The organism is [Limnothrix rosea] IAM M-220, assembly GCF_001904615.1.
GTDB lineage: Bacteria > Cyanobacteriota > Cyanobacteriia > Cyanobacteriales > MRBY01 > MRBY01.
In genome coordinates, this window is record NZ_MRBY01000032.1 from 1 (window position 1) to 45,171 (window position 45,171).

At 45.6% G+C, this 45,171-nt stretch carries 35 protein-coding genes and 1 CRISPR repeat array; of the genes, 10 read left to right on the top strand and 25 right to left on the bottom strand.

Translation table 11 applies throughout. The features are described from left to right. Nucleotides 1–132: 132 nt before the first annotated feature. Both NIES208_RS12515 and NIES208_RS12520 read left to right on the top strand, forming a co-directional pair. Entirely contained in the window at nucleotides 133–795 is a 663-nt protein-coding gene (locus NIES208_RS12515) for a phosphonate ABC transporter ATP-binding protein (RefSeq protein WP_225875306.1), read from the top strand. 116 nt (nucleotides 796–911) lie between these two features. Further along, entirely contained in the window at nucleotides 912–2,717 is a 1,806-nt protein-coding gene (locus NIES208_RS12520) for an ABC transporter ATP-binding protein (RefSeq protein ID WP_075893266.1), read from the top strand. 90 nt (nucleotides 2,718–2,807) lie between these two features. Here the strand turns inward: NIES208_RS12520 and NIES208_RS12525 are convergent, their stop codons facing one another. From NIES208_RS12525 to cas10, 7 genes are all read right to left on the bottom strand, one after another. Then, complete coding sequence (locus tag NIES208_RS12525) at nucleotides 2,808–4,325, bottom strand: hypothetical protein (protein WP_075893268.1); 1,518 nt, start codon at nucleotides 4,323–4,325, stop codon at nucleotides 2,808–2,810. A 24-nt stretch (nucleotides 4,326–4,349) separates the two neighbouring features. Next, on the bottom strand, nucleotides 4,350–6,053 hold the full coding sequence (locus tag NIES208_RS12530) for an RAMP superfamily CRISPR-associated protein (protein WP_075893270.1): 1,704 nt from the start codon (nucleotides 6,051–6,053) through the stop codon (nucleotides 4,350–4,352). Between the two features lie 20 nt (nucleotides 6,054–6,073). Next, nucleotides 6,074–6,457 carry a hypothetical protein gene (locus tag NIES208_RS12535; RefSeq protein WP_075893272.1) on the bottom strand — a complete coding sequence of 128 codons (384 nt, stop codon included), beginning with the start codon at nucleotides 6,455–6,457 and terminating at the stop codon, nucleotides 6,074–6,076. A 42-nt stretch (nucleotides 6,458–6,499) separates the two neighbouring features. Next, on the bottom strand, nucleotides 6,500–7,363 hold the full coding sequence (gene cmr4, locus NIES208_RS12540) for a type III-B CRISPR module RAMP protein Cmr4 (RefSeq protein WP_075893274.1): 864 nt from the start codon (nucleotides 7,361–7,363) through the stop codon (nucleotides 6,500–6,502). 122 nt (nucleotides 7,364–7,485) lie between these two features. Next, the gene (locus NIES208_RS12545; RefSeq protein ID WP_075893276.1) at nucleotides 7,486–8,610 is read right to left on the bottom strand and encodes a type III-B CRISPR module-associated Cmr3 family protein; all 1,125 of its coding nucleotides are present in this window, start codon (nucleotides 8,608–8,610) and stop codon (nucleotides 7,486–7,488) included. A gap of 10 nt (nucleotides 8,611–8,620) precedes the next feature. After that, complete coding sequence (locus NIES208_RS12550) at nucleotides 8,621–9,175, bottom strand: Uma2 family endonuclease (RefSeq protein ID WP_075893278.1); 555 nt, start codon at nucleotides 9,173–9,175, stop codon at nucleotides 8,621–8,623. Continuing rightward, a complete protein-coding gene (gene cas10 / locus NIES208_RS12555; RefSeq protein WP_084176622.1) occupies nucleotides 9,156–12,236 on the bottom strand; it encodes a type III-B CRISPR-associated protein Cas10/Cmr2 in 3,081 nt (1,026 codons plus the stop codon). The genes NIES208_RS12550 and cas10 overlap by 20 nt, the downstream gene beginning before the upstream one ends. Nucleotides 12,237–12,487: 251 nt before the next feature. Here cas10 and NIES208_RS12560 point away from each other — a divergent pair, with 251 nt between their 5' ends. Further along, nucleotides 12,488–13,501 (top strand): DUF4351 domain-containing protein, encoded by a 1,014-nt coding sequence (locus NIES208_RS12560; RefSeq protein WP_235641388.1) that lies wholly within the window; start codon nucleotides 12,488–12,490, stop codon nucleotides 13,499–13,501. A gap of 233 nt (nucleotides 13,502–13,734) precedes the next feature. Beyond that, a CRISPR array of direct repeats spans nucleotides 13,735–16,128; the repeat unit is 36 nt; unit sequence GTTTCCAATCTATTAACTTCTCAGGTGAAGAGAAGC. A gap of 177 nt (nucleotides 16,129–16,305) precedes the next feature. On the opposite strand, the gene cas2 is transcribed toward NIES208_RS12560, so the two are convergent. The 4 genes from cas2 to NIES208_RS19000 form a co-directional block, all read right to left on the bottom strand. After that, nucleotides 16,306–16,584: a CRISPR-associated endonuclease Cas2 gene (cas2, locus tag NIES208_RS12565; protein ID WP_075893282.1), complete on the bottom strand. Its 279-nt coding sequence runs from the start codon at nucleotides 16,582–16,584 to the stop codon at nucleotides 16,306–16,308. Between the two features lie 36 nt (nucleotides 16,585–16,620). Continuing rightward, the gene (gene cas1, locus NIES208_RS12570; protein WP_075893284.1) at nucleotides 16,621–17,607 is read right to left on the bottom strand and encodes a CRISPR-associated endonuclease Cas1; all 987 of its coding nucleotides are present in this window, start codon (nucleotides 17,605–17,607) and stop codon (nucleotides 16,621–16,623) included. Continuing rightward, entirely contained in the window at nucleotides 17,604–17,897 is a 294-nt protein-coding gene (csx18, locus tag NIES208_RS12575) for a CRISPR-associated protein Csx18 (RefSeq protein ID WP_075893320.1), read from the bottom strand. Before csx18 ends, cas1 begins: the two co-directional genes overlap by 4 nt. Before the next feature lie 86 nt (nucleotides 17,898–17,983). Continuing rightward, nucleotides 17,984–18,160 carry a hypothetical protein gene (locus NIES208_RS19000; protein ID WP_171971763.1) on the bottom strand — a complete coding sequence of 59 codons (177 nt, stop codon included), beginning with the start codon at nucleotides 18,158–18,160 and terminating at the stop codon, nucleotides 17,984–17,986. 207 nt (nucleotides 18,161–18,367) lie between these two features. Here NIES208_RS19000 and NIES208_RS12585 point away from each other — a divergent pair, with 207 nt between their 5' ends. After that, a complete protein-coding gene (locus tag NIES208_RS12585) occupies nucleotides 18,368–19,555 on the top strand; it encodes a helix-turn-helix transcriptional regulator (protein ID WP_075893288.1) in 1,188 nt (395 codons plus the stop codon). Between the two features lie 62 nt (nucleotides 19,556–19,617). Here the strand turns inward: NIES208_RS12585 and NIES208_RS12590 are convergent, their stop codons facing one another. Beyond that, on the bottom strand, nucleotides 19,618–21,039 hold the full coding sequence (locus NIES208_RS12590; RefSeq protein ID WP_075893290.1) for a hypothetical protein: 1,422 nt from the start codon (nucleotides 21,037–21,039) through the stop codon (nucleotides 19,618–19,620). 24 nt (nucleotides 21,040–21,063) lie between these two features. Further along, complete coding sequence (locus NIES208_RS12595) at nucleotides 21,064–22,716, bottom strand: S8 family serine peptidase (protein ID WP_075893292.1); 1,653 nt, start codon at nucleotides 22,714–22,716, stop codon at nucleotides 21,064–21,066. Nucleotides 22,717–22,833: 117 nt separating this feature from the next. Here NIES208_RS12595 and NIES208_RS12600 point away from each other — a divergent pair, with 117 nt between their 5' ends. After that, nucleotides 22,834–24,420 (top strand): glucose-6-phosphate isomerase, encoded by a 1,587-nt coding sequence (locus NIES208_RS12600; RefSeq protein WP_075893294.1) that lies wholly within the window; start codon nucleotides 22,834–22,836, stop codon nucleotides 24,418–24,420. 135 nt (nucleotides 24,421–24,555) lie between these two features. Here NIES208_RS12600 and NIES208_RS12605 read toward each other — a convergent pair whose 3' ends face one another. From NIES208_RS12605 to lepA, 11 genes are all read right to left on the bottom strand, one after another. Next, nucleotides 24,556–25,758 (bottom strand): DUF4230 domain-containing protein, encoded by a 1,203-nt coding sequence (locus NIES208_RS12605; protein WP_171971764.1) that lies wholly within the window; start codon nucleotides 25,756–25,758, stop codon nucleotides 24,556–24,558. Nucleotides 25,759–26,089: 331 nt separating this feature from the next. After that, nucleotides 26,090–27,169, bottom strand: a complete 1,080-nt coding sequence (gene bchI, locus NIES208_RS12610) for a magnesium chelatase ATPase subunit I (RefSeq protein WP_075893298.1) — start codon at nucleotides 27,167–27,169, stop codon at nucleotides 26,090–26,092. 37 nt (nucleotides 27,170–27,206) lie between these two features. Beyond that, nucleotides 27,207–27,974, bottom strand: a complete 768-nt coding sequence (locus tag NIES208_RS12615) for a DUF429 domain-containing protein (RefSeq protein WP_075893300.1) — start codon at nucleotides 27,972–27,974, stop codon at nucleotides 27,207–27,209. Then, nucleotides 27,971–28,816 (bottom strand): pentapeptide repeat-containing protein, encoded by an 846-nt coding sequence (locus NIES208_RS12620; protein WP_075893302.1) that lies wholly within the window; start codon nucleotides 28,814–28,816, stop codon nucleotides 27,971–27,973. Before NIES208_RS12620 ends, NIES208_RS12615 begins: the two co-directional genes overlap by 4 nt. 310 nt (nucleotides 28,817–29,126) lie before the next feature. Next, a complete protein-coding gene (locus NIES208_RS19005) occupies nucleotides 29,127–29,288 on the bottom strand; it encodes a hypothetical protein (protein WP_171971765.1) in 162 nt (53 codons plus the stop codon). A gap of 173 nt (nucleotides 29,289–29,461) precedes the next feature. Next, complete coding sequence (locus NIES208_RS12625; RefSeq protein ID WP_075893304.1) at nucleotides 29,462–29,827, bottom strand: hypothetical protein; 366 nt, start codon at nucleotides 29,825–29,827, stop codon at nucleotides 29,462–29,464. Between the two features lie 250 nt (nucleotides 29,828–30,077). Continuing rightward, complete coding sequence (gene petP, locus NIES208_RS12630) at nucleotides 30,078–30,272, bottom strand: cytochrome b6f subunit PetP (RefSeq protein ID WP_075893306.1); 195 nt, start codon at nucleotides 30,270–30,272, stop codon at nucleotides 30,078–30,080. 62 nt (nucleotides 30,273–30,334) lie between these two features. Beyond that, a complete protein-coding gene (locus NIES208_RS12635) occupies nucleotides 30,335–31,633 on the bottom strand; it encodes a recombinase family protein (RefSeq protein ID WP_075893308.1) in 1,299 nt (432 codons plus the stop codon). Nucleotides 31,634–31,658: 25 nt separating this feature from the next. Then, nucleotides 31,659–32,168, bottom strand: coding sequence for a bifunctional nuclease family protein (locus NIES208_RS12640; RefSeq protein ID WP_075893310.1), 510 nt, complete (start codon nucleotides 32,166–32,168; stop codon nucleotides 31,659–31,661). A gap of 409 nt (nucleotides 32,169–32,577) precedes the next feature. Then, nucleotides 32,578–33,039, bottom strand: a complete 462-nt coding sequence (locus NIES208_RS12645; protein ID WP_075893311.1) for an SRPBCC family protein — start codon at nucleotides 33,037–33,039, stop codon at nucleotides 32,578–32,580. 388 nt (nucleotides 33,040–33,427) lie between these two features. Beyond that, the gene (gene lepA, locus NIES208_RS12650; protein WP_075893312.1) at nucleotides 33,428–35,236 is read right to left on the bottom strand and encodes a translation elongation factor 4; all 1,809 of its coding nucleotides are present in this window, start codon (nucleotides 35,234–35,236) and stop codon (nucleotides 33,428–33,430) included. A 354-nt stretch (nucleotides 35,237–35,590) separates the two neighbouring features. Between lepA and pstB the strand changes: the two genes are divergently transcribed. After that, complete coding sequence (pstB, locus tag NIES208_RS12655) at nucleotides 35,591–36,394, top strand: phosphate ABC transporter ATP-binding protein PstB (protein WP_075893313.1); 804 nt, start codon at nucleotides 35,591–35,593, stop codon at nucleotides 36,392–36,394. 309 nt (nucleotides 36,395–36,703) lie between these two features. After that, nucleotides 36,704–37,201, top strand: a complete 498-nt coding sequence (locus NIES208_RS12660; protein WP_075893314.1) for an FHA domain-containing protein — start codon at nucleotides 36,704–36,706, stop codon at nucleotides 37,199–37,201. Between the two features lie 93 nt (nucleotides 37,202–37,294). Here NIES208_RS12660 and NIES208_RS12665 read toward each other — a convergent pair whose 3' ends face one another. Then, the gene (locus tag NIES208_RS12665) at nucleotides 37,295–39,529 is read right to left on the bottom strand and encodes a PBP1A family penicillin-binding protein (RefSeq protein ID WP_075893315.1); all 2,235 of its coding nucleotides are present in this window, start codon (nucleotides 39,527–39,529) and stop codon (nucleotides 37,295–37,297) included. Between the two features lie 188 nt (nucleotides 39,530–39,717). On the opposite strand from NIES208_RS12665, the gene NIES208_RS12670 reads away from it, so the two are divergent. The 3 genes from NIES208_RS12670 (at nucleotide 39,718) to NIES208_RS12680 (ending at nucleotide 44,977) form a co-directional block, all read left to right on the top strand. Next, nucleotides 39,718–42,135, top strand: a complete 2,418-nt coding sequence (locus tag NIES208_RS12670) for an inverse autotransporter beta domain-containing protein (protein WP_075893316.1) — start codon at nucleotides 39,718–39,720, stop codon at nucleotides 42,133–42,135. Between the two features lie 457 nt (nucleotides 42,136–42,592). Further along, complete coding sequence (locus NIES208_RS12675) at nucleotides 42,593–43,378, top strand: TIGR03943 family putative permease subunit (RefSeq protein WP_075893317.1); 786 nt, start codon at nucleotides 42,593–42,595, stop codon at nucleotides 43,376–43,378. Then, nucleotides 43,379–44,977, top strand: coding sequence for a phospholipase D-like domain-containing protein (locus tag NIES208_RS12680; RefSeq protein ID WP_075893318.1), 1,599 nt, complete (start codon nucleotides 43,379–43,381; stop codon nucleotides 44,975–44,977). It abuts the gene before it with no gap. Nucleotides 44,978–45,171: the final 194 nt, after the last annotated feature.

The following is a 45,171-nucleotide window of genomic DNA, read 5'->3' on the forward strand; positions in this document are numbered from 1 at the left end:
GCTCTCCCATTCACCGCGTCGTACTTCCGAGCATGCTTAAGCAAAACTCACGTTAACACAACTTTCCGTAACCCCTTCTGCTCTTCGAGCACCTTCCCCAAGGAAGGATTTTGATGATATGAATTTTCTAGAATGAATCTTGTTTTTTCCGGTCAGAAAATTAGTTTAAATTTGGGTGATTCGACCGTATTGGACGATCTGAATTTTGAGATTTCAGCGGGTGAAAAAGTCGGCTTAATTGGGTCTAGTGGTGCGGGAAAAAGTACATTATTGAGTTTGCTCAATGGTCAATGGCAACCGACAACGGGCGAACTAAAAATTTGGGATAAATCTTTCGCGAAACTCAAGGGAAAACGGCGGCGTAAAATTCAACGACAAATCGGCACTATTTATCAGCAACTGCATTTAGTCGATAGTTTAGCGGTGGTTCATAACGTCAATGCGGGAAACTTAGGACGATGGTCATTTCCCAAAGCTGCTTTTTCACTAATTTTTCCCCTCGAACAAAAACTTGTGCAAAAAGCATTAGAGCAAGTCGGCATTCCAGAAAAGATGTTTGCGAAAACTAGTGAGCTGTCCGGCGGTCAAAAACAACGGGTAGCCTTAGCAAGAGTCTTAATTCAAGATCCTGAAATTATTTTGGCGGATGAACCGATTTCTAGTCTTGATCCGCAACTGAGCCGCGACATGATGGATCTGCTGGTAGAGTTGTGCGATCGCCGGGGAAAGACATTGGTTATTAGTTTGCATTCACTAGAGTTTGCGAAAAGTCACTGCGATCGCCTCATCGGTTAAAAAAAAGGCCAAATACTCTTTGACCAGCCTGCTGCCACTGTCACCAATGCTCAACTAAATGACCTCTATAGTGATAGACCGATATACTAGATGTCTGGATTTCATGAAGAGCAATAATGGCGATCGCATCAAAGGCACGACCGAAAGAGAATAACGACTGGCAACTAGCGGGAAAACTCATTCCCTACGCGAAACGCAATATTGTCACCCTCATCATTTCCGTCACATTACTGGTTCCCTTGGCGATCGCCGGAGCGGTGCAACCCCTCATCGTCGGGCAGGCCATTTCGTTACTGCGGGAAGAAAACGTTTGGTCTTTTTTACAGGATTTGTCCATTGAAGCAGCCCTAAATCGACTGATTGCCATTCTCTTTGCCACCATCCTCATTCGGTTAGCCTTTGCCTCGGTACAAGGATTTTTAGTGCAGAAAGTCGGCCAAGAAATCACCGCCGGAGTGCGCCAAGATCTTTTTGATCACGTCACGTCCCTTTCCTCACGGTTCTTTGACCGGATGCCTGTCGGTAAGCTAGTCACCCGTCTAACCAATGATGTGGAAGCCCTCGGCGATGTGTTTGCCAGTGGGGCGATCGGCATTCTCAGCGACATTATTTATTTATTGGTGATTATCGGCACAATTTTTGCGTTGCAGTGGCAGCTTGCCAGCCTGTTGATCTTAATGTTGGTTCCCGTCGCATTTTTGATTGTGTACTTTCAGGCGCAATATCGTAAAGCCAACTACCAAGCCCGCGAAGAGCTGTCTCAAATGAATGCCATGCTCCAAGAAAATGTTGCTGGGATTAATGTGGTGCAACTTTTCCGCCGTGAAAAATTAAATGCTGAGATGTTCCGCTCGGTGAATGACCGTTATCGTGATGCCGTCAATACCACCATTTTCCATGACTCGGCTGTCTCAGCCACTCTGGAATGGATCGCACTCGTGGCGATCGCCGGCGTGTTATGGCTAGGCGGCTGGTTTATTTACCAAGACACCCTGAGCTTTGGTGTTCTCGCAGCATTTATTCTCTATTCCCAAAGGCTTTTTAATCCATTACGTCAGTTTGCCGACAAATTCACCATGTTTCAGTCGGGCTTTACGGCGATCGAGCGCATTAACGAATTAATGTCCCAGCCCATTGAAATTAAAGACCGCGATCAAGATTCCCTAAACGCGGCAAACCTCGGAGAAAAGGCCTCTGGCGAAATTATTTTTGATAACGTTTCCTTTGGCTACAAACCCGGCGAGTACGTCCTCAAAAACCTCAACTTTAAAATAAAATCTGGTGAAAAAATTGCCCTCGTTGGCCCCACTGGCGCAGGCAAAAGCTCCATTATCCGCCTACTCTGCCGTCTCTACGAACCTACCGAAGGGCGAATCTTAGTTGATGGCGTTGATATTCGCGACATTCCCCAGCAGGAATTGCGGCGTCATGTGGGCGTTATTTTGCAGGAAAGCTTTTTATTTACAGGCGATGTTCAACGTAACATTACCCTAGGCGAAGATTACCCCTTTGAAGAAGTCCAGCGAGCCGCCCAGGTTACCAATGTCGATGCCCTAATTGAAGAATTACCGAGGGGCTACAACACAGCACTGCGGGAGCGCGGCACAAACCTTTCCGGTGGACAAAAACAACTTTTAGCCTTTGCGCGGGTTGCCATCCGTGATCCAAAAATTTTGGTATTAGACGAAGCGACCGCTAGCCTTGATGTCGGTACAGAAGCTTTAATTCAATCCGCTCTAGAACAACTCCTCGAAGACCGTACCGCAATTATTATTGCCCACCGCCTCTCCACGATCCGAGATGTCGATAAAATTATTGTGCTCAAACAGGGCGAAATCATCGAAACAGGTAATCACGATGAACTGCTAGAACTAAATGGTTTGTACGCAGGCTTACATCGCCTCCATATGCTGGGTGAATAAAGTCATTCTTCAGGATCTTTTATAAGCAACGATTGCAGGTTTAGTCGTTGTCGCAAGAGTCTTCTTATCTCTTATTCGAATTTTTTTCGTTTAGTTAGTGGATTGTAAAGTCTCAATGCCCCATAAAAATACTGACTCAAGCAATGTTTGTTGATTCACTTCCTCTGGATTTTTTAACGTCCAGCACAAAATTTCGAGACAACGATTAAACACTTGGGGTTTCGTCGCCGCTGCCGGATTATTGAGGGAAATGGCCTGGGCAAAGGTCTGAAGATTATCCACTGGTATATTTTTGTGCGTCACGTTATTGCGCAATATCCGAATATTATGAAGGGCGTTGATTCTTTCCTGTGAAGTATTGTTGGATGGCAGAACCTTTGTGAGAGCATCCACAAGCTCTGTGCTTTTGGGATTATATGTCCCCCTAGACCAATCCCAATCGCTGCGGACTTTGATTAAGCCTTTATCAATCCATTTTTCCTCATCTGCCCGTTTAAATAAAAGCTGTTCGATCAACTGGGCAAATAAGAAAAAAGCCGCAGTAAAGTAACCAAGGTTTAGTTCAATATTCAAGAGAAAGGTGCTTTCCCATAATTTTTGGTAATCATCATTGCTAATGGCTTGGCGCTTTTTTTCCCACATATCCCGTTTAATAGTCCCTGTCATTCTTACCGTTGTTTCATCAGCAAGCCATTGCCCTAGATATTTTTTTGTGAAAATTCGCGCTACCTCACGGTTGCGAGCGAGATTTAGATGCCCGGCCAACTCATACAAGGTCAGGAGTTTACTTTGGTGAGCCGTCAGCAAAGTCTGAGCCTCTGCAAAATTTCCCTGTTTCCATGACCGCTGAATACGATCTTTTTCTAAATGCCAAAAGTACTCACTGACTGTGATAACGTCTATTCTCTCTGAGAACTTAGCGCGGCGATCGCCTTCCGGATAATTATCCTTTGGTTCTTCGGGGGTGACCTTAAAAACTTCAAATTGTCGGACTAATGTACCCGAAAAAATATCTACAATATTGGCGATCGCCGGAGCACAGCCTTTAGTTTGGATAGCAACCTGAAGGTTTTGATGTGGCTGGGGACTATTTGTTTGTTCTAGCGCTAGGGGCAGGACAATTTCCTGTAATTCTTCATAGACTTTCTTCCTCTCCATGATGTTGAGTTCTGTATCAATGACATCTACTTGCAGATCTGGAAAGTCTACTTGGATTTTCGATTCCATCAAGCGAGCGAGCCATAATGTATCCGCCGAACGATATTTCCACGGTACAGTTTCAGGCTGATTCGTCGCCCAGAGAATAACTGTTTTCAGCCCATCTGCGACCAAATCACGAATAATTTTTCCATCCATGAGCAGTTGAACTGCACTAAAATCTCCCCCCAGCTCTGTTTGACAATGCTGATAATAAGTTTCTCCTAGATGACGCACCCCCCAATTTATGCCGGGTTCGTGGCTACCCCGTTCGAGATTTAGCTCTGAATACAGTTCATCAATATGGGGAGGATGGAGGCGATCGCCATCAGCCCCAAAGCAACGAATAATGCTATCTTTGCACTTCCAGCCAATCTGACGAGTACCCACAGTAATAATTAAAATATCCATCGCTAATTAATTTCCATCAATAATTTATTGACCAAATAAATGAATACGGCCTTCAGAGCGTTGTAAATCTCGTAAAAACCGAGACCGAACATGATTATTCTGAGTTTGTGCTCCCCCTAAAAACAGGCAGGCAATCTCTGTACAATCTGTGCCAATCTCATCATCAGGATGGCGGAAACCATAGCGACGAATAGAAACCCACGAACAATGCGCACTACCACGACCTGCATTACCACCTAAAGCAGGATTACGTTTATAGTTACGCGGCTGCCTCTCCAGATACACCAGATACATGGCATCACCACGGGTTTCTGTAGCTCTATCTTCTTGCCACTCTAATTCTTGAAAATCTACAGGTTCATCATCAGGACCCGGCAGCATATATATGGCACAAGTTGTAGGAGAGAAAACTTCCCCTTCAAGGTTGTCATTCACGCCGATTTGCAGGCGATCGCCCCATTTTTCCTGCACTTTATCCAGCCAACTTTGATAAAGATTTTGCCAAGTTTGAGGTCTATGGGGAGGTAGTAAATAGTTAACAGTTCTCCATTGAGTAGAGTTTGGATCTCGACGACGGTGAGTTAGTTTCAAAAAAGAACCACGAGCCGCAGTACGCCCATTATTCATCGTGAAAATATGCAATGGTCTGCGCCAGCCTCGCCCTACGCCGCCCACACTTGCTGCCACTCGAACAATGGGTAAAATAATCGGCAAAACATCTTTAGGAGCGTGAATTTCTAACTTGCCTGACCAACGGAAAAAACGAGGTTGATCAGAACTGCGATCGCCCCAAACATTACCGGGTTTCACTTTGATTGAGACACAACCTTTAATAGTCTCTGGCTCAATTGAACCAAACAACTCAGCCAATGTCCTTTGGGCATTCTGTTGGGACATTACCCCTAATAAAAACCGCAGTGTCCACGATCGTAACCAACCGCGCCAATGAGAAGGGCGTAACTCCTCTGTTCCTCTCTGAGTCGAAACACCATAACAACCCTGACTAAACAAATCAAAACTCAGAACTTTCTTGGCATAGTTGGGTAGAGATTTGGGCGTAACATCGTGTCGCTCTACCACTCCATAACCCGAAGCAGTCCGACTACCAACCCCAGACAAAGTTAATGCCTGCTCAACCCAACCCCAAACTGTTACTACATCCTCCGGTGTTGCCCGATTAGGAATACCCCGAATCGCAACCTCAAACTGAATCGGTTCACCATCACCAAAGGTGTAATGGGAGAGAGGAGTACTTTGCCCTTGATGCAACACTTGAAAATTTTCTTGAGGGTTAACAATATCCAGCGTTAAGCGTGTGGGCTGTTGCGGCCAAGCATCTAAAAATTCGATTTTTCCAGCTTTGATTTCATCACCTGTTTGTTCGCCTAACAATGCCACCATCTGAGGATAAATATCAGGATGTTGCTTCGCCCATGAACGCACTAAACCCCGAATGGAAGAACCGGGAATATAACCATTGAGCGGTAAAGTCGGTAAACGTTGGAGATTTTCCCCTACATTCCGCTTATCTTCTGGACGACCTTGACTGGACTTCCAACTTCCACAGGGTTCACCCGCTGACACGAGAGTTTCTACATCTGGGTGAGGAAAAGACCCGACCTTAGCCCGTCCATTCAGGGTAAAAAGACCTTTTTTTAATAGATCAGCCTGCCCCCGTTGCTGGTGTTGTTCTGCTAACAAATCTGCCAGCAAAGTTTGTGTATACATAAAAAATCTCGTCTTGTTAATTAATTGCTGGCACAAGCCCGCGCCCAAAAATTCCAATGCTTACTCATCACCATTGACTGCCGCCACTGTGCTAAATATTGTGCTGGCTGATTCCTCTGCAACTCGATGACATGAGCCATCAAGGCTGTTGCAGTTGTCCCTTGATTTAATTCAAGTTGCTGAACCAAAAGACTTTTCCAAGAGGGAACTGTACGCTCTCTTACCTGTCCACCTTGGGCATTTTGTTGATTGATATACCCTACTGCAGATAACAATCCAAACACCCGCAAATGTTGGGAAAGGCGCAAAATGGCGTTTAAATCCTCTTGGTTAATCGTGGCTTGGTGACGATCAGTTAAATAGCCTTGAATATGGTCATAGGCTTTAAGACTCATTTCCGACATTGTTTTATCTCCTTTAAAAAATCAAGTATTTAAGCATCACAATTAGACAGGAGAGTTGGGTTGAGCAATCCACGACTGTAACCAACCACGACCAACATTCGCTTGACCACCCACTTGAATTAGTCCTTGCACAATGTCTAATAACTGTTGGTGATGTTGTTTTGTTAAAGACTGATTTTGGAGGACGTTATAGCCCCAAGAAAAATAGAAAATTGTATCTCTTGGAATACAAATATCTGTCCAAAAAACCTCTGCGGAGCCTTCTCGATTAGCGCCATCATCGGAGTCTTGAATTTTATTGCGGATTTGCGTCCACAATGAATGCTCCATCAAGGTACAAAAATCGCTATCTGACAGAACAATACGGTTGTCTTGCCACGTTTTCTGAACTGCCTTACCTAATCGATCTGGGAACTTAGTCGCTAGATTAGCAACTTTCTTTTGATCATCATTCATTGGAGAAACGTTGATCTGAGCATCCGCAACAATAAACCTGCCAGCTCTTGTCCCAACGGCATGAGCCGGAAAATCAGGATAGGTTTTTTGGGCGCAAATGGCGTGATCTCTGATCAAAGAATGACAACTCACCCATGTAAAAACATCTTGTTGCCCATTGAGGGACATGGTACGCATGGGAACCCAAAGAAGCCGCGCATCACCAAACCATACTTGATGGACTCCCATTTGATCACTACCACTGAGTTCTTTCCCAAACAAAATATCGGCGGCATTAGGGTCTGAGGCAGCCAGATCATTGCGAATACTACCCCGCAAAGATGAGCCGGGAATATAAGGGAAATCTGTATGCGCTTCCCGCACAATATCAAGAATGTTACCGAGATCGCCTTCACCACCACAATGGATTGGGGCGAGGCTGTAAAGATAACCAAGTCGAAAATCAGACATTTTTATTGAAAGTAAAGTGAGTAGTCAATCTATTGGTGGCTCGGTGATGAGCAGGGAGACAGGGATGTTAGGAGATAAGGAGTCAGGAGGTAAGGAGATAGAATTTTTGATGGTGCTTTTTTTCAGTTTTTATCTTCTTCTCTTCTCAAATTTTTATTTTCTACATTCACCCAGAGGAGATGGGAATAACCAAATTGTTGGATCTGCTGAGTTCGCTTGTGCTGTGTCTCCTCTGGTTCTTCTAGGTAGTAGAGAGTTCCGGGGGGAGCGGCAAAGACTTGGGGGGCAGGAATGCTACTTTTTTTGCCATTTTTTTTAAGCTGGATTCGAGGACTGATGGCGATCGCCTTTTCGGTAGCAAGACTAACAAATTGCCCATCTTTGTTATGGCTGAGTTTCCATTCCCATGGGTAAGGGCGACAAACTGATTTTTTGCCTTGGGGTCGCTCAAAGATACCGGGGGTCATGAGGTAGGCGATCGCCCTCCCTTTTTTATTCACATTCTGATCAGAAATATTCTTAATCCCTTGCCATTGTTGATCTAAGTCTGGACAATGTTCGAGAATCACGCGATGGCCTTCCCCACCGAGGCGGACAGTTAAGGGTTTCGGTAATGTTTGCAGGTGTTGGTGAGTTGGGGCATCAAGGGCGATCGCCAAACTCCAGCCCTTTTTCAAGCGAATCCCATTTTCCACAAAATAGCCATCTGCATCCTTAACTTGGCGATCGCCTTTTTCAATGGAATTATGGGGGCGACTTTCCATTTCCCAAGGCTGTTTTTCACCATCAATAGTTTTATCTTCTAGCCAGTCATGATCTTCAATTTCACCCGTTTTTAAATAAGCTTCGATGACATTCGCAGGCAACCAAGAACGAAACTTCTTCTCTTCTTTATCTCCTTCATTCTTATCTACAGGCTTAATTGTTGCCAAAGGAGCAGGTTGAGACGTATCCCAAAGCATTTGAGTTCTGAGGGCACTATCTTCGGGATGCCAACTGAGGGGAAACATGGGTTTACTGCTGAAAAAACCGAGGGGACGAGGAAAATAAAGGGTTTTATCGTAGGCAAATAAACTACCGATAAGACTCAGTTTTTGATCTTGGGGTAATAGGCTTCTAATTGCCCCAGCAAGAGTATGACCATTCGGCGGAAAAACACTACCAGCCCAAGCGCGTTCACCGGGGATAAAGGGTTTTGCATCGCGGAGAAGCAAGATATCTAGAGGGGTTAATGTATACCAATACATACTTGAATAATTAAGTGAAAAGTTTATCGAGATTCAGTTCTAATGTTGGGAAAGTAAGACAAGAGACTGACTGGTGTGGCTGATATATCTTAGTTTTTTGGTAGGTATTGTTCTGAATTTCTGTGTGACACTCTAGTTGTTTTTGAGATAGGTTAATTAACCAAACTTCAGGGACTTGATGTTGAGCATAAAGAGAAATTTTTATCTCTCTGTCATAGGTCAAACTTGTATCGGCAACTTCAATGAGCAATAAAATATCTGCGGCAGTTGGTAACTGAGTAGCGTAAAAGTCTTCTCGAGGCCGCAAGAGAACGACATCAGGTCGAGGTTCAGATTCATTGCCTAAATTAATGGGATTTTGGGTACTGACGATCGCCTGTTCGCCGAGATTACGGGGAAAGAAATTAGTGAGATAGTTCGTAACGAAGGCATGGCGAAAGCCAACGGGTGACATGGTGATAATTTCCCCTGTGATCAGTTCTAGGTTTTCTTGGGGATCAAAAATCCCTGTCTTCGCCATTTGGTGATACTGCTGGGTTGTAAATTTACGAGTAAGCAGTTGCATGGTTTATCCCCCCTAGTTTGATATCTCGATTGCGCAGATTAAAAGCTGCTGCCTTGAGCCAGTTTTTGGCTTCTTGAGCGCGATCATTTTTATCCGTTGTAACCCATAGAGCTTTTAGGAAATCCTTCAAATCAGTCCTTACGCGAACTTTCTGCTGATCGCTTAGGTTACTGCGCCGTTCCGTAAAGGCATTAACCCAAGGCTCAATGGCTTCATAGACTGGAATCGGATGTTGTTCTAATAGCGTAGCTGTCGTCTCAAAAGTCGAGGGTTCAATCTCTTCAATAGTGAGTAATTTTTGCCATGTTTTGAACGTATCAAATTTGCAAGTCGCTTTGAGGATGTTGCCGTTGCTATAAATCACTCGCAACTGCACCGCATCTTTCTGTTTTCTTCTCTCCTTATCTTCATATTCATGATCTTTAGCTCCTTCCTCGGCTTCCCAGAGATTTTCAAGGGCGATCGCCAACGGAACAGAATGGTGAGCAATTACTAAACCAAAACTAATGGTGGCATTTCCCCCCATGGTGAATAGGGGACGTTCAAACCGATCAGACTGCCAATAATCACCTTTATTCTCAAATTCCCCTTGGTCATCCTCTGCACCACGAAAAGCTTGGCGAATATCCCAGAGCCATTTGTCCCATTCCCAGAGATTGGTGTAGGCAAGGACATCATCACCACCGCTATAAATCAACCGTCCGGCATAGCGTTCTTCAGTGAGATAGGGCGCAAGTTGATTAGAGAAATCAAGTAAAGCACGGCTCAAAGCATTGTGGGTGGCGGGTCCCATCCGTTTTGTTTCGTCCCTAAATTTATCAAATGTCTCTTTTAAATCATCGGGAACATTTAGGGCTTTCGGAAAATATTCTTTGTAAGCTTCCATCTTGGTTCCCTTTAACCAGTCGCTCATCCCGTCCCCATCTCCGGCGGCTAAGACGTACCAACTGGCTGGATTATTGTTGGGATAGTGCTTATCAATGATTTTCTGTAGATTCTGGCGGCACTGACGTTTCAAGGCGCGAATTTCACGCTTTAGTCGGCTAGTTTCTGAGTCATTTTTTTCTTGCTTTGCCTGTCGTAGCTGTTTTTTTAATTGCTTTAATTCATCTGTATCAAGGTCTTCTGCTAACCAACCAGCATTGAGCAAACGAGGATGATATTTTTGGGGTTGCTTATCTATGATTGGAATGCCCCATTTATTGCGCATTTCGCGGATGACTGCTTTTGTCCAAGGCAATTCCTCGTAAATCTTTTCACAGACCGTTTCAAAGTATTGGCGATCGCCACCCGTATTGAGATAGCCTGCCACCCCAGAGGTTAGGTCAGGATAAGAAGCTGCAATCTGCTCTTCATCTGACAAGCCTAAAATTTTAGGTAGAACTTTCTCTAAAGCCCGCTTAACAGTCTCTGTCGCATTAAGTTGCTCAATACCGTCAAATAAACCTGCATCATGCTCCCACAAATCTGAAGCATCTTTTTCGGTGAGCCAGTCGCGATGTTTGCCATTGCCTTGGGGGTGAACCACGGAGCCTAAGCCGGAAATCGTCGATCTTGTGCCGAAGGCGGTGGGCAGTTTCCAGTTACGGGCGTTTTTAACGGTATTCAAGGCGAGGCGCGTTTGCCCAAAGATATTCGCCCACCATGATCCGGCATTTAAACTGCCTGCATAGCTGCGATTACGCTGTTCTGTAAATAAGGCGATCGCCTGCTCAAAAAATTCTCTTTCTGCGGGTTGAAACAAATCTGCATTAAATGCTTTGTTTTGCTGATCAATCCACTTCTCTAAGTCTGTCTTCTTTTCATCGGTCTGGGCTGGTATTCCCACACTCTTAAACTCACTCTTTTTATCCCCGATCGCCACGGCACTCCAATAGGTTTGCCACTGGGCATCGAGCCAACCTTGCCAACTGGGATCGGTTGCTTTTAGGTGCTTCTGCCAATAGCGATTGTCTTGGAGTTCTGCCAGTACTTCCTTGGCAATTTCCCGCCACGCATCAAAGAGATGATTCTTCGCCGATTGCATTGCTGCCGCTACTTTTTCTTCTGGCAACACCAGCATAATCACATTGGGAAACCCTGCGGTGAGGAGTTGCCGATCTGTCGGAGCAGAAATCCACGGGGCAAAATCAGGATATTTATCCCGTAGCCAATGGTCGATCAGGGGTTGGCCGTAAAGGCTGGGATAAAGAAAACAATCTGCGCCGTATTTATGGGCAAGTCGCCAGCAGACCTTGGCAGAAAGGTAATGCAGAATCCATGACCCTGCCCAAAAGTCCTTCATTTTGCGGCTGGCTTTAATGAGTTCCTGTACTGGGCTAAAGGTGAATACTGCCAAGTGGGGATGGGATTTGGGGATATTTCTAGCGCCTTTTGGGATGTCTTCAGGCTCGGTGTCATATCCGGCTAAGGCTCCGGCGATCGCCGCCGTCATACTGGCATGGCTCCAAATTGAGCCATCGGGTAAACGGGTTTCCGCTGGCATGAGTAAGCTTTCTGCGCCAAATTGATCGGCAACGGCTTGGGGTAAACAGCGCCATAACCACCAGAAACAGACTTGGGCAGCATCGGGATCGTCGCAGATCTCTGCGGGCATTTGATCGATAAAATCGGCTTCGGCTTGGTTTAAATAAGCATGGCGATCGCCCTGACCGAGAATTTCATCATGATGTTGCATTCGTAGCGGCAGCTTCTCCCCAGACAATAGGTGCGATAACTCCAACCCCTCTATGCCATAGTCCACAGAAGAACCGATGTAGTGAATAATGCCGCGATCACTCGCCGACGCAATCAGATCACTCAAACCCACATGGTCTAACCATGTCCCATTGAGGTCGGACGCTTTTTTCTGTTCACTGGATTTAGGCGATGCCCAACCCTCCATACAGGCAAGTTTTGTCCAAGGACCCTCTTCACCGCGACCAGAATTTTTATGCAGTGCTTTCAGGGCAGGGTCATGTAACAATCCCCAAATTTTTGCTTGCCAATATGCTTTCCCTGCCACAGTCCTTCTTACCCAATTTCGTGATGTGTCTCTGACATCATAGGAGTGCCAGCCCATAAATATCTTCTAAAAGACAATATTTAAAAAAAATTCTTTATTATTCTTAAATCTTATGGATCGTCTAAACTTTTGGGCTGGCTGAAAGGTTGAGAAAATAGCCTAAATCAGCTCTTGCTGCAAGGACAAAACCTTAAAGATATGACTTTTATGAATGACTGAAGATTGATTTTGAAAATAGAGTCTTTTACTTGATTTATCCAAAAAACTTGGGTAAGGCGGGACGGCGATCGCCTGCTATATTGACCACTATGATGCAACCCTCCATCGATCACGACCTGCTATTTAAGGAACTGCTCACCACATTCCTGTGGGAATTTCTGGAACTTTTTGCACCGGAGGTTGCCCAAGCAGCAGAGCAAGACACCTTAGAATTTCTCACCCAAGAGGTTTTTAACGACCTAGAGGGTGAAAAACGACGTAATGTCGATATCCTTGCCAAGCTGCGGTTTCGGGGTCAAGATACCTGTTTTTTGATCCATGTCGAAAATCAAGCCACTGCCCAACGGGACTTTGCGGAGCGGATGTTTCTCTATTTTGCGCGACTCTACGAAAAATATCGTTTCCCGATTTACCCCATTGGGTTGTTTTCTTACGATCGCCCCCGCCGTCCAGAGCCAGAGATTTTTACAGTTGGGTTTGAGTTTAAGGAAGTTTTGCGCTTTACTTTCCAGACAATCCAACTCAAGCGTTTAAACTGGCGGGATTTTTTACGACAGGACAACCCTGCCGCCGCTGCTCTCATGGCGAAAATGAACTTTACACCGGAGGAACGCCCAAGGGTGAAGTTAGAATGTTTACGGATGATCACGACGCTAAATTTAGACCCAGCAAGGACTCATCTGTTATCAAGTTTTGTGGACACTTATCTGAGGTTGAATATGGCTGAACAACAGATATTCGAGCAGGAACTCCGAAAAATCCAACCCCAAGAGGCGGAACGAGTTTTGCGCCTCACGACTTCTTGGATGGAGGAGGGTCTAGCAAAGGGTTTACAACAAGGTCGACAGGAAGGTCTTGAGCAAGGTCTTGAGCAAGGTCTCGAACAAGGTCTTGGACGAGGTCGGCAGGAAGAGGCTTGTAAGTTAGTTTTGCGGTTTATCGATCGCCGTTTTCCTGATGCCCTCCCAGAGTTTGAGCCACAGGTACGGGAGTTATCTCTAGAGCAGTTAGAAATTCTCGGCGATCGCCTATTTGCGCTGGAGTCTAGCACTGACTTAGCAGCTTGTTTTCAAGACCTTCCACCAAATCAATTAGAGGAGTAGGACATCGCATATCGCCTTTTTCTCCTAGAATCTAGCACTGACTTAGAGGCTTGTTTTCAAGACTTGACGCACGATCGCCGTCCAGACTAATACGTGCCCTTTCTCCCTTGGGGGAGATGCCGAAGGCAGAGGGAGTTACAGGGAGTCGCGCCACCCACAAATGACTATAAAAATGATCGCCTTTTGATGGAATTCGGAGGGCGATCATTTTGTATTGAGTATTGCATTGATAAGTATTCAATCTATTAACTTCTCAGGTGAAGAGAAGCTTATTAGATCAGTCAACAAAATATACTATCTAATCTTCGTTTCCAATCTATTAACTTCTCAGGTGAAGAGAAGCCCCACTGCGTAATCTCCCCAGAAGGCGACGATTTTTGTTTCCAATCTATTAACTTCTCAGGTGAAGAGAAGCTACGTGCACGTTTGGCAGAGTTCCATCTACTTTGGGTTTCCAATCTATTAACTTCTCAGGTGAAGAGAAGCACTAGACATGGACAGCGTTCGGATGTTGATTGAGAAATGTTTCCAATCTATTAACTTCTCAGGTGAAGAGAAGCACGGGGGCATTAGCCCAACCGATATCAGTAGATGCGTTTCCAATCTATTAACTTCTCAGGTGAAGAGAAGCTGCTTGTGGGGAGGGAAGCCGAACGTGTCTGAATTGCTAAGTTTCCAATCTATTAACTTCTCAGGTGAAGAGAAGCCGAAATTGGGGGGACTGAAAATCCCTCAAATTAAAGAGTTTCCAATCTATTAACTTCTCAGGTGAAGAGAAGCTATGCTAAAGGGCGTGACCAAGCCGCTCTTATTGATGTTTCCAATCTATTAACTTCTCAGGTGAAGAGAAGCACCAATGATGATTCTCTGGGTATTGTTCTAGTATACGGTTTCCAATCTATTAACTTCTCAGGTGAAGAGAAGCTCGAATCATCCAACCACACATAGATGATTTTTAAACAATGTTTCCAATCTATTAACTTCTCAGGTGAAGAGAAGCCTTGGGAGTTTGTCAACTTAGCTGTCCGGAACAAATTAGTTTCCAATCTATTAACTTCTCAGGTGAAGAGAAGCAGCTAAAGCTTCCAATCCAGACGCAGTTAACCTAGCTAAGTTTCCAATCTATTAACTTCTCAGGTGAAGAGAAGCTGTTACTCCTAAGTCTCTTAAGAACTTGGTATACCAGTTTCCAATCTATTAACTTCTCAGGTGAAGAGAAGCGCCGTCGAGTTTCATGGTCTCATGCAAACCTATGCGTTTCCAATCTATTAACTTCTCAGGTGAAGAGAAGCTCTTGCTGCACAAGCCGGTGCCAATTCTAAAGTTAAGTTTCCAATCTATTAACTTCTCAGGTGAAGAGAAGCAAACATTGTAACTTCAAAGTAGGGGCTAACTCTGTATACTGTTTCCAATCTATTAACTTCTCAGGTGAAGAGAAGCTTTATGGAAAGCCAGCTCATCTACTTCTACATGCAATGTTTCCAATCTATTAACTTCTCAGGTGAAGAGAAGCTGCGTAGAGGCTGGCTGCGAACCCTATCAAACCCAAATCGTTTCCAATCTATTAACTTCTCAGGTGAAGAGAAGCCTTTCGGGGGGCTCGTCTTGCGGCTCGGTTTGGGCGTTTCCAATCTATTAACTTCTCAGGTGAAGAGAAGCTTTAACGAAGGAAGCCACAACTTCGACATAAACCACGTTTCCAATCTATTAACTTCTCAGGTGAAGAGAAGCTATAAGAATACTTACGAAGAGTTGTCGCCTGACTTGTTTCCAATCTATTAACTTCTCAGGTGAAGAGAAGCATTTCGGCTTCTGAAGCCTCTTTTAACTGGACAACCCCATGCGGGGTTTCCAATCTATTAACTTCTCAGGTGAAGAGAAGCAATGCCCTGAATCATTTGTACAAAAAGGGGGTATCTATGCTGTTGGTTTCCAATCTATTAACTTCTCAGGTGAAGAGAAGCAACTATATCCTCATCGAAGATGGGATATTAAAGTATCAGTTTCCAATCTATTAACTTCTCAGGTGAAGAGAAGCACGGAAATTATCGAGATTGGAGAGTCTCCTCGAAAGTTTCCAATCTATTAACTTCTCAGGTGAAGAGAAGCTCATTGGATATGAGGGAGGTGGCGCTTTGGGTGGAGTTTCCAATCTATTAACTTCTCAGGTGAAGAGAAGCTCTTCCTGCAATCGAGGTTAACGCTGAGATTCTTGCTGATGTTTCCAATCTATTAACTTCTCAGGTGAAGAGAAGCTTCCTTTCTGGGACTTCTTTGAACCCACACATGAGCCCTCTCAGTTTCCAATCTATTAACTTCTCAGGTGAAGAGAAGCTCTATGGCAGACATTAGCTTACTTTAAGTATACAGAGTGTTTCCAATCTATTAACTTCTCAGGTGAAGAGAAGCTTGGATGCGCTTTGCATCTTGAACAACATGTAATAAGTTTCCAATCTATTAACTTCTCAGGTGAAGAGAAGCCTGTGTTTAATCAAAGCACTGGTCACTACGAAGACAGTTTCCAATCTATTAACTTCTCAGGTGAAGAGAAGCAGGGGACTTCCCCACTTATCGAGAGCTACCCTAGGCGAGTTTCCAATCTATTAACTTCTCAGGTGAAGAGAAGCCCTAGTCTGTCAAACCTTTTGCCGGAGCGAACTCCAGAAGCAGTTTGCGACCGATAGCCAAATCATAACGAAAACTCTCCAAACAAGTCAACAAAAACCCCCTGAAAGCGTTACAGCACTTAACATCGAGCGTTCAAATAAAAGAATAGCCATTTCAGCCATTATGGCGATCAATCGCTAAACAATCGTTGAAGAAGGCGGCATGAGCAACGGCGGTTCGCCCCAAATTTCCACCTGCCCCAAAGTATGACCCGAAATCGGATAAAACCGTAAACTATCCTGTTCTTCCTCCCGATAATATCGCCGCAAACGTTGTTTTAGTTCCCCATATTTTTTTACTGACAAACGACATTCAAACACAGAAAATTGCACCCGACACCCATAACCTTCTAACAAATCAGCAATCTTTTTACGACGCTTATTATCAGAAATATCATAGGCAACAAGATAAAACATTTGAGCAGGTATCAGGTATCAGGTATCAGAAGAAAATTAACGGATTTGATAGGGAGCATAACCATTAACTGGTTGATAAATAAAATTTTGATAAGCTCGTACCTGTGTCGTTAACAAATGCCAACGCATCTCCCTTTCATCTCCAACATTAATCACCTCCTCCATTTGCCGAACAAATGCAGACAAATAAATTTTGCGCCCAGCACTATTTAAAAAACAGCCCCCATCTCGATACACAAAATCCTCACTAGAAATCACCTTTTTATTAATCAAATACAACACCAGACCATCCACCAAGGGAGCACGAAACTCCTCGATCAAATCAGAAACTAACGCCGCATGACGTTCCGACCCCTGATGTAAACAGGCTTGATAAGGATCAAGCCCCCGAATTTCGACCAACGCCAACAAATGATTCCAGAGCACCTGATAACCAAAACTGAGGAGCGCATTGACCGGATTGAGAGGAGGGCGACGGGAACGACTCACAAAACAAAAATCGCTATTGCGCAGACATTCCCCAAAGGCCGAAAAATAACTCGCTGCTGCTGCTCCTTCTAACCCCATTAACCTCTCCGTTGTTTCTGCTGCTAGTATTTGCGATCGCAGATGCTGGAGCGTTGAAATCGATAAAGTCAAAATCGCCGTCGGATATTTCCGGTTCTGTCGTAACAACAGCACCCGACAATTGTGAACCTTCGCCGCCACGAGCGAACGAGCCACTGAGAGCTTTTCTGTTACCGAAAGCCCCTGCTGATACCGCGCCAACTGACGATAACCCCGTTCCACCGCCATCACCCGCCCGTAGCAATACCCCAACCGCGAAAGAAAAACGATAGGAATATCCCGCCACAGACAAGCCCGCATTGCTTGGATCGACACTTGGGATTGCCCAAAAATCAGCACCTGCTCTAAAAGTGGTAACTGTACCTGAGCGAGACAAGTTTCCCGCTGCCATACTTCCAGAAACTCGTGTTTGAGGCGGACATAACAGCCCTGCTCAGATACGTAGAGGGTTTTCATCGCTCCGAACGACGGGGCGGGTCAAGATCGGAATGGGGGTCTGGTGGATAGAGATCGCCGCGTCGCCGCGCTGCCGACATCTGAACTGGATTTCCCCCTTTTAGCAACCAGATCGTAATGCCGTCCATTACGCCACAAACTACAAAGGTTGACCCCATCACTAATAAGGTATTCATGATCACTGCCGCTAAACCTAACGGGGCAATCAAGAGAATCACTAAGGTAATTCCTCCGTTGGCGATCGCCGCCGCACTATTGCGTACAAAAATGCCGCGTTTTGCTAAATACATCGCTGTATTCCCCATCAATAGTTTTTCGAGAAAGATAGTTTTAGAGAAAATTCGAGAAAAAAAATTGTTGCCCAAGTCTCCACACATCAGACATCTGAACGCAGGAACAAACCTGCAAGACCGAGGGAAAAGGCTCCCACAAAACGGCTAATCATCTTCGCCGCTGGATCGGGATAACAACGTTGATAATCACAGATTTGTTCGCCGCTGTTATAGATTTTGACAGCGAGGGAGATTCCTCCTACTGCAACAAAGGTCGCCATAAAAAACCTGAGACAACCGAGATTTTGATTCATCTCCCAACACCTTTCGTTAGAACTACGTCCCTATTCAAACAAGACCTCCACCCAAAAGTCTCGTAAAACCCAATCTCAATCAAAAACGGCAAACCTAGGTCAGATAAGCATTGATCGCGATGTCAAAATAGCGGCTTTTTATGGACAATGAACTAACTTGCTGCTGCACAAGCCATGCCCAAAGTTTCCCAGTCACATTCCTACTCCGATCAAAAAAGCTTGGAACGCCTATTGATCTTGATCGCCGTGATGGTGCGTTATCCCGGTGTCGGTTGTCCAGACCCCGACAGTTGGGGCGAAAAGATAGAACATCACAATGCCCTTGCTGAAGTCCGCGAAAAATGGCAGGAGATTGCCGCCCAGCTAGGGATTAACTTTAAACCCAACTATCCGGCGATCGCCACACTCCGCAAAGACTTAAGCTTTCTGCGTCAATATGGCATCCTCGAACACCGTATGTATCGCTGGGGTTACTATCTCGGCACAGGAGTTTTTACCGTAGAAGATCTCCAACTAGCCCTAAATAGTATGGGGGCGATCGCCCACGACCAAGGCGACTTTCGGTATCGCCAAACCCTAAACAAAATCCAAAAATACCTGCGGGGATTTGACTTTGGGCAGACCGACCCAGACTACCCCATCCGCCAAAACCTCAACCGTCCCGTTAACTGGACAGACCCAGAAATCATGATGGAACAAGGCGAATATCGCAAGACCTTATTTCATCACCTCAAAACAGTCGAACAAGCCATTTGGCAAGGACAGGCGATCGAAATCAGCCGCCATAGTTCCCCCTACAATGGCAAACATTTAGGCACTCATATTGTGATTCCTCTCCAACTCATTTTCTATAACGTCGCTTGGTATCTCCTCTACGAAGACTGTAAAAATCACTGCTTTGTGATTGGTCGTATGAATCGGTTTACAGACTACTGTGAAATTATTACCCAACAAGGTCGAGGACTCGCCGCCCAGCGGGAAAATCTCAACCAAGCCCAAAGACTTTTAAACAATGGCTGGGGCTTAAACCTCGGCAACGAACAAGAACAAATCCAAGAACGACTCGGTAAACTACCCTTTACAGACATCAAAGTTCGCTTCTTTCACCCTGCTAGTCGTATGATCCTCGAAGCAGAACAACGCCACCCCAGCCAACAGCTTCGTCGAGGCAAAAAAAATCCAGACACGGGGCAACCCAAATTTGTGGATTATAGAGTGATCTTACCCCCCCGCTCGATCCCCGAATTTATGACATGGGTGATGAAATATGGTGGTAACGTCAAGGTGCTTTCTCCCCCAGATTTAGTCGACACTCACCGTCAAGCAGCGCAGAAATTGGCACAGCGCTATGACCTGCTCTAACTTGTTTGCAAACATTATGGAAACTGTGGTCTATTTCCTTGTTTCAGAGGGGCGATCGCCCCCTAGGGCAAAATCCCAGTCCAAGTAATCGTTTGAGTCGTACTATTGTCAGCGAAAGAGCGAGTCGCAATCACTTCAATTTCTACGCCTGTGCCACTTTGGAGATATTTAAAATTCATCGGCAAGTCACCAAGGTGCAATAAAAATTCTTCGCCATTTTGCTCGAAGTAAGCAGGAGTTAAATCTGCTTCGTAGCGACTCGTATAGGTATAGCCTTCGCGAAATTCTGGCTCAGCATCACGGGTGCGGTAGACAACTCTGAAATCGGTATCGATCCAGTCAGCATATTCTCCCAGATCAACCAATGTCATTTTTAGATCTCGTCCTTCTCCACTCACACTTTGGCGGATGAGCTGGGTTGCGTCTGCTTTGGCGATCGCCCTGTTGACGACGATTTCATAACCTTCCCCCTGACGTCTGAGATCATAATCGAGCCAGAGATCGCCCGTTTGCTCTACCGAAATGTTGCGGCGATCGCCTAAACGAAGATTAAATTGAGCACTACTAAAATCCTGTATTGGTGGAGTCGCTTGCCAAACTAACGAGACAGGCACTTCCGCAAACTCAACATATTCCGTGAAATTGTTCGGAGCCTTGGAACCACTCGCCAATTTACTGAGGAGACCAGACTGGGAACGCCAAATATTTTTCGAGAGCATCACCCCACTACTATGCAATTCAGCAACCGTCGCACTTTTAAAAGGGGAATCGCTCGGAATGGCAGTGTAATTTTGAACGAGGGTAACTTTCCCAAATACACCATCCTGGGCAATTAAACCCTCTCTGCCATCCCTTCCATCACGACCGTCGCGGCAATAGTAGGTACGCGTTTTACATTTCTCTTCGCGGTAAGTGGTTCCATCGGAGCGCTTCTTTTCTTCCCACTCACAGGTTCTGACACGCCAAGAGTTGTCATAGCAGTCGCAACCATCACCGCCGTAGCCGCCCCGACCCGCTGCCCCGGCCTGGCCACCGCTCACATCTACAAAAACATTGCGTAAATCTTGGGGCTGTTGATAAAAAATCGTGACATTACCGCCATTGCCACCGCGTCCACCATTGCCGCCAGCACCACCATTACCGCCATCTGCACCGTAAATATTGTATTCTGGCCGACTCCAATACACTGGACAACGGGCAGCCTCACCATGGTCGCCATCGTCACCATCCCGCCCATCGCTGCCGGATAGATCAAAACTGAGGGAGGCACCTTCGGCATAAATTATTTGGTCAACGCCATCTATACCGTTGCGGCCATCTCGCCCAGAACGGCCATCTCGACCATCAGACCCCCATGTGGTGTAGGAAGAAAACCAAGGTGCTGCTTCAAGGACGCTACCGAGGCGATCGCCCCACAGGATAGGGACGGCAAGGCTACCAAAAACAAACAGACTACCAAGGGTAAAATATCGAAACTTTTTCATTGATTTTTCTGACGTCGGCTATGGTTACTGACGTGGGAACTGACTAGGAGTTTCTGCCGTCGCATTGTAATTTTCGCCAGCGCTCCACCAAGCAATCCCATAATTTTGTTGTCTTTCATTGGCACGATCTGCAAACATCACCCGCAATTTGTATTGACCCGTCGTTGGCACCGGGCAAAAGAGATGTTCAACACTATCGACGCGACTGTCAGAGTGACAGATGGCATCCTTGAGATTGTCGCTAGTGGCAGGCAAGAGGTAAAGATTGAGATTATTTAAACCCAAGTCTTGGAAGGTTTCGTTGACATCAAAGCGATTATTGTCGTTTAAATCATTGAGCTCAACGCGTCGATCCCACGCAGTTGTCGCCGCCACAAAAGATGATGCGGGTAACGGTGTTTGGATCAGGTAATCGTGATAACTTTGGTGGTCAATTTCGTCATAGTTCCAGCCGATACTGGCAACGGGGGCTGTTGGTGACCATTGACCTCCTGCCAACTGTCGGTAGGCGCGCAGGGCGTTGAGCTGACCTGTGCCCATTTGCATATTGAGGGGGATTTCAGGGTTGGTGGCGGCATCGGAATCCAGCCAAGTGCGATTATCTTTGGTAAAGATTGTCCGTGCCATTCCTAGCCTTTTGCCGTCACCTTGATCTTCTAGTTTTTCGGCGGCGTTGAGTAAAACGGCTTTCATCACTTCATGGCGGCGCGAGTCTAAACTCCAGTTTGTTGCTTGGGCTTTAATTTGACGATCGCCGTATTCCTGAAGGAGAGCGACTGTTGCGGTAATGTGGGGCGCTGCAAAGCTTGTGCCACTGACCCGTTTAATTTTATTAAAAGTGGTGATCAGATTTAAACGACTACCCGGTGCGGCCAGACTAATGGCGCGGCGATCGCCATCATTAATTTCAGCTCGAATGAGAGAACTGCCAATGCCCTCTGGTATGTCGCTGAGATTGGCAAAGTCGATTTTATTAAACTCTTGCCCTTGAAATTGCGTCGTGTAGGCCGTTGTGATGCCGTTAAAATGATCCGTTGGAATGGGAATACCACCACTGCCTTGGTTCCCCGCCACCACATGCAGCACATCGTAAACCCGCGCTGTCCAGTCAAGACATTGGGTAAACAAAGAATTACCATCTAAAACTGGATTCGGGCGATCGTCCCGGTCTAAAGATTCCCCGAAACTGAAATTTATGGCTCGAACATCTCCGCTATTTTGCCGAGCAATATGCTGGGTCGCCAAACATTCTTCCGGTTGCCCCGCATCATTAAGAGAACCCACCGCAGAAACAAAGAGCCGCGCCGCTGGCGCCACTCCCAGTTGCCGTTTATCATTACTCACCATCACACTGGCAACCATGGCTGCATGGTCATCAACATTTTCGTCAGAAATTGCCTTGCCATCGACATAAAACAGTTCCGACAAATTTAGCTGGGGTTGCCAAGCAGCACGCTTATCAAAGCCAAATTTGCCGGGGCGACCAATTTCTACCTGTCCAATGGCAATTTTGCGACCGAGCAAATCATAGGGTTCTGCATGGAGGGTTAGGGCCTGGATTCCTGAATCGCTAATGGAGGGGTACAAAGGGTTGGCGATCGCCGTTGCATTACCTAAAAAGACCGTCGGCACAGCCATGAATTTTACAAATAAGCTACTGCGTCCAAATCTCTGCATGAGCTTTACTTATTACCCCAGAACCGAATACTAAACAATGTGAATCGTGACGGACGAGAAGTCACCCTCTAGCTAAACTTAACGTAAATCAAAGAAAATCAGACTGAGAATATATATATGGATACCGCCGCACTCTGGCAACGTTACCAAGATTGGCTCTACTACCATCCCGAACTAGAACTTTACGTCGATATTAGTCGGATGGGTTTTGATGATGCGTTTGTGCAGCGTTTAGCGCCGAAATTTGAGAAGGCATTTGAAGATATAAAAGCAATTGAAGCAGGGGCGATCGCCAACCCCGACGAAGGGCGAATGGTGGGACATTACTGGCTCCGCAATCCCGACCTTGCCCCAAACGAAGAACTGAAGACAGATATTACAAGCACCCTCGACAAAATCAAAAAATTCGTAAAATCAGTCCACAGCGGCGAAATTACCGCTCCCGGTGGTGGCAAGTTTACCGATATTTTGTCCGTGGGTATCGGTGGCTCCGCCCTAGGCCCCCAATTTGTTGCAGAAGCTCTTGCTGAGAACGACGCACCGTTAAATATCAGTTTTATTGACAATACTGATCCGGCAGGGATTGATCGCACCCTAGACAAACTCAAAGATCGTCTGAATACGACTCTAGTTCTTGTCATTTCCAAATCCGGCGGTACACCTGAAACCCGCAATGGCATGGTGGAGGTCAAAAATTTCTACAAGAAACACAAAATTGATTTCTCCTCCCACGCGATCGCCATTACAGGGATTAACTCCAAACTAGAAAATGTGGCAAAATCCGAACATTGGCTCAACACCTTCCCCATGTACGACTGGATTGGTGGACGCACCTCCGAACTCTCTGCGGTGGGTTTAGTCGCAGCTTGTCTACAGGGCATTAATATTGATGCCATGCTCGCAGGCGCAAAGATCATGGATGATGCCACACGCGTTCCTGAACTGAAGCAAAATCCAGCCGCCCTCCTCGCGTTGTCCTGGTACTACTCCGGCAATGGTAAAGGCGAAAAAGATATGGTGATCCTGCCCTACAAAGACAGCCTATTACTATTCAGCCGCTATCTCCAGCAACTCGTCATGGAATCCATCGGTAAAGAAGAAGACCTCAACGGCAACAAGGTTTATCAAGGAATTGCAGTCTACGGTAATAAAGGTTCCACTGACCAACATGCCTACGTCCAACAGTTGCGAGAAGGTGTACCAAATTTCTTCGCGACTTTCATCGAAGTACTCGGCGATCGCCAAGGAGAGTCCATCACTATCGAAAATGGCGCAACAGCAGGAGACTTTTTATCAGGATTTTTGCTCGGCACAAGAGAAGCCCTCTACAGCAACGGGCGTGACTCCATTACTGTCACCATTCAGGACGTTAATGCCCGCACTGTCGGCGCGATGATTGCGTTATACGAACGAGCCGTCACCATCTATGCGTCCCTCATCAATATCAATGCCTATCACCAACCCGGCGTAGAAGCAGGGAAAAAAGCAGCAGCTTCCGTCCTTGAGTTACAAAAAAAAGTTGTTGATGCAGTAACAACAAGCGAATCAGCTTTAACCCTCGACAATTTAGCGAGCAAAATCGGCGAGTCAGAGCAGATCGAAACAATTTACAAAATTGTGCGTCACCTTGATGCCAACGGTCGTTCCATCAAACTCGAAGGCAACCCAGCTAAACCTGCCGACCTAAAAATTAGTCGCATCTAATTTTAATTTGTCCATGTAGGGTGTGTTAGCGAAGCGTAACGCACAACATAATAGAAACAAAAAAAGCGCATTACATTGCATTAACGCACCCTACAAATATTGATAATTACTGACTACGAGCAGCAGAAAAGTAAACTACATTTCATTAGTGCACTTTTGAGGATTATCGCCATAGTAAACTAGCAATTCAAACTCAGAATTCGGTAAATTTAATATGGGACTATAAAGATTTATCAAAGTATCGCACGCGTTTTCTTCCGCTCTACTTAAAATACCACCATCAAGAGCTTTGTTCCTCATATACATTTTAAAGTCAGATAAACCTGTACTTATATCTTCTGAATCTATCCCAGTAAATAATGCAAAGAATCCATTTTTTTCTAAAATAGACTCATAATCTACATCAGCAGATAATATTGTTGCATCAGGTAACTTAACATGGATTTCTTTCTCTTCAAGTTTGAATTCAACCAAGTCTACATTTGTCAAGTCAAACCCAGCTTTAACAGTTGCAAGCCCTTCTATCACAAGCTCATGCTTTGATGTCAACGCTCCGAAGAGCACATCTTTTTTTACTGGTTTGGATATTTTTCCCTCCAATGTCTCTTGAGCCGTAGCTAACTCTAAAATTGTTGATCGAGTCCGTGACTCTATACGACTTTCGTAAGTTGTAAGATCTGATTCTAGACCTCGATTTTTCATATTTTCAGCTAATGGTTTTACTACGTATTTAATCAAAGACGGGCATGCATTATTCAAAAGAGCTGTGTATCTTTTGTCTACCTTAACAATAGTGAATAACATACCCGTAGCCAGACAAAAATTACCTATCAAAACAGCTTGAAAATCCTCAGCGGCATAATATGAGTTTAAATTGAGAAAACTAGAAGAGGACATTATCCGTTCTTGACTTGACAAAGATAAGGATTCAAAGTGTTTATTAGCAAAGTCTTCGCTGTATTCCGCGTGATATTTTTCGGATATAGCTTGCATTTCTTTTTCTGAAAGCTCATAATATTCGCCGACAGCTCTGAGTAGATCCTCATAAACAATATCAATAGCACTTTGAAAAGATGACGATGGGCTATTCATACCCGAAACATCCAAATTAGCCACCAAATCTTCTACTGAAAAGCTCGGCTCAAAATCTATTTCACCTGTTGGTTGAATTACTCTTTCTGATAGATCTCGACTAAAACCTGCTTGAAATCCTCTGTGATAAAAACCATAAGCGACAATAAAAGTACTCGCACTCCAAAGAGATAGTCCGCCTAAGGCTAAAAAAATTCTTTTTTTTGTGTAAAAAGATCTATCAAATACTCCACGACCTAATTTCATAAACATTTATTGATTTGAAGACGCAAAAATATCTTTAATTTTATTTGCAGTCTCAATGGCCAAAAAAGTGTGTTAACAAAACATTATGTTCTGTCGACACATTTTAAAGGGGCGTTATCAAGTTTTTACTGGCTCTTCTATTGAAGACATACTGGCAAGATGTTTTTCAAGTTCAGTCAATGATCAGTATCAACTTTGGTGTGCTTAGGGTAGAGCCAAAAATGTAGTGATAACAAAACCATTGGAAGAACCGTATTATTCTCCTGATGATAAAAAGCAGAGAAAATTCATTGAATAATCCCTGCTAATACGTGTGTTTGAAGTTTGATATCTATTCGTCTTCTTCGAGACCAAAAACGCGAGCCACAATCTTTTGAACTTTATAGCCCGAATCGATGGATTCAAGGGGATCTTTACGGAGACGGTGACGGAGACAGAGGGTCACTACGCGACGAATATCATCAACGGTTACTTCTGTACGGCCTTCATAGGCAGCTAATGCTTTAGCAGCACGGTTTGTCACAATGTCACCTCGCAAGCCATCGACATCTGCTTCTGAACAGACCTCAGAGATTTTTACCTTCAGTTCACGGTCAATGTTGACTTGAGGTAGTAGTTGCTGAGCTTGAACCAAACGTTCTTGTTCTGCTTTTTGCTCCGCGTCGTATTGGTTTAAAAATTCATTGGGACTTTGATCAAATTCAGAACGACGTTCTACGATTTGGACGCGCTGCTCAGGGTTGCGCTCGGTACGGATTTCAGCATGCATCCCAAAACGGTCAAGGAGCTGGGGACGCAGTTCGCCTTCCTCTGGGTTACCGGAACCCACTAAGACAAAATTTGCTGGGTGACGGATGGAAATACCTTCCCGCTCTACGGTATTCCAGCCGCCTGCTGCGGAGTCGAGGAGAACATCGACGAGGTGATCGTCAAGGAGGTTTACCTCGTCAACGTACAATACGCCACGGTTTGCTTTGGCGAGGAGTCCGGGTTCGAAGGCTTTTATTCCATCTGATAAGGCTTTTTCAATGTCGATAGTGCCGCAGACGCGATCTTCTGTTGCGCCGAGGGGAAGGTCAACCATTGGCACCTTCATTTTTGCGACTTCGATAGGTTCGTTATTTTCGATTTTTTGGCGAACTTCGTCTCCCATTAACTCAGGGTTGTGGGGATCGCTGTTAAAGGGGTCATTGGCAACAACGTCAATTTCAGGAAGAAGATCGGCTAGGGCACGAATGGTGGTGGATTTACCGGTACCGCGATCGCCCATGATCATGACACCGCCAATTTTTGGGTCAATAATATTTAGTTTGAGCGCTAATTTCATCTCATCTTGACCGATTACGGCAGTAAACGGAAAGACAACACGGCGCTTCATTTTTTGTTTTGTCGGAGCTTCTGCCACTGTCATATCAATAGGGATTTATTTAGAAAAAATTTTTATAAATTCACAATGATTGCTGGTCATTAATCCTAACAGGTGCGGGCACGATAATGTAACCAGAAGCGCGATCGCCGAGGGTCTGATTTTTTTCGCTCCCCCAATACCACCAATAGGCTCCGACATAGGCACAGATTAGAGCGTCAATACGGTCTTCAATTTCTTTTAAAATACTGCCCTTCACCGTTGCCACTGGGGCAATGAGAGTGTGCCACTGTTGGTTAATCTCTAGGCTCGGCTCTAGGCTCGGCAAAATAGTTTCAACATAGCCCATTAAGCGCTGTAATTCTCGGCGGCGATCGCCCAACCTGCCCTTTTTGTATTTAATGATTCTGTCCAAGGTAAACAGCTGCACCATCGCCGGATGGGGAAAAACTTCAATTTGATAGCGGCCAATTTTTCGTGCCGTCATTGCTGGTGCATGGTCAAATCCCCGCGCTTCGAGATCAAAGCCTAATTTGGTGGTCCGTGGCGCAAACGGCCGATTGAGATTCGCGGGATAGCAGCCGGCATGGTACTTCCCAAAATATTTATGGGTCAGGCGATCCGGTAATCTTGTGCCCGTCTCATTAGGGATAATGGTGGGGGCATCCACTGCCACTAAGCCCGCCTCAGGATGCGGCAAAACATGATCCACCCAAGCGACAATTTCATCGGGATTGAGCATGAGATCAAAAGCGGCGATCGCCAAACTATGGTTTTTTACAGAAAACTCCAACAGACACAAACCACTAGCGCCGGAAGTCCAGCCAAAATCAATACCGACGAACTTCACGTTGCCTGAACCATATCTACACCGCGGGGAAAAATCGTACCGTCAAGGATAGCATTACGGAAATTCACCTTATCCATCGTCGCATCCATCAACATTGTGCGTGTCAAATTTGCACCAGTGAAGTTGGACCAATAAAGTTTTGCCCGAAACAACTTTGCCTCCGTTAAGTCCGCTCCCCGTAAAGTTGTCCAAGCCAGCTGTGCTTCCCGTAAATTTGTACCGCGCAATTTGGCATTCGTTAAATTCGCACTATTAAGCTTACTTTTACTAAAATCCGCATCATTCATGGTCGAACCTGTGGCGTTAATCCCATGCAAGGTTGCATTCGCTAAATTTGCACCCTGGAGATTTGCGCCGATTAAGATAGCACTGGTGAGATTTGCGCCCTGTAAATTTGCGCCCTCAAGATTCGCTTGGGTTAAATTCGCTCGACCAATAAACGCATCCACAAGGGTCGCCTTACTGAGATTGGCCTCCCGCATAATTGCTTCATTCAGAATGCAGTAGGACAAATCAGCAGATGCTAACTTCGCCCGCGTCAAATTAGCCGCACGCATACCGCTATAGGCCAGTTTTGCGGCAGTGAGATTGGCCTCGGTTAAGTTACTAGAAATTAAATTTGCTTGGCTGAAATCACCCTGCAGACTGGAGTAGCTTAGATCTGCTTCGCGGAGATTCGCTTGGTTCAGGGTAGCGCCGGTGAAAATGACGCGCGTTAGACTACTTTCGCGGAGATTGATGCCATTTAAATGGGCTCCACCTAAAAAGGCTCCTTCGAGATCCACTTCACGAAAATCCCTTTCTCCCGCTGCATAGCGTTCGAGTAGTTCCCCTGCGTCCATTTGTTTCAACGTTGCTTTCCTCCCTATGAGATCTGTCAGTCTTGATTAGTAGATGATTGATTTTCACCTTTTAATCATAAACGCCTCTCACCGTCTAGGGGCGATCGCCACAAACTTTCGTCATTTGCCTTAGTCATCAAAGGTAAACTTCAACGAACTATATACACGAGGATGCCACAGTATATTGCAGAAGACTTGCCGACCATCAGAACCTTCGTCCCGGAGACAATGAGCCAGCCTGTTGCCGAAAACCGTCAACATTACCCAGCAAACCTTTCAGATCGATTTTCATGTGTTTTTTAAATCCAGACTAAGGCACATCAATAATCTTGTCGCCACAGACCATTTTTATTTCGGCTTCAGGTGCTTCGATATCAATCAAGGTGCAAAAGGTGCAGGTTTCTAACTTCGGTTTTTTGCCACAGGCCATTAAAAACGCTAGGCTCAGCAACAAACTATCAAAAAAAATCACCCATCACTTCAAGAACTACAGCAATAATTTTGCCTTGAGTGTATGGGTGAAAATTAAGAACCAATGCCATTGTTTTGAAACTGCAATGTTCCTTAAAAGCATCTTGTCTCTGTTTTTGTTGATGGTAAGTCTAGTTCGATTTAAGTGGATTTCTCCCAGCAAACATTCCTTGATTAGGGAGTATCACTTTCAATATTGCTCTCGTCAGTTACCTCTAGGCTGTTGGCTTCTGGGGAGGCATTGTTGGCTCTTTGTTGTAAAAAGTACTGTAGTAAAGACTGGCGATAGTTTGCGGCGGCGTTGTCGATATTTTCGCCGGATTCTGCTTTGAATTGCTCTGGATCTCGGCCATTATTTAAGCGAGAGTTATGGATGAGATCAAAGGGATTAAAGTTGTCGTTGCCGCCGTAGATGCTTGAGCTTTCGCTTTCTTGGTAAATATCTTCATTGTTACTTTGGGCAAGGCTCGGTGCGGTCAAGGCACTGGCGATCGCCAAGCCTAAAACGACAGTCAGAGAAATTTTGGGAAATCTAGTCATGGGTATTTTAGGAAGTGCTTTTCTAAAACTTTGCAACTTTATCCTTCATCTTTGATGACTATTGTGCCTTAAAAAAGTTTCTAGCTGGGTAATCTTCTGTTTTGCAATCCGCAAAATCCTAGCCCAACCCATTCCATGAGGCTAGGGGATGGGGTGGGAAAATAACATCAACCAATAAAAAACGTCTCTAGACTGAGACGCCGACAGATAGATTTAGGAGAATGTTGTTCGTCGTATATGGTGGCTATATTTACGAAGCGGGACGAATTTCGTCACCGAAAAACCAAGCTGTAGTTGTGTCGTCGAAGCTCACAAAAGCACCGATACCACTACCGTCTGTGACGCGAAATTCTTTGATCGTACCGACTTTACCGAGTTTATCCGCGATTTCTTTTTCAACGCGATCTCGTAAGCGATATATTTGCACTTTTTGCCCGATTTCCATGCCGTTTATGTGTGTTCTACTTATAAAGGTTTAAATCATTCCTCAGTTTATCGGAAACTGGTCTAAAAAATGAATTTTAACTGGATTTCCCAAGGGCTATTGGGGTGCGGGGCAATGTAAATCTGGGCAATAAATTCCCTTAGGTAGAAGCGTCGCTCGGCTTCGGAGAGGTCATACCAAAATTGTTCGAGGGTTAGGGTCTGGGCGATCGCCCGGAGGTTGGCGGGGGGCAGTTGGTTGCGTTGGTTTTGCAGCTGGGCAATGTCATTTTGGAGGGTATAACGGCGTAATGCGGCGGTCTCGATATCGAGGATGTCCTGCTCGATTAAATTGGGCAATGTGGCAATGAGCGCTGTTTTTTGTTGGATACGCTGCTGAATCTGGCTTTGAATAGCGGCGAGGGGAGGCGCATTTTGTTGGTCGGCAAGCTTGGGGAATTCTTGGCAAATGTTCTGTACTGTTCTTCGAAAAACGTCTTCGTAGGCGATCGCCGGACATTTATCGTCTTGGGGACAGTTGGGCGATCGTAGATAAAGATATTCTTGGGCTTTTCGGCGCTGGGTAACGCGGGAAATCGTTAAAGTTTTTTGGCAGGTTTGGCACTGCACTAAACCAGCAAGACAACGGGGCGCACTAGCGCTACGGGGCGACAGACGACGGTTGCGACGTAGTAGTCGGTCTATTTGTGCCGCTTCATTATCACTCAGGATGGCGGCGTGGGTTTGGGGGATGGTTGTGCCGTCTTTGTAGTGCAGATTGCCGCGATAGGCCGGATTTGTCAGCCATTTACGCCCAGTTGATACCGCAATTTTTTTGCCAAAGCGACGTTCGATGTAACGCACTGAGCCGCGCAGAGAACCGTATAGCAGAAAATGCTCACAAAAAGCCTGCACAATGGGAGCCGTACTCCGGTCAATGAGATAGCGGTCTTGTCCCCGTTTATAACCGTAGGGGGCGCGCCCTGGTGGCGGTAAGCAATTGCGACGATTTTTGGCGTGACCCTGTTGAATTTTTCGACTTTTTTGGCGATCGCCGATCCCTTGCAAAAGTTGGCTGAGTTGTTGAGGATTATCCCGGTGTGTCGAATGGTAATCCTGCTCAGTGGTAATAATCGTGACTCCAGCCTGTTCTATCCGTTGGAGGCGATCGCCAATTTCTGTCAGACTATCCCCCAACTCATCCAATTTTCTAAGCAATAAATAATAACCAGAACAGGTCGACGATAAAGTCCCTAAAAAACGTTTTAGCTCACAGCGCTGGGCAATATCCGCATAAACTTCATCGACTTCTACCCCCCAAATCGCCGCATCCACAAAGTCATCTAAAAGGGGGTCAGTGTAGGTATAAGCAAAAATCGCCATATAAAAAGTTGTCTAGAAAGCACCCTTAGCTTTCTTCAGAATTTGCCGAATGACTACTATTACGAATTAAAGCTTCCGGACTAAGATTATCCACAAATTCCCGAAAAGCTTGGCGTTCTTCTTCGTCAGCATCACGGTCAACGGGAATCGACGCTTCAGAGATCACCTCCTCTAAAACCCAAATCGGACTATTCATACGCAACGCGAGGGCGATCGCATCACTAGGACGACAGTCTATTTCTTTCGTTATTTCCCCCTGTTTCGTACAGAGCACCGCATAAAACGTATTGTCTTCTAGGGCGTGAATAATCACTTTTTCAACAATTAAATCCCACGTCTCTATCAAATTTGCTAACAAATCATGGGTCAGCGGCCGGGGTGGCGTTTTATTATCAATGACATTCATGATGGAACGCGCTTGATCTTGACCAATATAAATGGGCAAAGCACGACGCTCGGTTGCATCTTTTAAAAGAACAATCGGACTGCGCGTAATAGCATCAAGGGCGATGCCTGCAACATTCATTTCAATCATGGCTCTGACCTAGAAAATTATTTGTTTGGCAGCGGATCAAGGTAGACGAATATCTATTTTTGAGAGACCTTCAAGGCAGCTAAGTCCAAACATATAATGGCTTAGCGGCACTAAAATTGCGTCTTCTAACAGTATCCTACAAGTCAGGGAAATCGCTTGCCCACTTGCTGCTATTTTCGGTAAAGATTTGCTGTTTTTGTGAATAATTTTGCAATCTAGCTGCAATAAAACTTGCCAAAAATATCTGTCTCTGAACCAATCACTCCACCACAGTGCAAGCCTTCAGTAAACAGGCTTCATCATTCTTTCAAACCTTGATGTTCAAGCCAAAATCCTAAGTCAGTCCTTGAATCGATGTCAGTGGCGATCGCCCCCCGTGATGTCAAAGAGAGAAGCGAAACAGAGAACCCTATCGAGTCATAGTTTCCGAAGCAGCCTTCGCTTGCTCGAGGTATATTCTAAACCGCTCTAAATCCGCTTGAATAGTCGATTCAACAACTTTTCCGAGGAACAAATTATCCATAACTTGCCCAAGAATTCCCGGAATATCATAAGCAATACTGAGGCGAACAATACTACTGCCCTTGCGGTCATAAAAACGTACCGCACCACGATTTGGCAAACCATCAATGGACTCCCATTGAATGATTTGGTTTGGTATAACTTTCAGCGTTTTCGAGAGCCATTTAAACTCAAAAGAGCCACTCGCCAACTTCCAACGCGAAAGCTCTGGATCATCCTCAAGGATTTCGACAGATTCGATCCACTTCATCCATTTTGGCATTTGCTCAAGGTCAGACCAAAGACCCCAAACCATCTCAATGGGTGCGTCAACTTCAATCTGTACACTGTGTTCGAGCCAATTAGACATAAAACTTTATATTTGAAATCGCTCCACTACTCTAACAGAATTGCTTCATCACTTGGGTTCTGTAACCTAGACAAAAAAAGAGGGCGATGATCGCCGCCCCACTCTTCTATTTGTAGGGTGCGTTAATGGAATGTAACGCACCATATTTATTTAGAAGAAACTATTACTTGTTGATGCGTTACGCTTCGCTAACACATCCTTGTTTTAATTATCCAGCTTCAGCACCGCCATAAACGCTTCTTGAGGCATATCAACCGTTAGAAAAAAGAGGCGATCGCCGCCCCGCTCTTCTATTTGTAGGGTGCGTTAATGGAATGTAACGCACCATATTTATTGGGAAGAAACTATTACTTGTTGATGCGTTACGCTTCGCTAACACATCCTTGTTTTAATTATCCAGCTTTAGGACTGCCATGAATGCCTCTTGGGGCACATCCACCGTACCGATCGCCTTCATGCGCTTCTTACCTTTCGCTTGCTTTTGGAGAAGCTTTTTCTTTCGAGAAATATCCCCGCCATAACACTTTGCAAGGACATCCTTACGCAAAGCCGGAATATGTTCACTCGCAATAATCTTTGAACCAATCGCCGCCTGAATCGGAATCTTAAACTGGTGGCGGGGAATGAGTTCCTTAAGCTTTTCAGCCATTGCCCGACCGACATAATAGGCTTTATCACGGTGTACGATCATCGCCAACGAATCCACCGGATCTTTATTCACCATCAGATCAAGACGCACCAGCTCACCCTTACGGTAGCCAATCAGTTGATATTCCATGCTCGCGTAGCCACGAGTTCTGGATTTAAGCTGATCAAAGAAATCCGTCACCACCTCCGCCAAAGGCAACTCATAAATGATATTGGTGCGGCTCTCCGTAAAATACTTCATGTCCTTAAACACACCACGGCGGGTCTGACAAAGATCCATAATCGTACCGACAAACTCTTCCGGCGTAATCACATCGACTTTGATGTAAGGCTCCTCGATTTTTTCGCGCTTTTGGGGATCCGGCAGCTGACTCGGATTATCAATTTCCACCACCTGTCCATCCGTTGTCGTCACCCGATAAATTACCGACGGTGCCGTCGTAATCAGATCGAGATTGTATTCCCGCTCCAAGCGCTCTTGGACAATTTCGAGGTGAAGCAAGCCAAGGAAACCACACCGGAAGCCAAAACCCATGGCACTAGACGTTTCCGGCTCAAAAGACAATGCCGCGTCATTAAGTTTCAGCTTATCGAGGGCATCACGGAGATCAGGATATTGGTCAGCATCGGTGGGAAAAAGACCACAGAAAACCATCGGTTTTGCTTCGGTGTAACCCGGCAAAGGCTCCTCTGCCTTTTCTGCCGCCGAGGTGATTGTGTCACCCACCCGGGCATCTTCAACGGATTTAATCGAAGCGGCAAAATAGCCCACTTCTCCGGCATGGAGGCTATCCACATGGACTTCGTTAGGAGCTAAAACACCCAGCTCATCAATTTCATATTCTTTTTTTGACGCCATCAAAAGGACTTTATCACCCTTTTTGATTTCGCCGTCCATTACCCGAAAATAGACGATCACACCGCGATAGGGATCATAGTAACTATCAAAAATCAACGCCCTTAGGGGTTGGTCAATGGTATCGGCTGGTGGCGGAACATCCCGTACAACCGATTCGAGGATTTCCTCAATGCCAATGCCGGCTTTTGCCGACGCTTTAATAATATCTGTGCAGTCAAGGCCGACAACTTCTTCAATTTCTTCAGAAACCCGATCTGGTTCTGCGCCGGGTAAATCAATTTTGTTGAGGACGGGGATAATTTCGAGGTCATTGTCGAGGGCAAGGTAAACATTTGCCAAGGTCTGGGCTTCTACCCCTTGGGACGCGTCAACAACTAGTAATGCTCCTTCACAGGCTGCTAGTGAGCGCGACACTTCGTAGGAGAAATCGACGTGTCCGGGAGTATCAATGAGGTTGAGGATATATTCGTTGCCATCTTTTGCGGTGTAGCGCATGCGGGCAGCTTGGAGCTTGATGGTAATACCTCGTTCCCGTTCGAGTTCCATATTGTCTAGAAACTGCTCCTTCATATCCCGCTGGGAAACCGTGCTTGTGTCCTGCAACATCCGGTCAGCAAGGGTCGATTTGCCGTGGTCAATGTGGGCAATAATTGAAAAGTTTCGGATACGAGAGACAGCAACGTCGGTCATAAAAATCCCATTAATTTCGAGAAACTACATTTATTTTAATATTCTTCTATCCCTTCAGGGGAGAAAGATGGGGCGATCGCCCACAGGTCAGTAATTATTCAGTATGAACAATTCAGCTGGTCTTGCACACCATATCAGTTGAGCCGAGGAACCTAACACCAAAAAAATATTTACCTGTTCTTAAAGTACACAGTGCTATATGGCTGATAGGATACGGATGCTGAAAATTTAAGCGTGTCACAGTGTAGACTGTCAGCAGCGCCACACAAATTTACTTACTGGATCTTCAGCCGTCACCGGATCACCCCCCCAAACCTCACCTTTGCTTTAGATTTACGACCTCAATCTATCCTAATGACTAATACACATCAGCTCCACCAGACAGATCATATTCTTCAGACGAAGAATGTAAGTGTCTACTATGGTAATTTTCTGGCGATTAAAGGGGTCTATCTAGACATACCTAGAAATCAAGTTACAGCCTTCATTGGGCCTTCCGGTTGCGGTAAGAGTACCCTGCTGCGCTGCTATAACCGCCTGAATGATCTAATTTCTTCATTCAAACTAGAAGGCGACATTTCCTATCATGGCAGCAGTCTATACTCTTCTGAGGTAGATCCCGTCGAAGTGCGCCGCAGGATTGGTATGGTATTCCAGAAACCTAATCCTTTCCCAAAATCGATCTATGACAATATTGCCTACGGTGCCAGAATCAATGGCTATAAAGGTGATATGGATGAGCTTGTGGAACAGTCTTTACGTCAAGCAGCACTATGGGATGAAGTAAAAGATAAGCTGCGTCAAAGTGGTTTAGCCTTATCCGGTGGTCAGCAACAGCGCCTATGTATCGCCCGGACGATCGCCATTCAACCGGAAGTTGTGTTGATGGATGAGCCTTGCTCTGCCCTTGATCCGATTTCAACCCTAAAAATTGAAGAGCTAATTCACCAGCTAAAGGAGAAATACACTATCGTCATTGTGACGCACAATATGCAACAGGCATCCCGTGTTGCTGATATGACGGCTTTCTTCAATGTTAAAACGAATGAAGATGGCACTCGCCAAGGTTATCTCGGTGAATGCGATCGCACTGAGGTGATTTTCCAAAATCCCCGTGAGCAAGCCACGCAAGAGTATGTTAGTGGTCGTTTTGGATAAAAATAACGACTCGCCAAAAGCTATTTAGCTGATTAAATCCGCAATGTATCTTTAAATAGTGCCCTGTGGATTTTTTTGTATTCAAATTATAAAGGTAAGTTATGGGGAAATGATGGCGATCGCCCTTTATCCGGCGCGATATCACGAGTAGAAGTCTAAAAATCCGGTAAGATGAAAATTAGTATCATCTGAAAATCCTTGGATTAGATAACAGGGTGCAATTTAAACCAGTTTTATCACTGGTTAGTCCAACTGAATTTTTTAGATTAAAGACAACATTTTCATTCGTTCTCGTATATTTATTGACCCATGGCCGTAAACGCCGCATCACGGAAACAAAACCACTACCTGGTTGTCCATGATGATCAAGGTGAGCGGGAGTTTACATTAACAGAATCGAAATATACATTGGGACGAAAAAGCGACTGTACTATTGTTTTAGATTCTCACTTTGTATCTCGCTTGCACGCTACACTTCTACGCTGTCTCCGCAATAATGGCCAATCCTATTACCGTTTACTCGACGGCGATGGCTATCAGCAAACTAGCGCCAATGGCATTATTGTTAATGGCAAAAAAGTTAATGCCCACGAACTCAAGCACGACGACAAAATTATTTTTGGCCCCCAAGTGTTTGCCGTCTACAAGTTTCGCCAAGTCGCTGATATGCCGACCCAAAGGAAGGTTATGAAGGAAGATGACCCTTTTGATGTCACTCTAATTGACCCGGCGATGATTATTGAAGATGACGATGATGATGATTCTCCCCAAGATGATATTACAACGCAGCTAATCGATAATTCGTAGTTTGAAAGTGAGGATTTTGACAAGAGAGTAGAAGCAACCGACCGTATGGTGGTACGGTCTGGCCTGCTCTTTTTATTGTTTTAAAAGGATGTTTTAAAAGGATGCGTTTGTATAAGCTCCCCACAGCTTTGCCGCGTAGTAGCTACCACCTCTTGTGGGAGAGTTGTCGTCGTTGCCTAACCAGACAGCGCTCACTAATTTTTGGGAAGGGACATAGCCGACAAACCACATATCAACGTTGCGGTTGGTTGTCCCTGTTTTTCCTGCTTCATCAAGACCTAGGCGAGCGACTTTGCCTGTCCCGCTTTGAATGACACCTTGCATCATCTGGGTCATGGTTTGGGCAGTGCTACGGGAAATCACTTGTTCACGGCGAAAATCTGAGCGCTTACTAAAGTCGTAGAGCAGATAGCAACTGTCGATGGTATTGCCAGTACAGTCACTGCTGTCATAGATACGCCGAATAGCGTGGGGTTTTTGCCATGTGCCGCCGTTGGCGAAGGTGGCGTAGGCTCCGGCCATTTCTAGTACGGTGACTTCGCTTTCTCCCAAAATCAAACCGGGTGATGGGTTTAGCTCTGATTCGATGCCGAGCTGCTGGGCAAAATTAATGACATTGTTTAAGCCGACATCTTGGGCAATGCGGAGGGCGATCGCATTTTCAGATTGGGCTAAGCCTCGAAACATATCAGTGCTGCCAGTACTGGTGCGTTCACAGCCACGAAATTGTTGTCCCTGCCAAGTTAGGGGAGCACAGGAAAAGTTTGTGTAGGGGGAAGTGCCGCTGGCGATCGCCGCCCCGTAGCCAAAAACTTTGAAAGTAGAACCAGGTTGGCGTTTTGCTTGAACAGCACGATTAAACTGACTTTCGGCATAATCTTTCCCGCCGACCATGGCCAGAATTTCGCCTGTTTCACTGTCTAATGTGGCGATCGCCCCTTGGGAATAGCCGACCTGTGCACCATCAGTCTCAATGGACGTTTCGAGAGCCTTTGCCGCAGTTTGCTGCATTTTGAGATTTAAGCCCGTTTCGATGTAGAGATTACCCATTTTGAGGGCATCTTCACCAAGTAATTCCTCTAATTCTTGCTGAACATAATTATAAAAATAGGGCGCAGCATTATTGGACAGGGCGCGGCGAGCATCTTCACTGAGGCGGTCTTCAATGGGGGTTAGCTTCGCTTGACGTTGCTCTTGATCCGTGATTTTGCCGAGTTTATGCATCCGGTCGATCACAAGATTACGCTGCTCGCGGGATTTGTCGGGATTCACAATGGGGTTAAAGGCATTGGGAGCCGGCAGCATCGCCACAAGGGTCGCCGACTCTACCAAATCAAGATCCCGTGCTGATTTATCAAAGTAAAACTGTGCTGCATCTTCAAATCCGGACTGTCCGACACCTAGGTAAACTTTGTTGAGATAGAGCAATAAAATTTCATTTTTGCTGAAAAAGGTTTCCATCTTAAGGGCGACGATCATTTCCCGGAGTTTACGACTCGCGGTCTTCTCTGTACCGACTGCCGGAAATAAACTCCGTGCCACCTGCTGGGTGATCGTACTAGCCCCTTGGGTAACATCCCCTTGACTGACAGCAACTTTTACGGCACGGGCAATACCAATTGGATCGATGCCTGTATGCCAATAAAAACGGGCATCTTCGGAGGCGAGAACACCATTACGAAGATAGGGTGAAAATTCTTTCAGGCGTGGAATTTCCCGATGACTGTCGGTAGTGACGGGGTTAATGGCGGTTTCACCATCGTCGGCAAAAATTACAATGGGACCGGTTACACCAGCAGGAAGGGGATTAAGGGGGAATTTCGACCATTGCCACGCCAACAGAAGACAAATAAAACCAATAAATCCACCTGTACCCACCAGCCCATAGCGAATAAATTGTACCCACGTGGGGGGAGTGTAGCGATAGGTGAGTTTAACGGCTTGGGCGAGTTCGGGGGGAGCCAGATAAATTTCGTCGCCGTTACGGAGGGGGTAACTGCGAGTTTTGCGTTTGTTGATGTAAAGGCCGTTGGAGGATTTTTCGTCGCGGATAATGTAGTGGCGCGGGTTGGTGGGGTCTTTACTTAGGGAAAAATGTTTGGCGCTGACGGTTTCGTTTTTGATGGGAATATCGTTACTGCGGCTTCGTCCACCGGTGTGGCGATCGCCAACGAGGGGATAGGGTTGGGCTTGACCTTCAATATGAATTTCTGGGACGCGGGCATCGGGTTTTAGGGTTTGCTGCCCAAAGCTCACCATTGTGTTGATGGCTTGGGTCACCATTTGTCCAATCTGGGTTTTGGGGGGCTGTTGATTGGGCTGGGTCATCGATTACACCACCGGACGGCAAACACCATAAACATACAGGATCTAGAATAGTCAATTTTTCGAGAGTTTAAGGGTTCATTACGGATTTTGCACAGGACAGGTTTACCGAAAATTATCAAACTAACCCTTTAAAATCTTGTAACCTTAGAAAAATTTGCGAAAAAGTTTATAGGTTCTCCAGTCGCGCCATGAAAATGTTCAAGCCATTCTCTGTTGTCTTTCCCCTCGCCGCACTCTCCGTTTTAACGGTCAGTAGTTTAGGGGCGATCGCCGAACCTACCTCTCCAGAAATTGCCCAAGCGGAAACCGCAACAAGTTTATTTGTCAAACCAAAATATGGCGTTAATTTCACGACAGGCCCCGGCTCAGGCTACGAAAGCTCCTATGGGTCTTTTTATGGCTGGTTCCCCTTTGCCCAAAACGGCACAAGCCAACTATTTTTTACGGAAGCCAAAGCAATTGTAGATACCGATAGTGGCAACTGGGGCGGTAATTTTGCGCTGGGTTATCGAAATTTTGCGGGTCAAAATATTTTCGGCGGCTACCTTGGCTACGATATACGCGGTTTAGAGGACTGGACATCCCACCAAATTGGTCTTGGTTTAGAGGCGCTTAACCCAGCTTGGGAAGCGAGGTTAAATGGTTATCTCCCCGTCGGCGATCGCCGTGAAACCATTTCTAACTCCACAACTACGACGGGCGGCACGGGCGTTATCACCGACACACAGTTTATTGAGAGCAGTACTGCGGGTGTTTCCAATTTGCAACTGATTTCGGAAACCATTACTCGCAAAGAAAAAGTGGCAGAGGAATCGTTAGCTGGCTTTGATATCGAAGGGGGCATGACCCTCACCCGTTGGAACAATGGTTTTCTGAAAGGATTTCTTGGCGGCTACCTTTACGACGGCGATAACACGGATACATTTGTTGGTTTTCGGGGCAGGCTTCTAGCTCAGGTGAATAAAAATCTTGACCTTGGCGTGGGCTTAGAAACAGACGGAGAATTTGGCACAAATGTAATTTTTAGTATCGGCGCAAAGTTTGGCGGCGCATCAAAGGACTCAGCGGAACCGGATAAAGCGGAATTATTAGCCAGCTCTCTCCAACGGCAGTCCAATATCGCCATCAAACGCTTCACCGAAATTTCGGAAGCAAGATCCAGTGAAACGGCGATCGCCCTGAATCCAGACAATGGTGATCAACCTTGGGAATTTTTATTGGTTGATTTAGCAGGTTCAAATAATGCCGATCAGCTTAAAACAATTGTCGAAGGTGCAGCAGCCAACCAAGTTGTTTATGCCGAAAATAGTGGCGTAAACCAAAACGGTTTTACGATTCCTGCCGCAGTCAAAGTTTTATCGAAGGCTCCAGCGCAAACCTTACCCGTAACTAGTGATTTCTTTACAGGCAATGTGAATTTACCTAGGTCTGGTGCTGGCGATCGCCCCGAACTTATTGGCAATGTAATATTTAGCGATGGCGGCGGCGAACTCAATGGCTTTGCCTTTAACAACGGCAGCAGTCTCTTCATTGAAAATATTAACGGCGCATTCACCATTGCCAACAATGTTGTTAATAACAGCGATGGCGATGCGATTACAGCAAATCTCGACGGCAACTTTACAACAACGATCAACATTCTCAACAATCAAATCGATAGCCCCAGCACGACCACCGGACTTCAATCCGCCGATGCCATTGACGTAGAAGCAACAGGCAACGCCACCGTAAATTTGCTGGTAGACGGCAACACCATTACCAATGCTCAAAATTCTGGCATTGAACTCGAAACAAACCCAGATTTAATGTCGCCAAACAGCGTTCTCAACAGCGTTATTACTAACAACACAATCAATAACTCTGGTGGTGATGGTATTCTCTTTTTGCACAATAGCGATGTCGCAATGACCATGACCGTTGATAACAACGTGATTGATACGGCGGGAACGGCTGGCAATGGCATTACTCAAACTCCGGGCCCTCCAGCGATTGATATTGGTACAGGGGGTTTTGGAGTTGGTGTGATTACCCTCGGTGATGGTGATTTAGATTTAGCGATTACGAATAATCAAATCAGTAATACCCAAGACGCAAAAATTGGCATTGCGGCAAACCCTGCTTTCCTTTACCTAGACTCCACAACGACAGGGACTTTTTTGGGAGGTGCGGGTAATACACTGTTGGGTGCTGGTGATAATCCAGCCATCACAGTCTTTGTGCAAGGGGTGAATGCGGGAACTTCTCGCATTGATGCTGATATTTCTGGTAACAGTCTGACGTTAGGTGGCGCGGGTATTGGCGATCTTTCTGCGCTGACTGGAATAAATATGGTTGGCTACACATTATCGGATTACAACAATGGCAGCTTTACGGCGATCGCCGGCAATAACGGCACGGTTTGTTTAAACCTTGAAAACAATACAGCTAATGCAGTCGGTGGTTCTGCCTATCAATTTGTCAGAAACAATAGTCCTCAATTTACTGGCGTGGGATTCCCTCCTTTCGCCGCCGCCGGAAATCCTCAACTGATTATTGGAACGAATACTGGCAATACGGGTTCGCAGGTTGCAACTAATTTACCGACTACTGCTGGAACTTGTAATTAGAACTTCAGCGTAATTTTGTAGCGATCGCCTTTTATTTTTCTGTTTGTGAGCAATTAGGCGATCGCCACCAATCACACCGTAACAACTGCCTCACACCGGAGTAATTAACAATATTGGCTGAGAGCGACATCATTATTGAAAAAAAAATCTGGTAGGCAATAGCCAACCGAAGGACAAGGGAACATTGAAGTCCCCATACTCAGTCCTGATAAAAATGCCACAATTAGATTTCCGGAAAAGCTGATGCTAGGGTATTTTTTTTACGGTATGCGACCCTGATATCGAGTTATCGAGGTTTGTGGAGAAGGCAAGGGCGATCGCCACAGGCAACGTAGCCATGTAATATTTGAGCTAGCTGACCTGATGTCAGTCAATAGCGAACAGTACAATATTGATTGTTTGTATTTTAAACATCCATCCTTAAACCAATTGTTTTAAAAGAAAGCGTATTTTTTGTATGGCTAAATCTCCATCTCCTCGCAGAAAAAAAGACTGGTCACCTTGGTTGGATAGTCTGGCATTATTGCTCTGGGGCAGTTTATTGCTCAAATACGCGATTACGGGACAGTTGGCTCTTTTGATCCACCCGAATTATTTTGGCTTGTGTGCGGCAGCTGGTGTTTTGTTGGTTGTCCTCGGTCTGGGTAAGATCTGGCAAACGGTTAATCCTAGCCTGAATGCTGGGGAGTCGGTGCAACATATTCCGCTACTTCCGCAAAATTTTGGGAGTAGTTTGATGATTATTGTGGCGATCGCCGGATTTATTATTCCCCCGTCAGTTTTAGCGAGTGAAACAGCGATTCAGCGGGGTCTAACGGAAGAATTGCCCTTAACGCGCAGTCAACCGGAAAGTTTTCGCACAGGTACAAATCCAGAAGAACGCACATTATTAGATTGGATCAGAACGCTCAATGCTTATCCTGAGCCGGATGCCTACACTGGTGACCCGGTGAAAGTGAGTGGTTTTGTCACGTCTCTACCCCAGCTCCCTGAAAATTATGTGATGGTGTCGCGGTTCGTGCTAACTTGCTGTGCGGTGGATGCCTATCCTGTTGGTTTGCCGGTGAAATTTGAGGGGAAGCCAGAATTTGAGGACGACCAGTGGATCGAGGTGGAAGGGGAAATGATCACTGAGGATTTTGATTTTGGTGATGAAGAAGCGGGTATTCCCCAGCGGCAACTCGTGATTGTGGCGAGTACGGCGAAAGAAATTCCGACTCCTCGAAATCCCTACGACTACTAAATGTTTGCGCGACGGCAAAAATGGGGCGATCGCCTCGTTATTTTTTTGGCTATTGCCCTAGGCTTTACTGGCTTAGTTGCTAGTTTTCTTGTTCGATTTCGCATAACAGATCCCCGGCCACAAGCTTTACCCCAAGACGAATTTATTCAGGTTTATTTCAATCACCTCGAAGCGAAAGGGGTTGATTATATCGAGCCATATCGGGAGATTGAGCGGGCGGGGGATAATCTCGAAGGGATTTTAATCAGGGAAATTGAGGCGGCCACCCAAAGTATTGATATCGCGATTCAGGAACTAAATTTACCAAAAGTGGCGGCGGCGATCGCCACCCAACAGACTAATGGCATTAATGTGCGGGTGATGGTCGAGAATCATTACCGTCGTCCGTGGATTGAGATTGACCAAACAGAATTATTTGAATTTGAAGATCGCGAACAAGGCAAATATCAGGAATTTGTGGCGCTAGCGGATGAAGACCAAGATGGTTTTCTGAGCGATGCTGAAAAGGAAAAACACGGGGCGATCGCCATCCTCGAAAATGCAGATGTCCCAATCCTCGACGATACAGCAGATGGGTCAAAGGGTAGCGGTCTAATGCACCACAAATTTATGGTGGTCGATGGTCGCAAAGTAGTAACAGGTTCAGCGAACTGGACACTCAGCGGCATTCACGGCGATTTTGCTAACCCTGAAACTAGGGGCAATATTAATCATTTAGTTGTAATCGAAGATTCGGCGATCGCCGCCGCCTTTACCGAAGAATTTGAAGAAATGTGGACAGGCCGAAAATTTGGAGTCCAGAAATTGCAAGAGCCACCCAAAACTTTTAGCGTTGGCAACAGTCAAGTCACCTTACAATTTTCGCCATTTTCCAGCTCGCAACCCTGGGAAAGCACCACCAACGGCTTTATCGGACAAACACTATCCCAAGCCAACCAATCTATCAAACTTGCCCTATTCGTTTTTTCAGAGCAAAAAATTGCCAACATGCTCGAAACAGAATCAAGTCAAGGCACAAAAATTCAAACCCTGATCGACCCCAGCTTTGCCTTCCGGGACTATAGCGATGGCTTAGATATGCTCGGCGTAAACCTCAAAGAAAAATGCGATCCCTTTAATCGACCATGGCAAACTCCCATTACCTCCGTCGGCACACCCAAACTTGCCCATGGCGATAAGCTGCACCACAAATTTGCGGTCATTGATAATCGCACCGTAATCACGGGTTCCCACAACTGGTCAGCCTCCGCGAACAATCAAAACGACGAGTCCCTATTAGTGATCCAAAACCCAATAATTGCAGCACATTTTGAGCGGGAATTTGAGCGTCTATACACCGATGCTTTTCTAGGTGTACCGCCTTTTATTGCCGAGAGACAAAAACCTACACCCGCAAACTGTGTGGCCGCCTCCCCTGATGGCATCGTCAATCTCAATACAGCCAGCACCATCGAACTGGAAACTTTACCGGGTATTGGTGAGAGTTTAGCCCAAAGAATCATTGAAGGTCGACCCTACAAAAATCTCGAAGATCTCGATCGAGTATCAGGCATTGGCGAAAAGAAAATCAAAAATCTCGAAAACAAAGTCACTTGGTAAATTAGTGATAATAAATTGATATTTCCCCTCTTGGAAGAAGGTAGAGATGGGCTCTCGATAGATTACATATTACATAACCCATGAAAAACCCTTCTGCTCTCCGAGCACCTTCCCCAAGGAAGAATAAATAACGTGAGTTGTGCTTAAGCATGCTCGGAAGTACGACGCGGTGAATGGGAGAGCGAGAGATCGGG

What these genes read in the sequence shown, in the direction of transcription:
- NIES208_RS12515 (WP_225875306.1), top strand. Translation starts at nt 133, where the DNA reads ATGAATCTTGTTTTTTCCGGTCAGAAAATTAGTTTAAATTTGGGTGAT.
- NIES208_RS12520 (WP_075893266.1), top strand. Translation starts at nt 912, where the DNA reads ATGGCGATCGCATCAAAGGCACGACCGAAAGAGAATAACGACTGGCAA.
- NIES208_RS12525 (WP_075893268.1), bottom strand. Translation starts at nt 4,325, where the DNA reads ATGGATATTTTAATTATTACTGTGGGTACTCGTCAGATTGGCTGGAAG.
- NIES208_RS12530 (WP_075893270.1), bottom strand. Translation starts at nt 6,053, where the DNA reads ATGTATACACAAACTTTGCTGGCAGATTTGTTAGCAGAACAACACCAG.
- NIES208_RS12535 (WP_075893272.1), bottom strand. Translation starts at nt 6,457, where the DNA reads ATGTCGGAAATGAGTCTTAAAGCCTATGACCATATTCAAGGCTATTTA.
- cmr4 (WP_075893274.1), bottom strand. Translation starts at nt 7,363, where the DNA reads ATGTCTGATTTTCGACTTGGTTATCTTTACAGCCTCGCCCCAATCCAT.
- NIES208_RS12545 (WP_075893276.1), bottom strand. Translation starts at nt 8,610, where the DNA reads ATGTATTGGTATACATTAACCCCTCTAGATATCTTGCTTCTCCGCGAT.
- NIES208_RS12550 (WP_075893278.1), bottom strand. Translation starts at nt 9,175, where the DNA reads ATGCAACTGCTTACTCGTAAATTTACAACCCAGCAGTATCACCAAATG.
- cas10 (WP_084176622.1), bottom strand. Translation starts at nt 12,236, where the DNA reads ATGGGCTGGCACTCCTATGATGTCAGAGACACATCACGAAATTGGGTA.
- NIES208_RS12560 (WP_235641388.1), top strand. Translation starts at nt 12,488, where the DNA reads ATGATGCAACCCTCCATCGATCACGACCTGCTATTTAAGGAACTGCTC.
- cas2 (WP_075893282.1), bottom strand. Translation starts at nt 16,584, where the DNA reads ATGTTTTATCTTGTTGCCTATGATATTTCTGATAATAAGCGTCGTAAA.
- cas1 (WP_075893284.1), bottom strand. Translation starts at nt 17,607, where the DNA reads ATGAAAACCCTCTACGTATCTGAGCAGGGCTGTTATGTCCGCCTCAAA.
- csx18 (WP_075893320.1), bottom strand. Translation starts at nt 17,897, where the DNA reads ATGTATTTAGCAAAACGCGGCATTTTTGTACGCAATAGTGCGGCGGCG.
- NIES208_RS19000 (WP_171971763.1), bottom strand. Translation starts at nt 18,160, where the DNA reads ATGGCGACCTTTGTTGCAGTAGGAGGAATCTCCCTCGCTGTCAAAATC.
- NIES208_RS12585 (WP_075893288.1), top strand. Translation starts at nt 18,368, where the DNA reads ATGCCCAAAGTTTCCCAGTCACATTCCTACTCCGATCAAAAAAGCTTG.
- NIES208_RS12590 (WP_075893290.1), bottom strand. Translation starts at nt 21,039, where the DNA reads ATGAAAAAGTTTCGATATTTTACCCTTGGTAGTCTGTTTGTTTTTGGT.
- NIES208_RS12595 (WP_075893292.1), bottom strand. Translation starts at nt 22,716, where the DNA reads ATGCAGAGATTTGGACGCAGTAGCTTATTTGTAAAATTCATGGCTGTG.
- NIES208_RS12600 (WP_075893294.1), top strand. Translation starts at nt 22,834, where the DNA reads ATGGATACCGCCGCACTCTGGCAACGTTACCAAGATTGGCTCTACTAC.
- NIES208_RS12605 (WP_171971764.1), bottom strand. Translation starts at nt 25,758, where the DNA reads ATGAAATTAGGTCGTGGAGTATTTGATAGATCTTTTTACACAAAAAAA.
- bchI (WP_075893298.1), bottom strand. Translation starts at nt 27,169, where the DNA reads ATGACAGTGGCAGAAGCTCCGACAAAACAAAAAATGAAGCGCCGTGTT.
- NIES208_RS12620 (WP_075893302.1), bottom strand. Translation starts at nt 28,816, where the DNA reads ATGGACGCAGGGGAACTACTCGAACGCTATGCAGCGGGAGAAAGGGAT.
- NIES208_RS12625 (WP_075893304.1), bottom strand. Translation starts at nt 29,827, where the DNA reads ATGACTAGATTTCCCAAAATTTCTCTGACTGTCGTTTTAGGCTTGGCG.
- petP (WP_075893306.1), bottom strand. Translation starts at nt 30,272, where the DNA reads ATGGAAATCGGGCAAAAAGTGCAAATATATCGCTTACGAGATCGCGTT.
- NIES208_RS12635 (WP_075893308.1), bottom strand. Translation starts at nt 31,633, where the DNA reads ATGGCGATTTTTGCTTATACCTACACTGACCCCCTTTTAGATGACTTT.
- NIES208_RS12640 (WP_075893310.1), bottom strand. Translation starts at nt 32,168, where the DNA reads ATGATTGAAATGAATGTTGCAGGCATCGCCCTTGATGCTATTACGCGC.
- NIES208_RS12645 (WP_075893311.1), bottom strand. Translation starts at nt 33,039, where the DNA reads ATGTCTAATTGGCTCGAACACAGTGTACAGATTGAAGTTGACGCACCC.
- lepA (WP_075893312.1), bottom strand. Translation starts at nt 35,236, where the DNA reads ATGACCGACGTTGCTGTCTCTCGTATCCGAAACTTTTCAATTATTGCC.
- pstB (WP_075893313.1), top strand. Translation starts at nt 35,591, where the DNA reads ATGACTAATACACATCAGCTCCACCAGACAGATCATATTCTTCAGACG.
- NIES208_RS12660 (WP_075893314.1), top strand. Translation starts at nt 36,704, where the DNA reads ATGGCCGTAAACGCCGCATCACGGAAACAAAACCACTACCTGGTTGTC.
- NIES208_RS12665 (WP_075893315.1), bottom strand. Translation starts at nt 39,529, where the DNA reads ATGACCCAGCCCAATCAACAGCCCCCCAAAACCCAGATTGGACAAATG.
- NIES208_RS12670 (WP_075893316.1), top strand. Translation starts at nt 39,718, where the DNA reads ATGAAAATGTTCAAGCCATTCTCTGTTGTCTTTCCCCTCGCCGCACTC.
- NIES208_RS12675 (WP_075893317.1), top strand. Translation starts at nt 42,593, where the DNA reads ATGGCTAAATCTCCATCTCCTCGCAGAAAAAAAGACTGGTCACCTTGG.
- NIES208_RS12680 (WP_075893318.1), top strand. Translation starts at nt 43,379, where the DNA reads ATGTTTGCGCGACGGCAAAAATGGGGCGATCGCCTCGTTATTTTTTTG.